At 60.8% G+C, this 55448-nt stretch carries 54 protein-coding genes (2 of these 54 only partly in view); 27 read left to right on the top strand and 27 right to left on the bottom strand.

Features of this window, described 5'->3' with window-relative positions:
* The 6 genes from FSY59_RS07505 to FSY59_RS07530 all read right to left on the bottom strand — a co-directional run.
* Positions 1-451, bottom strand: the beginning of a protein-coding gene (locus FSY59_RS07505; RefSeq protein WP_148728733.1) for a FimV/HubP family polar landmark protein. Its footprint begins 2504 nt before the window's first position; 451 of the gene's 2955 nt are visible here — the first part of the coding sequence; the start codon lies at positions 449-451; its stop codon lies beyond the left edge, outside the window.
* A gap of 372 nt (positions 452-823) precedes the next feature.
* Complete coding sequence (asd, locus tag FSY59_RS07510) at positions 824-1936, bottom strand: aspartate-semialdehyde dehydrogenase (protein ID WP_043371077.1); 1113 nt, start codon at positions 1934-1936, stop codon at positions 824-826.
* 373 nt (positions 1937-2309) lie between these two features.
* Positions 2310-3386, bottom strand: coding sequence for a 3-isopropylmalate dehydrogenase (leuB, locus tag FSY59_RS07515; protein WP_003057936.1), 1077 nt, complete (start codon positions 3384-3386; stop codon positions 2310-2312).
* 237 nt (positions 3387-3623) lie between these two features.
* A complete protein-coding gene (gene leuD / locus FSY59_RS07520; protein WP_003057935.1) occupies positions 3624-4280 on the bottom strand; it encodes a 3-isopropylmalate dehydratase small subunit in 657 nt (218 codons plus the stop codon).
* A 125-nt stretch (positions 4281-4405) separates the two neighbouring features.
* On the bottom strand, positions 4406-5827 hold the full coding sequence (gene leuC, locus FSY59_RS07525) for a 3-isopropylmalate dehydratase large subunit (RefSeq protein ID WP_148728734.1): 1422 nt from the start codon (positions 5825-5827) through the stop codon (positions 4406-4408).
* A gap of 57 nt (positions 5828-5884) precedes the next feature.
* Entirely contained in the window at positions 5885-6853 is a 969-nt protein-coding gene (locus FSY59_RS07530) for a LysR substrate-binding domain-containing protein (protein ID WP_050872222.1), read from the bottom strand.
* A gap of 371 nt (positions 6854-7224) precedes the next feature.
* Between FSY59_RS07530 and FSY59_RS07535 the strand changes: the two genes are divergently transcribed.
* Positions 7225-8502: a tetratricopeptide repeat protein gene (locus FSY59_RS07535; protein ID WP_187427902.1), complete on the top strand. Its 1278-nt coding sequence runs from the start codon at positions 7225-7227 to the stop codon at positions 8500-8502.
* A 68-nt stretch (positions 8503-8570) separates the two neighbouring features.
* Here FSY59_RS07535 and dnaJ read toward each other — a convergent pair whose 3' ends face one another.
* The 3 genes from dnaJ to grpE all read right to left on the bottom strand — a co-directional run bounded on the left by dnaJ (position 8571) and on the right by grpE (position 12414).
* Positions 8571-9701: a molecular chaperone DnaJ gene (gene dnaJ / locus FSY59_RS07540; RefSeq protein ID WP_003057927.1), complete on the bottom strand. Its 1131-nt coding sequence runs from the start codon at positions 9699-9701 to the stop codon at positions 8571-8573.
* 100 nt (positions 9702-9801) lie between these two features.
* Positions 9802-11745, bottom strand: coding sequence for a molecular chaperone DnaK (gene dnaK / locus FSY59_RS07545; RefSeq protein WP_003057925.1), 1944 nt, complete (start codon positions 11743-11745; stop codon positions 9802-9804).
* A gap of 123 nt (positions 11746-11868) precedes the next feature.
* Entirely contained in the window at positions 11869-12414 is a 546-nt protein-coding gene (gene grpE / locus FSY59_RS07550; RefSeq protein ID WP_003057924.1) for a nucleotide exchange factor GrpE, read from the bottom strand.
* Between the two features lie 313 nt (positions 12415-12727).
* Here grpE and rpsF point away from each other — a divergent pair, with 313 nt between their 5' ends.
* The 5 genes from rpsF to dnaB all read left to right on the top strand — a co-directional run bounded on the left by rpsF (position 12728) and on the right by dnaB (position 15749).
* Complete coding sequence (gene rpsF / locus FSY59_RS07555) at positions 12728-13090, top strand: 30S ribosomal protein S6 (protein WP_003057922.1); 363 nt, start codon at positions 12728-12730, stop codon at positions 13088-13090.
* Positions 13091-13110: 20 nt separating this feature from the next.
* A complete protein-coding gene (gene priB, locus FSY59_RS07560; RefSeq protein ID WP_003076580.1) occupies positions 13111-13401 on the top strand; it encodes a primosomal replication protein N in 291 nt (96 codons plus the stop codon).
* Between the two features lie 18 nt (positions 13402-13419).
* Positions 13420-13701 carry a 30S ribosomal protein S18 gene (rpsR, locus tag FSY59_RS07565; protein WP_003057920.1) on the top strand — a complete coding sequence of 94 codons (282 nt, stop codon included), beginning with the start codon at positions 13420-13422 and terminating at the stop codon, positions 13699-13701.
* An 11-nt stretch (positions 13702-13712) separates the two neighbouring features.
* The gene (gene rplI, locus FSY59_RS07570; RefSeq protein ID WP_003057918.1) at positions 13713-14165 is read left to right on the top strand and encodes a 50S ribosomal protein L9; all 453 of its coding nucleotides are present in this window, start codon (positions 13713-13715) and stop codon (positions 14163-14165) included.
* Between the two features lie 150 nt (positions 14166-14315).
* Positions 14316-15749, top strand: coding sequence for a replicative DNA helicase (gene dnaB / locus FSY59_RS07575; protein ID WP_003057916.1), 1434 nt, complete (start codon positions 14316-14318; stop codon positions 15747-15749).
* Between the two features lie 159 nt (positions 15750-15908).
* On the opposite strand, the gene FSY59_RS07580 is transcribed toward dnaB, so the two are convergent.
* The 4 genes from FSY59_RS07580 to FSY59_RS07595 all read right to left on the bottom strand — a co-directional run bounded on the left by FSY59_RS07580 (position 15909) and on the right by FSY59_RS07595 (position 19340).
* Positions 15909-16313, bottom strand: a complete 405-nt coding sequence (locus FSY59_RS07580) for a hypothetical protein (protein WP_043371084.1) — start codon at positions 16311-16313, stop codon at positions 15909-15911.
* Positions 16314-18122 (bottom strand): PhoH family protein, encoded by a 1809-nt coding sequence (locus tag FSY59_RS07585; RefSeq protein WP_148728736.1) that lies wholly within the window; start codon positions 18120-18122, stop codon positions 16314-16316. It lies immediately after the preceding gene.
* Between the two features lie 221 nt (positions 18123-18343).
* Positions 18344-18832 (bottom strand): peroxiredoxin, encoded by a 489-nt coding sequence (locus FSY59_RS07590; protein WP_003057908.1) that lies wholly within the window; start codon positions 18830-18832, stop codon positions 18344-18346.
* A 139-nt stretch (positions 18833-18971) separates the two neighbouring features.
* A complete protein-coding gene (locus FSY59_RS07595; protein WP_003057904.1) occupies positions 18972-19340 on the bottom strand; it encodes an Mth938-like domain-containing protein in 369 nt (122 codons plus the stop codon).
* 166 nt (positions 19341-19506) lie between these two features.
* Here FSY59_RS07595 and FSY59_RS07600 point away from each other — a divergent pair, with 166 nt between their 5' ends.
* The 8 genes from FSY59_RS07600 (at position 19507) to FSY59_RS07635 (ending at position 27724) form a co-directional block, all read left to right on the top strand.
* Entirely contained in the window at positions 19507-20796 is a 1290-nt protein-coding gene (locus FSY59_RS07600) for a pyridoxal phosphate-dependent aminotransferase (protein ID WP_003057902.1), read from the top strand.
* A 67-nt stretch (positions 20797-20863) separates the two neighbouring features.
* Complete coding sequence (locus FSY59_RS07605; protein WP_003057897.1) at positions 20864-22198, top strand: homoserine dehydrogenase; 1335 nt, start codon at positions 20864-20866, stop codon at positions 22196-22198.
* A gap of 10 nt (positions 22199-22208) precedes the next feature.
* On the top strand, positions 22209-23486 hold the full coding sequence (locus FSY59_RS07610) for a hypothetical protein (RefSeq protein ID WP_255439242.1): 1278 nt from the start codon (positions 22209-22211) through the stop codon (positions 23484-23486).
* 155 nt (positions 23487-23641) lie between these two features.
* Positions 23642-25066, top strand: a complete 1425-nt coding sequence (gene thrC / locus FSY59_RS07615) for a threonine synthase (protein WP_148728737.1) — start codon at positions 23642-23644, stop codon at positions 25064-25066.
* 128 nt (positions 25067-25194) lie between these two features.
* Positions 25195-25737: a molybdopterin-guanine dinucleotide biosynthesis protein B gene (mobB, locus tag FSY59_RS07620; protein WP_003057887.1), complete on the top strand. Its 543-nt coding sequence runs from the start codon at positions 25195-25197 to the stop codon at positions 25735-25737.
* Between the two features lie 14 nt (positions 25738-25751).
* On the top strand, positions 25752-27008 hold the full coding sequence (glp, locus tag FSY59_RS07625) for a gephyrin-like molybdotransferase Glp (RefSeq protein ID WP_148728738.1): 1257 nt from the start codon (positions 25752-25754) through the stop codon (positions 27006-27008).
* Between the two features lie 11 nt (positions 27009-27019).
* A complete protein-coding gene (gene moaD, locus FSY59_RS07630) occupies positions 27020-27274 on the top strand; it encodes a molybdopterin converting factor subunit 1 (RefSeq protein WP_043376124.1) in 255 nt (84 codons plus the stop codon).
* A 96-nt stretch (positions 27275-27370) separates the two neighbouring features.
* Positions 27371-27724 carry a recombinase family protein gene (locus FSY59_RS07635; RefSeq protein ID WP_003057881.1) on the top strand — a complete coding sequence of 118 codons (354 nt, stop codon included), beginning with the start codon at positions 27371-27373 and terminating at the stop codon, positions 27722-27724.
* Between the two features lie 106 nt (positions 27725-27830).
* Here the strand turns inward: FSY59_RS07635 and FSY59_RS07640 are convergent, their stop codons facing one another.
* Positions 27831-29024, bottom strand: a complete 1194-nt coding sequence (locus FSY59_RS07640) for an MFS transporter (RefSeq protein ID WP_003057879.1) — start codon at positions 29022-29024, stop codon at positions 27831-27833.
* Between the two features lie 89 nt (positions 29025-29113).
* Between FSY59_RS07640 and FSY59_RS07645 the strand changes: the two genes are divergently transcribed.
* The 3 genes from FSY59_RS07645 to FSY59_RS07655 all read left to right on the top strand — a co-directional run bounded on the left by FSY59_RS07645 (position 29114) and on the right by FSY59_RS07655 (position 30792).
* Positions 29114-29686 (top strand): TetR/AcrR family transcriptional regulator, encoded by a 573-nt coding sequence (locus tag FSY59_RS07645; RefSeq protein ID WP_172671642.1) that lies wholly within the window; start codon positions 29114-29116, stop codon positions 29684-29686.
* A 171-nt stretch (positions 29687-29857) separates the two neighbouring features.
* Positions 29858-30208: a GIY-YIG nuclease family protein gene (locus FSY59_RS07650; protein ID WP_003057875.1), complete on the top strand. Its 351-nt coding sequence runs from the start codon at positions 29858-29860 to the stop codon at positions 30206-30208.
* Entirely contained in the window at positions 30205-30792 is a 588-nt protein-coding gene (locus FSY59_RS07655; RefSeq protein WP_148728739.1) for a hypothetical protein, read from the top strand. The genes FSY59_RS07650 and FSY59_RS07655 overlap by 4 nt, the downstream gene beginning before the upstream one ends.
* Before the next feature lie 68 nt (positions 30793-30860).
* Here the strand turns inward: FSY59_RS07655 and FSY59_RS07660 are convergent, their stop codons facing one another.
* Together FSY59_RS07660 and FSY59_RS07665 are read right to left on the bottom strand one after the other, a co-directional pair.
* Positions 30861-31187 (bottom strand): hypothetical protein, encoded by a 327-nt coding sequence (locus FSY59_RS07660; RefSeq protein WP_003057871.1) that lies wholly within the window; start codon positions 31185-31187, stop codon positions 30861-30863.
* 3 nt (positions 31188-31190) lie between these two features.
* Positions 31191-31445, bottom strand: coding sequence for a hypothetical protein (locus tag FSY59_RS07665; RefSeq protein ID WP_003057869.1), 255 nt, complete (start codon positions 31443-31445; stop codon positions 31191-31193).
* 53 nt (positions 31446-31498) lie between these two features.
* Here FSY59_RS07665 and FSY59_RS07670 point away from each other — a divergent pair, with 53 nt between their 5' ends.
* The 6 genes from FSY59_RS07670 to FSY59_RS07695 all read left to right on the top strand — a co-directional run bounded on the left by FSY59_RS07670 (position 31499) and on the right by FSY59_RS07695 (position 39029).
* Entirely contained in the window at positions 31499-31957 is a 459-nt protein-coding gene (locus tag FSY59_RS07670) for a molybdenum cofactor biosynthesis protein MoaE (RefSeq protein ID WP_029158722.1), read from the top strand.
* Between the two features lie 412 nt (positions 31958-32369).
* Complete coding sequence (gene clpB / locus FSY59_RS07675) at positions 32370-34982, top strand: ATP-dependent chaperone ClpB (RefSeq protein WP_003057865.1); 2613 nt, start codon at positions 32370-32372, stop codon at positions 34980-34982.
* 29 nt (positions 34983-35011) lie between these two features.
* Entirely contained in the window at positions 35012-35368 is a 357-nt protein-coding gene (locus FSY59_RS07680; protein WP_043371096.1) for a hypothetical protein, read from the top strand.
* 180 nt (positions 35369-35548) lie between these two features.
* Positions 35549-36988, top strand: a complete 1440-nt coding sequence (locus FSY59_RS07685; protein ID WP_148728740.1) for a coniferyl aldehyde dehydrogenase — start codon at positions 35549-35551, stop codon at positions 36986-36988.
* A gap of 267 nt (positions 36989-37255) precedes the next feature.
* On the top strand, positions 37256-37780 hold the full coding sequence (locus FSY59_RS07690; RefSeq protein ID WP_003057859.1) for a GNAT family N-acetyltransferase: 525 nt from the start codon (positions 37256-37258) through the stop codon (positions 37778-37780).
* 34 nt (positions 37781-37814) lie between these two features.
* Complete coding sequence (locus FSY59_RS07695) at positions 37815-39029, top strand: class I SAM-dependent methyltransferase (protein WP_148728741.1); 1215 nt, start codon at positions 37815-37817, stop codon at positions 39027-39029.
* Between the two features lie 31 nt (positions 39030-39060).
* Here the strand turns inward: FSY59_RS07695 and FSY59_RS07700 are convergent, their stop codons facing one another.
* Positions 39061-39675, bottom strand: a complete 615-nt coding sequence (locus FSY59_RS07700; RefSeq protein WP_080731446.1) for a hypothetical protein — start codon at positions 39673-39675, stop codon at positions 39061-39063.
* A 172-nt stretch (positions 39676-39847) separates the two neighbouring features.
* Between FSY59_RS07700 and FSY59_RS07705 the strand changes: the two genes are divergently transcribed.
* Entirely contained in the window at positions 39848-40891 is a 1044-nt protein-coding gene (locus tag FSY59_RS07705; protein WP_148728742.1) for a tRNA-dihydrouridine synthase, read from the top strand.
* Here the strand turns inward: FSY59_RS07705 and FSY59_RS07710 are convergent.
* From FSY59_RS07710 to FSY59_RS27920, 10 genes are all read right to left on the bottom strand, one after another.
* Positions 40845-42578, bottom strand: coding sequence for a phosphatidylserine/phosphatidylglycerophosphate/cardiolipin synthase family protein (locus tag FSY59_RS07710; protein ID WP_255439243.1), 1734 nt, complete (start codon positions 42576-42578; stop codon positions 40845-40847). The genes FSY59_RS07705 and FSY59_RS07710 overlap by 47 nt on opposite strands.
* Positions 42579-42612: 34 nt before the next feature.
* On the bottom strand, positions 42613-43722 hold the full coding sequence (ribD, locus tag FSY59_RS07715; RefSeq protein ID WP_148728743.1) for a bifunctional diaminohydroxyphosphoribosylaminopyrimidine deaminase/5-amino-6-(5-phosphoribosylamino)uracil reductase RibD: 1110 nt from the start codon (positions 43720-43722) through the stop codon (positions 42613-42615).
* A 30-nt stretch (positions 43723-43752) separates the two neighbouring features.
* Positions 43753-44193, bottom strand: coding sequence for a type IV pilin protein (locus tag FSY59_RS07720; RefSeq protein ID WP_148728744.1), 441 nt, complete (start codon positions 44191-44193; stop codon positions 43753-43755).
* Positions 44194-44224: 31 nt separating this feature from the next.
* Positions 44225-47956, bottom strand: a complete 3732-nt coding sequence (locus FSY59_RS07725) for a pilus assembly protein (protein WP_148728745.1) — start codon at positions 47954-47956, stop codon at positions 44225-44227.
* Between the two features lie 46 nt (positions 47957-48002).
* The gene (locus tag FSY59_RS07730) at positions 48003-48830 is read right to left on the bottom strand and encodes a PilX N-terminal domain-containing pilus assembly protein (protein ID WP_148728746.1); all 828 of its coding nucleotides are present in this window, start codon (positions 48828-48830) and stop codon (positions 48003-48005) included.
* A gap of 5 nt (positions 48831-48835) precedes the next feature.
* Positions 48836-49708, bottom strand: a complete 873-nt coding sequence (locus tag FSY59_RS07735; protein ID WP_148728747.1) for a PilW family protein — start codon at positions 49706-49708, stop codon at positions 48836-48838.
* Positions 49709-49717: 9 nt separating this feature from the next.
* Positions 49718-50422: a type IV pilus modification protein PilV gene (pilV, locus tag FSY59_RS07740; protein WP_148728748.1), complete on the bottom strand. Its 705-nt coding sequence runs from the start codon at positions 50420-50422 to the stop codon at positions 49718-49720.
* The gene (locus tag FSY59_RS07745; RefSeq protein WP_187427899.1) at positions 50410-50994 is read right to left on the bottom strand and encodes a GspH/FimT family pseudopilin; all 585 of its coding nucleotides are present in this window, start codon (positions 50992-50994) and stop codon (positions 50410-50412) included. The genes pilV and FSY59_RS07745 overlap by 13 nt, the downstream gene beginning before the upstream one ends.
* A gap of 57 nt (positions 50995-51051) precedes the next feature.
* Complete coding sequence (locus FSY59_RS07750; RefSeq protein ID WP_148728749.1) at positions 51052-51639, bottom strand: GspH/FimT family pseudopilin; 588 nt, start codon at positions 51637-51639, stop codon at positions 51052-51054.
* 78 nt (positions 51640-51717) lie between these two features.
* Entirely contained in the window at positions 51718-52002 is a 285-nt protein-coding gene (locus tag FSY59_RS27920; protein WP_148728750.1) for a hypothetical protein, read from the bottom strand.
* A 234-nt stretch (positions 52003-52236) separates the two neighbouring features.
* Between FSY59_RS27920 and rpsO the strand changes: the two genes are divergently transcribed.
* The 3 genes from rpsO to FSY59_RS07770 form a co-directional block, all read left to right on the top strand.
* Complete coding sequence (gene rpsO / locus FSY59_RS07760; protein ID WP_003057844.1) at positions 52237-52503, top strand: 30S ribosomal protein S15; 267 nt, start codon at positions 52237-52239, stop codon at positions 52501-52503.
* A 217-nt stretch (positions 52504-52720) separates the two neighbouring features.
* Entirely contained in the window at positions 52721-54964 is a 2244-nt protein-coding gene (gene pnp / locus FSY59_RS07765; protein WP_003057842.1) for a polyribonucleotide nucleotidyltransferase, read from the top strand.
* 131 nt (positions 54965-55095) lie between these two features.
* Positions 55096-55448: the 5' end (the start) of an NAD(P)H-quinone oxidoreductase gene (locus FSY59_RS07770; RefSeq protein WP_034400029.1), read on the top strand. Its footprint extends 655 nt past the window's final position; only the first 353 of its 1008 coding nucleotides appear in the window; its start codon is at positions 55096-55098; its stop codon lies off the right edge, out of view.

The raw sequence follows: 55448 nt of genomic DNA on the forward strand, positions 1-55448 counted from the left end.
GCGTGGCCTGAGCCGCAGTGGTGGGCGCAGGAGCAGGGCGGCGCGTTGCCGGGGGGTCAAGCAGCAAGGTGTAGTTGCGCTGCAGCTTGCCCGATGCCCAGTTGGCATCGATCACCAGATCGACAAAGGGATCGTTGACCGGCTGAAAGCTGCTGAGCTTGAGCACGGCCGTGCCGTTGGCGCGCTTTTGCACCTGCACGCGCACCGAATTGGCAGTGCCTGTGAATTCCATGCCCTGGGCGCGGAAGGCGGCTGGCGATGCAATGGCCGCCTGCAGGCTGTCGGCTTCGGCAGCGCTGAGCTGAGGGATTTCAACCTCGGCACGCAGAGGCTCACCCAGAGCCGACTGCACCGTGATGCGCCCCAATGCCAATGCCCATGCATCGGTGGCCGAGAGGCTTGACAGTGCGAGGGTGGCTGCGGCTAGCGCAGAGAGTTTCCAGCGTTGCATAGGGCTCAGACTTGATTCGTGCAGCCTACAGCCCTCTTGTTCTTGATCGGGTTTGTGGCTGCGGTGCACATAAAAAATTGGAAATTCCAGCAGGCGGCAAAGGTCTCTCGGGCCGGCGGACACAGTTTGCATTGTCAACGACGCTATTGCAATGTGAGCAAAAGCATGGCTGGCAAGGCGCTGAATTGTTGTCGATTGGCAACGAGATGAAACCTAATGTAGGTTGGCTGACGGTTTGCATTCGCCCGAATAAGCGGGCAATTGTCGCCCAAGCCCGGAGCCCGGGGATGAAAAAAGCGCCAGTCATCACGGGGATGACCGGCGCTTTGCTGCGCTGGATCAAGCCGTCAGGCGGCTTGATGGCGGCCGGTATCAGGCTGCCAGCAGGATGCGCAGCATGCGGCGCAGAGGCTCTGCAGCACCCCACAGCAACTGGTCGCCGATCACGAAGGCCGAGACGTACTCGGGGCCCATGTTCAGCTTGCGCACGCGACCCACGGCCACTTCCAGGCCGCCGGTGGTGGCAGCAGGAGTCAGCTCCTTGACGGTCTCGGCGCGGTCGTTGGCCACGAACTTGACCCAGGGATTGCCGGCCTTGATCAGGGCTTCGATCTCTTCCAGGGGCAGATCCTTCTTCAGCTTCAGGGTCAGAGCCAGGCTGTGGCAGCGCATGGCGCCAATGCGCACGCACAGGCCGTCGACGGGGATGGTGGCTTCGGTGCCGAGAATCTTGTTGACTTCGGCCTGGCCCTTCCATTCTTCCTTGGACTGGCCGTTGGGCAGCTGCGCGTCGATCCAGGGGATCAGGCCGCCGGCCAGGGGCGCGCCGAAGAATTCGGTGGGTACATCTTCGCGGATGGTCTGGGCGACCTTGCGGTCGATTTCCAGAATCGCCGAAGCAGGAGTCGCCAGCTCGTCGGCGACGGCGGCGTGCACCACGCCCATGCCCTTGAGCAGCTCGCGCATATGGTTGGCACCACCGCCCGATGCGGCCTGGTAGGTCATGGAAGAGACCCATTCCACCAGACCGGCCTTGAACAGACCGCCCAGACCCATCAGCAGGATGGAGTTGGTGCAGTTGCCGCCGATCCAGTTCTTGCCGCCGGCGGCCAGCTTCTGCTGGATCAGGTCGTCGTTGACGGGGTCCAGCACGATGACGGCGTCGCCCTCCATGCGCAGCGAGGAGGCCGCGTCAATCCAGTGACCGTTCCAGCCGGCAGCGCGGATCTTGGGGAAGACTTCCTTGGTGTAGTCGCCACCCTGGCAGGTGATGATGATGTCGCACTTGGACAGCTCGGCGATGTCGTTGGCGTCCTTCAGCTCGGTGTGCACGGTGGCCATGGCCGGAGCCCTGCCGCCGGCATTGGAGGTGGAGAAGAACACGGGCTCGATCAGTGCGAAGTCGCCTTCGGCCTGCATACGGTCCATCAGCACGGAGCCGACCATGCCGCGCCAGCCCACCAAACCTACCAATTGCTTGCTCATTTGAAACGCCCTTTCAGTTTTGAAAACAGTAGCTTGAGACTGCTTCGGCCGGCTCGTCAGGGCCGGAAGGGGCGCGCGACGAACCGGGCTGGGTCAGCCTGTAATCGTCTTAATGGTGATTGCGCGCGCATTCACACCGGCAGTCTTTGCGGGTGTGACGATTTCGGGAGCGAAGGTGCGTGCGGCAAACATAAGAGTCGTCATTCTAGCGACTAGAGAAAAAGCTTGAAGAACTAAAAGCGCTTGAAACTCTAGTCAAAACGTCGAAATAAATTATTTATTTTTGACGTTTTGTTTTATTTGGTGCCGAAATTTGCGTCAAACCCAAAGCCGCCGCTTACGGCGGCGGCTGGGCTTCAGCGGTTTCGGTGCCTCAGACGCTGGCCAGGGCCTTGACCACGGCATCGCCCATTTCACGGGTGCTGACCTTGGTCGTGCCTTCGCTGTAGATGTCGGCAGTGCGCAGGCCGTCGGCCAGCACTTTTTGCACGGCGGCTTCGATCTTCTGGGCGGCTGCTTCCTGGCCCAGGCTGAAGCGCAGCATCATGGCGGCCGACAGAATGGTGGCCAGCGGGTTGGCGATGCCCTTGCCGGCGATGTCGGGAGCCGAGCCGTGGCTGGGTTCGTACAGGCCTTGCTTCTTGTCGTTCAGGCTGGCGCTGGGCAGCATGCCGATGGAGCCGGTCAGCATGGAGGCTTCGTCGGAGAGGATGTCGCCGAACATATTGCCGGTCACCACCACGTCGAAGCGCTTGGGTTCCTTGACCAGTTGCATGGCGGCGTTGTCCACATACATATGGTCCAGGGCCACGTCGGGGTACTGCTTGGCGACTTCGCTGACCACGTCCTTCCAGAGCTGGAAGGTTTCCAGCACATTGGCCTTGTCCACGCTGGTCACGCGCTTGCTGCGCTTCTGGGCGGCCTGGAAGGCGACATGGGCGATGCGCTCGATCTCGGGACGGGTGTAGCGCATGGTGTCGAAGGCTTCCTCGGCGCCGGGGAAATGGCCGTCGGGAGCCACACGGCGGCCGCGCGGCTGGCCGAAGTAGATGTCGCCGGTCAACTCGCGGATGATGAGGATGTCCAGGCCCGCCACCAGCTCGGGCTTGAGGCTGGAAGCGTGGGTCAGTTCCTTGTAGCAGATGGCGGGACGGAAGTTGGCGAACAGGCCCAGGGCCTTGCGCAGGCCCAGAATGGCCTGCTCGGGACGCAGGGGGCGGTCCAGCGTGTCGTACTTCCAGTCGCCCACGGCACCGAACAGGATCGCGTCGGCTTCCTGGGCCAGCTTCAGCGTGGCGGGAGGCAGGGGGTGGCCGGCAGCTTCGTAGCCGGCGCCGCCCACGGGAGCGGTTTCCATCTCCAGACCCAGATTCAGGGCCTCAAGCACCTTGACGGCTTCCGCGACGATTTCGGGACCGATGCCATCACCGGGCAAAACTGCAATCTTCATGATGTTCCTTTGATTAATTTGATAGCTACTTGCGTTTGTTATTCATAGATTTCAGATTGAATTAATGCTGATATGCATGAATAGAAGGCGCAAGCAGCTCATTTATGGGTAGCAACCTAAAAACAAGCACGCCCCAAACAAGGGGCATCAAGCAAGGGCCGCCCCGCAGCGAAGATGCCGTCCCCCTTCCGATGCAACGCATCGAGAAAGGGGGAAGCCGCGCAGCGGCTCAGGGGGTTACTTCTGAATCAACGTATGCGCCAGCCAGGGCTTTTGTGCCAGGCGCTCGGCTTCGAAGGCCTTGATCTTGTCGGCATGGCGCATGGTCAGGCCGATATCGTCGAAGCCGTTGAGCAGGCAGTACTTGCGAAAGGCGATGACGTCGAAGGCGATCTCTTCGCCCTGGGGCCTCAGGATCACCTGGCGCTCCAGGTCGATGGTCAGCTCGTAGCCGGGGAAGGCCGCGACGTCGTTGAACAGCTGGTCGATCGTGGCCTCGGGCAGCACGATGGGCAGCAGGCCGTTCTTGAAGCTGTTGTTGAAGAAGATGTCGGCAAAGCTGGGGGCCAGGATGGCGCGGAAACCGTACTGGTCCAGGGCCCAGGGGGCGTGCTCGCGGCTGGAGCCGCAGCCGAAGTTCTTGCGCGCGATCAGGATGCTGGCGCCCTTGAAGCGGGGCTGGTTGAGCACGAAGTCGGGGTTGGGCTTGCGGTCGGCTTCGGGTACGCCGGGCTGGCCGGGCTGGTCCAGATAGCGCCACTCGTCAAACAGGTTGGGGCCGAAGCCGGTCTTCTTGATGGACTTCAGGAACTGCTTGGGAATGATGGCGTCGGTGTCGACGTTCTCGCGGTCCATGGGGGCGACAAGGCCCTTGTGCACGGTGAATTTTTGCATGGTGTGATTCCAGAATCTTCAGTCTTGGCGACGTTCGCGTCTTGCATCAGAGACGGCCAGCAAGGGCCGTCCCGCAGCAAAGGCCGTCGTCCCCCTTGGGGGAAGGCGCGCAGCGACTCAGGGGGTTACGCAAATTGACGGATGTCGACAAAGTGGCCGTGGATGGCTGCCGCAGCGGCCATGGCGGGGCTGACGAGGTGGGTGCGGCCACCGGCGCCCTGACGGCCTTCGAAGTTGCGGTTCGAGGTCGACGCACAGCGCTCGCCGGGCTCCAGGCGGTCGGCGTTCATGGCCAGGCACATGGAGCAGCCGGGTTCGCGCCATTCAAAGCCGGCGGCCTTGAAGATCTGGTCCAGGCCTTCGCGCTCGGCCTGTTCCTTGACCAGGCCGGAGCCGGGCACCACCATGGCCAGCTTGATGTTCTTGGCGACCTTCTGGCCCAGATTCTTGACCACGGCCGCGGCTTCGCGCATGTCTTCGATGCGGCTGTTGGTGCAGGAGCCGATGAACACCTTGTCGACAAAGATGTCGTTGATGGGCTTGCCGGGTTCCAGTGCCATATAGGTCAGCGCACGTTCGATGGCGCCGCGCTTGTTGGAGTCCTTTTCCTTGTCGGGATCGGGAACGGCGGCATCGATGCCCAGCACCATTTCAGGGCTGGTGCCCCAGGTCACCTGCGGCACGATGTCGGCGGCGTTCAGCTCCACCACGCGGTCGAACTTCGCATCGGCGTCGGAATGCAGAGTCTTCCAGTAGCTGACGGCGGCATCCCACTCGCCGCCCGTGGGCGCCAGGGGGCGGCCCTTGATGTAGTTGATGGTCTTGTCGTCCACGGCGACGAGACCTGCGCGAGCGCCGCCTTCGATGGCCATGTTGCAGACCGTCATGCGGCCTTCCACGCTCAGGTCGCGGATGGCTTCCCCGGCAAACTCGATGGTGTAGCCCGTGCCGCCGGCGGTGCCGATCTTGCCGATGATGGCCAGCACGATGTCCTTGGCGGTGATGCCGGGTGCGACCTTGCCGTTGACCTGCACCAGCATGTTCTTGGCCTTCTTGGCCAGCAGGGTCTGGGTGGCCATCACATGCTCGACCTCGGAGGTACCGATGCCATGGGCCAGCGCGCCGAAAGCACCATGGGTGGAGGTGTGGCTGTCGCCGCAGACCACGGTCATGCCGGGCAGGGTCGCGCCTTGCTCGGGGCCCATGACGTGAACAATGCCCTGGCCCTTGTCCATGAAGGGAAAGAAGGCCGCCGAGCCGAACTCGGCAATATTGCTGTTCAGCGTGGTGATCTGTTCCTTGCTGATGGGGTCGGCAATGCCGTCATAGCCGCGCTCCCAGCCGTCGGTGGGGGTGTTGTGGTCGGCCGTGGCCACGACCGAGCTGACGCGCCACAGCTTTCGCCCGGCCATGCGCAGGCCTTCGAAGGCCTGGGGGCTGGTGACTTCATGCACCAGATGGCGGTCGATATAGAGGACAGAGGTGCCGTCTTCCTCGGTGTGAACGACGTGCTCGTCAAAAATCTTGTCGTAGAGGGTGCGTCCCATGGTGGTCTCGTGAGGTTGGTTTGTTGGGAGAATTCTGTTGTTGCTTGATGCGATGTTTCAAGCTTTGGCACTGGCAGGGCAGAGGTGATCGACCAGCAGGCGGGTGGTCACCGGCAACGCTTCAAAGTCGCGCGCCACCACGCAGAGTTCGCGGTGTGCCCAGTCGTCGGTGAGCTGCAGGGCGCGCAGATGGCCCACGCCATGCATCAGCTCGAATGCGCGGTCGGGCAGCAGGCCCAGCCCCAGGCCGTTGTCGATCATGCGGCACATGGCGTCCAGGCTGGTGACCTGGATGCGCTGGTGCAGCGGGTGGCCGGCCTGAGCCGCGGCAGAGCGCATGGCCAGGCTGATGGAGGAGCCCGCATGCAGGCCGACGATGTCCCATTCCAGCACTTCCGTGAAGGCCACGCTCTCGCGATCGGCCAAGGCATGGCGCTCGGGGACGACGACGACCAGCCTGTCTTCGCGATAGCTGCGGTATTGCAGCGGCACATTGCCCTGGCTCAGTTGCACGGTGGCCTGCTGGCCTTCGCTGCTTCTGATATTGCCCAGCGTGCAGATGCCGATATCGGCCGTGCCCTCGGCCACCGCACTCAGCACGTCGGGGCTCAGGTGTTCCTGCAGGTCGATCTTGATCTGGCTGTGCTCGCGTGCAAACGCCCCCAGGTCCTCGGGCAGAAACTGCACGATGGCCGACATATTGGCGTGCATGCGCACATGGCCGCGCACGCCGTCGGCGTATTCGGAGAGCTCGCCCTGCATGCGCTCCAGCCCGTACAGCACATTGCGGGCATGGTGGAGCAGACTTTCGCCGGCCGGCGTCAGCGTCACGCCGCGGCTGTGGCGATAGAGCAGGGCGGTATCCACCGTCGCTTCCAGGTCGGACAGGCGCTTGCTGACGGCCGAGGCCGCAATGAACTCGCGTTCAGCGGCGCGGCCAATGCTGCCCAGTTCGCACACGGCGACGAACAGCTGAAGCGAGGTGAGATCGATGCGGCGCGCAAAACTGCGCTCTGAATTCTTCATGGGGTAGGCTCAAGTCTTCTCGTTTCGAGAAGTTTTCAGCATTTTTACCGATTAATTCAGGTGAATCCATCTTTGAATGAGATGTCTTGGTTGGCGATGGGTAAATTTTGACGATGGGTGATTTCTTGTTTTGCGATGGCTTGGCATGAGCTGGAGCAGCAATGTGGCATTTGCCGGTTTCGCGTACTTGCATTTTCATAGCGCAGGCTCTAGATACTGGAATCGTGCAGGCCCGACCCGGCCTTGGGGCGCGGGAGGTCTTCCGGGCGCCAGGGTCCCGCATTTTTTACAAAGTAAATCGTCAGTAAAGCAGCCTGGAAGTGCCGCTATTCGCTGCAAAAATGTGAGTTATGAGAGTTCCGAACCATCCGATGTCCGACAGTGAGCCTTCCGAGTTGCCAGCCCTGGCTTCGGCCGGGGCACCCCTCTTGAACCGCAGCCGCTGCTGGGGCCATGCCTGCCTGCTGGCGGCGGCCCTGGCGCTGGGTGGTGGCATGGCCCTGCCGGCTGCGGCCAAGGGCAAGACCCCGGCCAAGTCCAGCGCGGCCGCGCCAGCCAAATCGTCCAAGCCCGCCAAGAGCACGACTTCAGGCGCTGCCAAATCTTCAGCAGCCAAGGCCGGCAAGAAAGGGCGTGCCGGTCGCCATGCGGCGGCGGCCGGGGCTGCGGCAGCCGGTGCTGCGGCAGCCGCTCCGCTGGGCCGCGAGCATTGGACGCCGGAGGCCAGAAGCAATCAGGCCGAGGATGCCAAGGAGCTGGCCGCCATGCGTGCCGAAGCCCAGACGGGCGATGCCAAGGCCCAGTATCTGCTGGGCTCGCGCTATCGTTTCGGCAAGGGCGTGAACCAGGATCTGGCCCAGGCCGTGCACTGGTACCGCCAGTCGGCCGAGCAGGGCTATGCGCCTGCGCAATCCGATCTGGGGGTGCTTTACGCGAATGGGCGGGGTGTGACGCTGGACGAGGCGCAGGCCGTGAGCTGGTACCGCAAGGCGGCAGATCAGGGCGATGGCATTGCGCAGAACAATCTGGGGCTGATGTATGCCGAGGGGCGTGGCGTGGCCGCAGACGATGCGCAGGCCGTGCAATGGTTCGAGCGCTCGGCCAAAAGTGGCGAGGCTGCGGGTCAGTACAGTCTGGGCGTGATGCTCTCCAGCGGCCGGGGCGTCAAGGAAGACGGGCGTGCCGCCCTGCAATGGTTTGAGCAGGCGGCCGAGAAAGGCCATGCCGATGCCCAGTACAACGCCGGCATGATTTATGCCGTGGGTGCTCTGGTGCCCCAGGATCTGACGCGCGCTGCACGCTGGCTGGAGAAGTCTGCCGGCCAGGGCAACGCGGCGGCGCAGTCGTCTCTGGGTTTTCTCTATGCCAACGGCCAGGGCGTGGCGCAGGATGCAGGCCAGGCGGCGCGCTGGTTCGATCGCGCAGCCAAGCAGGGCTACACGCTGGCGCAGTCGAATCTGGCGGCCATGTATGCCAGCGGCCAGGGCGTGCAGAAGGACATGGGCAGGGCCTATTTCTGGCTGACCATCGCCCAGGTCAAGGATCCCTCGCTGCAAAGCCGCATGCAGGTGGCCGAGCAGGCATTGAGCCCGTCGGAGCGGCTGAAGGTTCAGCGCGAGGTGCGCAGCTGGAAGCCGGGCAAGGAGTGATTCCCGTCCCCTGAAAAAAAGCCCATCAGGCGCATGGCCGATGGGCTTTTCTTGTGGAGCGTCAGTGCTTAGCTGAAGAAGCTCTTCAGGCGATCCGTCCAGCTCTCGCCACTGGGCGAATGCTTGGAGCCGCCTTTCTTGAGCGATTCATCCAGATCCTTGAGCAGCTTGCGCTGGTACTCGGTGAGCTTGACCGGGGTCTCCACCACGATGTGGCAGTAGAGATCGCCGGGGTAGCTGGAGCGAATGCCCTTGATGCCCTTGCCGCGCAGGCGGAACTGCTTGCCGGCTTGCGTGCCTTCGGGGATGTCGATCGCCGCCTTGCCCTGCAGCGTGGGCACTTCGATCTCGCCACCCAGGGCGGCGGTGATGAAGCTCACGGGGACATTGCAGTGCAGATCGTCGCCATCGCGCTCGAAGATGTCGTGATCCTTGACGCGAATCTCGATATAGAGGTCGCCTGCCGGGCCGCCATTGGTGCCGGGCTCGCCGTTGCCGGCCGAGCGGATGCGCATGCCGTCGTCGATGCCGGCGGGAATCTTCACTTCCAGCGTCTTCTGGCGCTTGACCTTGCCCTGGCCGCCGCAGGATGTGCAGGGCTCGGGAATGATCTTGCCCGTGCCACGGCAGTGCGGGCAGGTCTGCTGCACGCTGAAAAAGCCCTGGCGCATCTGCACCGTGCCCATGCCGTTGCAGGTGGAGCAGGTCTTGGTGCTGGTGCCGGGCTTGGCGCCGCTGCCACTGCAGGTGTCGCAGCTGTCCCAGCTCGGAATGCGGATCTGTGCATCCTTGCCCTTGGCGGCTTCTTCCAGGGTGATTTCCATGGAATAGCTGAGGTCGTTGCCACGGTAGACCTGACGGCCGCCGCGACCGCCGCGGCCGCCGCCGTTGAACATATCGCCAAAGATGTCGCCAAAGGCCTCGGCAAAGCCGCCGAAGCCCTCGCCGCCGCCCATGCCGCGGTTGGGGTCCACGCCGGCATGGCCGTACTGGTCGTAGGCCGCGCGTTTCTGGCTGTCGGAAAGCATCTCGTAGGCCTCTTTGACCTCCTTGAAGGTTTCCTCGGCTTCCTTGGCCTTGTCGCCCTGATTGCGGTCAGGGTGGTACTTCATCGCCAGCTTGCGATAGGCCTTCTTGATGTCATCGTCCGAGGCGCTTTTGGCAACGCCCAGAACTTCATAGTAGTCACGTTTGGACATGTGAGTTTTCGGTCGGATGGAACAGGAACGCCGCGCCAGCTCCTGGGAGCCCGGCGCGGCGGCAAGCGGTCAATGGTTTGAGGCCAGGACCTGCCCGCGCTTAGTCCTTCTTGACTTCCTTGACTTCGGCGTCAACCACGTTGTCGTCAGCGGCAGCCGAGGCGCCGGCACCGGCGGAGGCACCGGCTGCGGCAGCAGCGGCTTGGGCACCGCCAGCGGCCTGTGCGTCGGCGTACATCTTCTCGCCCAGCTTCTGGCTGGCCGTCATCAGGGCCGTGGTCTTGGCGTCGATGGCGTCCTTGTCCTCGCCCTTGAGCGCTTCTTCCAGTTCCTTGACGGCGGCTTCGATGGCGCCCTTTTCGGCGGCATCCAGCTTGTCGCCATGTTCGGCCAGGCTCTTGTTGACGCTGTGAACAGCAGCTTCGCCCTGGTTCTTGGCAGTCACCAGTTCCAGCTTCTTCTTGTCGTCGGCGGCGTTCAGTTCCGCATCCTTGACCATGTTCTGGATTTCTTCTTCCGACAGGCCGGAGTTCGCCTTGATGGTGATCTTGTTTTCCTTGCCGGAAGCCTTGTCCTTGGCCGACACGTTCAGGATGCCGTTGGCGTCGATGTCGAAGGTCACTTCGATCTGGGGCGTGCCACGCGAAGCGGGCGGGATGCCTTCCAGGTTGAACTCGCCCAGCATCTTGTTGGCGCTGGCGATCTCGCGCTCGCCCTGGAACACCTTGATGGTCACGGCAGGCTGGTTGTCTTCAGCCGTGGAGAAGGTCTGCGCGAACTTGGTGGGGATGGTCGTGTTCTTGCTGATCATCTTGGTCATGACGCCGCCCAGGGTCTCGATACCCAGGGACAGGGGAGTCACGTCCAGCAGCAGCACGTCGGAGCGCTCGCCACCCAGCACCTGGCCCTGCACGGCAGCGCCCACGGCCACGGCTTCGTCGGGGTTCACGTCCTTGCGGGGTTCCTTGCCGAAGAATTCCTTGACCTTTTCCTGCACCTTGGGCATGCGGCTCATGCCGCCGACCAGGATCACGTCGTTGATGTCGGAGACCGAGATGCCTGCATCCTTGATGGCGGTGCGGCAAGGCGCGATCGTGCGTTCGATCAGGTCGTCCACCAGCGACTCCAGCTTGGCGCGGGTCAGCTTGATGTTCAGGTGCTTGGGACCTGTGGCATCGGCGGTGATGTAGGGCAGGTTGATGTCGGTCTGTGCGGAGTTCGACAGCTCGATCTTGGCCTTTTCAGCGGCTTCCTTCAGGCGCTGCAGAGCCAGCACGTCCTTGGACAGATCAACGCCTTGTTCCTTCTTGAACTCGTCGATGATGTAGTTGATGATGCGCTGGTCGAAGTCTTCGCCGCCCAGGAAGGTGTCGCCGTTGGTCGACAGCACTTCGAACTGCTTTTCGCCGTCCACGTCGGCGATTTCGATGATGGAGACGTCAAAAGTGCCGCCGCCCAGGTCATACACGGCCACCTTGCGGTCGCCCTTGCCCACCTTGTCCAGGCCGAAGGCCAGGGCAGCAGCGGTAGGTTCGTTGATGATGCGCTTGACTTCCAGGCCGGCGATGCGGCCGGCATCCTTGGTGGCCTGACGCTGGGCGTCGTTGAAGTAGGCGGGCACGGTGATGACGGCCTCGGTCACGGCTTCGCCCAGGAAGTCCTCGGCGGTCTTCTTCATCTTGCGCAGCACTTCGGCGCTGATCTGGGGGGGAGCCAGCTTCTGGTCACGCACTTGTACCCAGGCGTCGCCGTTGTCGGCCTTGACGATCTGGAAGGGCATCAGGTCGATGTCCTTTTGCACCTCGGCTTCGGCGAACTTGCGGCCGATCAGGCGCTTGGCAGCGTAAATGGTGTTCTTGGGGTTGGTGACGGCCTGGCGCTTGGCGGATGCGCCCACCAGGATTTCGCCGTCTTCTTGATAGGCGACGATGGAGGGGGTGGTACGGGCGCCTTCGCTGTTTTCGATCACGCGGGTGTTGTTACCCTCCATGATGGCGACGCAGCTGTTGGTGGTGCCCAGGTCAATACCGATGATTTTTCCCATAATTCTCTCCGTAATCTGTTGAATGTTTGCTTGATTCGTCACTTGTGGGCACTGCGGCCGGCTTCAAGAGCCGCCACTCACAAATTTTTGCCCTGACGGTGGGGTTATTGGTGTCTTTGCAGCTCAGCCCTGGGCCACGGTCACCAGCGCGGGACGCAGGATGCGGTCGGCGATCACATAGCCCTTTTGCAGCACGGCCACCACGGTGTTGGCGGGCTGGTCGGCGGGAACCATGGAGATGGCCTGGTGATGGTGAGGGTCGAACTTCTCGCCCGCAGCCGGGTTGATGGCCTGCACCTTGTTGCGTTCCAGGGCCGAAGTCAGCTGGCGCAGCGTGGCGTCCGAGCCTTCGCGCAGCTGCTCGGGCGTGGCGTTTTGGATGGCCAGGGCAGCATCCAGGCTGTCGATCACGGGCAGCAGGCTTTCGGCAAAGCTCTCGATGCCGAACTTGCGGGCCTTGGTCACTTCTTCTTCGGCGCGGCGGCGCATGTTCTCGGCGTCGGCCTTGGCACGCAGGTATTGATCGGCCAGTTCGGCGCTCTTGGCCTTGAGTTCTTCCAGCTCGGCCTGCAGACGACCCAGTTCGTCCGACGCATTGGCTGCCAGGGCCGCTTCCAGCTCCTCGGGGCTGGCGTCGTTGATGGTGTTGGGGTTGTGGTTCTCGGTCATAGTCGGTGAAGGTTTCTCAAAACTTAAGACAATCTGTCTTCCAGATGCGCTCCGGCTGGTCTATTTCAAGACCTGTGCCGCCCGATAAGGGCGAAGGGCGCAGCGGCTGAAGTGAGCCTGCAGGATTTGCGGAGCATTCTAGGAGAGTAAGTGCTTGTGATTTCAGGACCTCTCGCCTTGATTGACCGATGGTAATCGCAGGTTTATAGGCCCCCGAGTGTACAGATAGTCCGCCACTCGGCTAGAATCTCACGTTTTGCCTTGCCGCACCGCTACAGACGCAGTGGGCGGCGTTTACCCAAAAGGAGTCGTTATGCGTCATTACGAAATCATTTTGTTGATCCATCCGGATCAAAGCGAACAAGTTCCCGCGATGCTGGAGCGCTACAAGGGCATGATTGCTGCTGGTGGCGGCAAGGTGCACCGCGAAGAAGATTGGGGCCGTCGTCAGCTGGCCTACATGATCAACAAGCTCGCCAAGGCCCACTACCTGTGCCTGAACATCGAAGCCGACCAGGCTGTGATGGCTGAACTGGAACACGCCTTCAAGTTCAATGATGCCGTGCTGCGTCACCTGACTGTGCAGAAGAAGAAGGCTGATACAGCTGCTTCCGCCATGATGAAGAGCGTTGAGCGCGAAGAAGCCCGCAAGGCCAACCAGGCTGAGCACGCTTAATAGCATCAGACACTGAAGGAGTGGAAAACCGCGTTGTATTGACGGGCCTTCTCGCAGAGCAAGCTGCTTTGCGCTACACGCCCGCCGGATTGCCTGCCCTGGATTTGCGAATTGAACACAGTTCGCAGCAACAAGAGCTGGGCAGTGCGCGCAACGTGAATGCATCTGTCAAGGCTGTTGCCTTTGGCGCCCTGGCTGAAAAGCTGGCCCGCCAAGCACCCGGTAGCCAATGGACCTTTCAAGGTTTTCTGGCCACGCCGCGCAATAGCAAGATGCTGGTTTTACACATTCAGGATATTCAACAAAATTAATTTTCAAGAGGTCCAGCAATGGCCACGTTCAAGAAATTCAACAAGGACAAGCGTCCTAAGCGCAACACCCAGTCGCTGCTGTTCAAGCGCAAGCGTTTCTGCCGCTTCACAGTCGCCGGCGTCGAAGAAATCGACTACAAGGATGTCGACACCCTGCGTGACTTCATCGCCGAAAACGGCAAGATTGTGCCCGCACGCCTGACCGGCACGCGCGCCATCTATCAGCGTCAGCTGAACACAGCCATCAAGCGCGCTCGCTTCCTGGCTATGCTGCCCTACTCTGACCAGCACAAGATCTAAGGAGCACGACAATGCAAATCATTCTGCTCGAAAAGGTTGTGAACCTGGGTAACCTGGGCGATATCGTCAAGGTCAAGGACGGTTACGCTCGTAACTTCCTGATCCCCTCCGGCGCTGCACGTCGTGCAACAGCTGCTGCCAAGGCTGAATTCGAAGCCAAGCGCGCTGAGCTGGAAAAGGCTGCTGCCGAGAAGCTGGCTGCCGCTCAAGAACTGAGCGAAAAGCTGAACGGCGCCAACGTGAAGATCACTCAGAAGGCCGGCGTTGACGGTCGTCTGTTCGGCTCCATCACCAACGCCGACATCGCTGAAGAACTGGTCAAGGCCGGTTTTGCAGTGAACAAGTCGCAAGTGCGCATGCCCAACGGCCCCATCAAGACCGTTGGCGACGCCACTGTGGTGGTGGCTCTGCACACCGACGTGGCTGCAGAAGTGGCTGTCTCCGTGTACGGCGACCACTCCTAATTCAGGCTCTGTTCTGAATTGGCAAAAAGCCGCCTTCGGGCGGTTTTTTGTTTTCCGGTAATTGTTTGTCTCGCCGGCGTTTTTCTCGTCGCCCGCCGTGACGTTGCCACCGCCTCCCGCTACGATGGAGGACTTGTCTCTAGGAGTCTCATGTCGTCAGTAATGCCCCCGCTTGATCTGCAAGATGATGCATTCGCCCCGGTTCCGCCTGCAGACCAGCAGGTGGCGCAACTGCGTGTGCCGCCGCACTCCATGGAGTCGGAATCTTCGGTGCTCGGTGGTCTGCTGCTGGACAACAATGCCTGGGAGCGCGTGGGCGACCTGCTGAGCGACGGCGACTTCTATCGGCACGAGCACAAGCTGATCTTCGAAGCCATAGGCAAGCTGATCAATGCCAGCAAGCCGGCCGACGTGATCACGGTCTACGAGCATCTGCAGGGCATGGGCAAGGCCGAGGAAGTCGGCGGCCTGATGTACCTGAACCAGTTGGCGCAATATGTGCCCAGTGCCAGCAATATCCGCCGCTATGCGGAAATCGTGCGTGAGCGCGCCATCTTGCGCAAGCTGGTCACGGCCAGCGACGACATCGCGACCAATGCCTTCAATCCTCAGGGCAAGACCGTGGAGCGCATCCTCGACGAGGCCGAGCAGAAGATCATGGCGATCGGCGAGGAGGGCGCTCGCAACAAGCAGGGCTTCCAGTCGCTGGATACGTTGGTGGTGGATCTGCTGGACCGGGTCCAGGAGATGGCCGACAACCCCATGGATGTGACCGGCGTCCCCACGGGCTTTGTCGATCTGGATCGCATGACCTCGGGTCTGCAGGCCGGCGACATGGTGGTGCTGGCGGCGCGTCCCTCCATGGGCAAGACCTCGTTTGCCGTGAATATTGCCGAGCATGTGGCACTCAACGAGGGTTTGCCGGTCGCCATCTTCTCCATGGAAATGGGCGCGGCCCAGCTGGCGGTTCGTATCGTCGGCTCCATCGGCCGCGTCAACCAGGGCAATCTGCGTACCGGCAAGCTCAGCGACGACGAGTGGCCGCGTCTGACCGAGGCCATCGAGCGCCTGCGCACGGTGTCGCTGCATATCGACGAAACTCCAGGCCTGTCCCCGACCGAGCTGCGTGCCAATGCACGTCGTCTGGCGCGCCAGTGCGGAAAGCTGGGCCTGATCGTGGTCGACTACCTGCAGCTGATGAGCGGCTCTGGATCGGCCGCCAGTTCCGACAATCGCGCGACCGAGCTGGGCGAGATCTCGCGGGGCTTGAAGATGCTGGCCAAGGAGCTGCAATGCCCGGTGATTGCGCTGTCCCAGCTCAACCGCTCGGTGGAGCAGCGTACCGACAAGCGCCCCATGATGTCCGACCTGCGTGAATCAGGCGCCATCGAGCAGGACGCGGACATCATCATGTTCATCTACCGCGACGACTACTACAACAAAGAGAGCAAGGAGCCCAATATTGCCGAGGTCATCATCGGTAAGCAGCGTAACGGGCCGACGGGGACGGTGAAGCTCTTCTTCCAGAAGAACCAGACGCGTTTCGAGAATCTGGCACAAGGCTACGGCACGGATGAATACTAAAAAGCATAGCTTCCAGCGCCTGTGGTTTATGGATTTCAGAACTCTATGAGTATGAAATCTATGAATAACGGGTGCTAGCAGCTATCAAATTGAATGTGGACATAAGAAAAGCCCGCAAGGCACAGGCCTTGCGGGCTTTGTTTTTGAGTGGCTGCGGCGCTAGCGGCTGAACAGGTAGATGCCAAGACCGATCATGCACAGTCCCAGCACGCCACAGGCCCAGGCCAGGCGCTGTGCGCCTATGCGCAGCGCCCCCACGGTCGCGACGATCTGGGCATTTTGCTGGGCCAGCTTCTCGATGATCTCCAGCGACTGGCGCTGCGACTGCTCCAGCTGGGCGATGCGCTCTTCCTGCCGCTGGATCAGCAGCAGCGCCTGCTCGCCGGCGGAAGCCGGTGGCGAAATGCGCTGCCTGGCGCCGTCCGCGCTGGCATCCTGCTCGCGCGCTTCGGCCTGGGCCTCTTTCTTCTTGAGCATGCCCTGGGCAGCCTTCACCACCTGGGGCGTGGCCTTGATGACCTCGCCCCAGGGCACGAGCTTGAGCGCCGCGATCCAGCTGGTCACTTACAGCACCTCGCTGGCGAAGTCCGCCAGGCGCGAGCGTTCGCCGCGCGCCAGGGTGATGTGGCCGCTGTGGGGCCAGCCCTTGAAGCGGTCCACCACATAGGTCAGGCCCGAGCTGCCTTCGGTCAGGTAGGGGGTGTCGATCTGGGCCAGATTGCCCATGCAGATGATCTTGGTGCCGGGGCCGGCACGGGTGATCAGGGTCTTCATCTGCTTGGGCGTCAGATTCTGGGCCTCGTCGATGATGACGTATTTGTTCAGGAAGGTGCGACCGCGCATGAAGTTCATGCTCTTGATCTTGATGCGGCTGCGGATCAGTTCATTGGTGGCGGCGCGCCCCCATTCGCCGGCATTGCCGCCGTCGCCCTTGGCCAGGAACTCCAGGTTGTCGTCCAGGGCACCCATCCAGGGACCCATTTTTTCCTCTTCGGTGCCGGGCAGGAAGCCGATATCCTCGCCCACGCTCACCGTGGCGCGCGTCATGATGATCTCGGTATAGCGGCGCTCGTCCAGCACCTGGGCCAGGCCGGCGGCCAGGGCCAGCAGGGTCTTGCCGGTGCCTGCCGTACCGGTCAGCGTGACAAAGTCGACTTCGGGGTTGACCAGCAGGTTCATCGCGAAGTTCTGCTCGCGATTGCGTGTGGAGACGCCCCAGACGGCATTCTTCGGATTGCCGAAGTCGCGCAGCGTCTTGAGCACGGCCGTCTTGTCGCGGATCTCGGTCACGCGCATGTAGAGGCTGGGCTCGCCCGGTGCCTCGTAGTAGACGAACTGGTTGATCATCAGCTGGTCGACGATGACGCCGCTGACGCGGTAGTAGGTGATGGCGCCTTCCTGCCAGCTCTCCACATTCTTGCCGGCCTTGGTCCAGAAGTCGTGCGGCAGGGCCAGGGCGCCCGAATACAGCAGATCGCCGTCTTCCAGCACCTTGTCGTTCTGGTAGTCCTCGGCAGCCAGGCCCAGTGCGCGCGCCTTGACGCGCATATTGATGTCCTTGGACACCAGCACCACTTCGCGGTCCTTGTGCTGCTCGCGCAAGGCCGCGACCACGCCCAGAATCTGGTTGTCGGCCTTGCCCTGGGGCAAGCTCTCGGGCAGGGATGCATCCAGGGGATTGGTCTGGAAGTACAGCGTGCCGGTGGCGCTGCGCTGGCCCGTGGCATTGAGCGGCAGGCCTTTTTCGAGGCCATCTGCGGGCTGGGAGGCAACCAGGGAGTCCAGCGTGCGGCTGACCTGGCGGCCGTTGCGCGCCACTTCGGTCATGCCCTTCTTGTGGTTGTCCAGCTCTTCCAGCACGACCATGGGCAGGAAGATGTCGTGTTCCTCGAAGCGGAACAGGCTGCTGGGGTCGTGCAGCAGCACATTGGTGTCCAGCACGAACAGTGTGGTCGGGCCGGTGCGCGTATTGCGGGCGCGGCGGGCGGGCTTGGCAGCCGCGTCGGCGGGTTTGGCGGGTGCTGCGGCAGCTGGCCCTGTCTTTGCGGTGGCAGCCGAAGCTGCGGCAGCCGAAGCTGCGCCAGCCGAAGCTGCGCCAGTCGAAGCTGCGGCAGTGGGTGTTGCAGCAGCAGTCGTTGTGGCGGTCTTGCGCGGCTTGGTGGTTGCAGTGGTCGAGGCGGCGGGCTTGCTGTTGCTGCGGCGCGGCCTGGTGGCTGCGGGAGCGGTCTCTGGAGCTGCGCTCAGGGCTGCTCCGGTGGAGGGGTTCAGATCCTCGTCAAGCTCTGCAGTCTGCCTGGCAGACTTGCGGATGGACGAAAAGGCTTCTGCGGGGAGCTTTGCGGCGCGGTGGCCGGGTGCGGGGGGCAGGGGCATAGTGGACGAACCGTTCTCAACAAGATTCAAAAAGCACAAAGCCGCCTGGAAACCGAGGCGGCTTTGGTGGGGTGAACAGAGAATACTGCGTAGCACTGAGGCATGCCCCATTATGCATAGGCTGCGAGGGCCTGAACGCAGTATTTCCTGTTTTGCCTTGTTTAAAGACTTTGAAATACTTTGCGTGTAGATAATTGCAAGGTTTTCAGTCCCGGCGGGGATCAGGCCACCTTCTTGTCCTGAGTCTTCAGGCTTTTGACGGCCTTGAGCACTTCGTCCACGTGGCCGGGAACCTTCAGGCCGCGCCATTCCTGCATCAGGATGCCGTCGGCGCCGATCAGGAAGGTGGAGCGCTCGATGCCCTTGACCTTCTTGCCGTACATGATCTTGTTCTTGACCACGCCAAACATGTGGCACATCTTCTCTTCAGTGTCGGCAATCAGCTCGAACGGCAGTTCCAGCTTTTCCTTGAAGTCGTTGTGCGAGTTCATGTTGTCGCGCGACACGCCGAACACGGTGGCGCCAGCCTTCACGAAATCCTTGTACTTATCGCGGAATTGCATTGCTTCCGTGGTACAACCCGGCGTGTTGTCCTTGGGGTAGAAATACAGGATCAGAATCTGGCCGTTGTGCGAGGTGTTGGACACCTTGACGCCTCCGGTGGCGTTGGCTTCAAATTCTGGGAGTGGTTTGTTGACAACGATCGCCATGCGCTTGTATCTCTCGGGTGTGTTCGTTGAAATGCCGAGGGCGTCGGTGGTATTTTTGTTTTTATCAATCGATCGCCCCCAACCGCAACCTGCGATTTTACCCTGAAATACGTATTTCTCTCAATGTAAGCTCAGAAGTCTATGCTAGCAGCAGGGCTGCGACCACGTTGCGGCCTTCGCTGGCCAGAACGTTATAGGTGCGGCAGGCCGATGCGGTGTCCATGCTCTCCAGGCCAATGCGTTTGGCGATCAGCGGCTTGAGCCAGGCCACAGGCGGAAAACGGTTCTTGCTGCCGCTGCCGAAGAGCACGACTTCCGCATCCAGCTTGGCAAGTTCCTCGAAATGCTCGGCCGTCAGGTCTTCGAAGCGGGTGCAGTTCCACTCGGTCAGCAGGCCGCGGGCTCCGACCAGCAGACTGGTTTCATGGTTTTGCTTGTCAACGGCGATCCAGCCCGGGCCATAGCCGGTGATGGTTTGCGCATCGGATTTGTCTGCATGAAATTTCATGATGGAGAGTGTGCGTAATCGGCGCGCTGGATGGGTGCGATGGCTGCTGTCTCCATACAGAGAGGGTGGGGACATTGCTGCAGCGCGGAACTGTGCTTAAATTATAGGTTTCACCATGGCATTTAATACGCCCTGGCGTGCCTGAAATCCTTTTGTATTGATTCGCATGAAAACCGTTCAAAAATCCGCCAAATTAGCAAACGTCTGTTACGACATCCGCGGGCCGATCATGGACGCGGCGAAGAAGATGGAGGACGACGGCCAGAAGATCATCAAGCTCAACATCGGCAATCTGGCCGTGTTCGGCTTCGATGCTCCCGAGGAAGTGCAGCAGGACATGATCCGCAACCTGCCCAACTCGGCAGGCTACTCCGACAGCAAGGGCATCTTCGCGGCGCGCAAGGCCGTGATGCACGAAACCCAGCGTCAGGGCATCAAGGGCGTGACACTGGACGATATCTATCTGGGCAACGGTGCTTCGGAGCTGATCAGCCTGGCCACCAACGCGCTGCTGGACAACGGCGACGAGATGCTGCTGCCTGCGCCCGACTATCCGCTGTGGACGGCTGCCACCAGCCTGTCCGGCGGCACGCCCGTGCATTACATGTGCGATGAGTCCAATGGCTGGATGCCCAATATGGACGACATCCGCGCCAAGATCACGCCGCGCACCAAGGGCATCGTCGTCATCAACCCCAACAACCCCACGGGTGCGCTTTACTCCAGGGAGCTGCTGCTGCAGATCGTGGAGCTGGCGCGCGAGCATGGCCTGGTCATCTTTGCGGACGAGGTCTACGACAAGGTGCTGTACGAGGATGCCAAGCACACGCCGCTGGGCAGCCTGTCCATCGATGTGCTGACCATCACCTTCAATTCCCTCTCCAAGGCCTATCGCTCGTGCGGCTACCGTGCCGGATGGATGGTGATCTCGGGCGACAAAAAGCCCGCCAAGGATTACATCGAGGGCCTGAACATGCTCTCCAATATGCGCCTGTGCGCCAATGTGCCCGGCCAATGGGCGGTGCAGACGGCACTGGGCGGTCATCAGAGCATCGATGCTCTGGTGCAGGAGGGCGGTCGCCTGCGCGTGCAGCGCGATCTGGCCTGGGAGCTGATCAACGCCATTCCCGGCGTGAGCTGCGTCAAGCCTCAGGGCGCGCTGTACATGTTCCCGCGCCTGGATCCCGCCGTCTATCCGATCCAGGACGACCAGGAGTTCTTCCTCGAAGTGCTGCAGGAAACCAAGGTCATGCTGGTGCAGGGCACGGGTTTCAACTGGCCCGAGCCTGACCACTTCCGCATCGTGTTCCTGCCGCATGAGGCAGATCTGCGCGAGGCCATCAACCGGCTGGCAGCCTTCCTCGAGAAGTACCGCAAGCGCCATGGCACGGACAAGCCCAAGGCAGTGCCGGCAGAAAAGGCACTCAAGCCTGCCAAGGCTGAGAAAGCCGCGTAACTTATCTTTTTGATAGCTGGTGGCGCTTGATTTTCAAGCGCTCAGCGCTTTTTTGACCTTAGAACTTATGAAACCCATCCAAGTAGGCCTGTTGGGCATTGGCACCGTAGGCAGCGGTACTTTCAATGTGCTGGAACGCAATCAAGACGAGATTCGCCGTCGTGCGGGTCGCGGCATTGAAATTACCATGGTCGCCGACTTGGATACCGAACGCGCCAGGAGCGTGGTGGGTGACAAGGTCAAGGTGGTCGGCGACGCGCGTGAAGTCATCGCCAACCCCGATATCGATGTGGTGGTCGAGCTGATCGGCGGCTACGGCATTGCCAAGGCCCTGGTGCTGGAAGCCATCGCGGCCGGCAAGCATGTGGTGACCGCCAACAAGGCCCTGCTGGCCGTGCACGGCACGGAAATCTTCAAGGCTGCGGCCGAGAAGGGTGTGATGGTGGCCTATGAAGCCGCCGTGGCCGGTGGCATTCCCATCATCAAGGCCCTGCGTGAAGGCCTGACCGCCAACTCCATCCAGTGGGTGGCCGGCATCATCAACGGCACGACCAACTTCATCCTGTCCGAAATGCGCGACAAGGGCCTGGACTTCGACGTGGTGCTCAAGGAAGCACAGCGTCTGGGCTACGCCGAAGCCGACCCCACCTTCGACATCGAGGGTGTGGACGCTGCCCACAAGGCCACGCTGATGAGCGCGATTGCCTTCGGCATTCCCGTGCAGTTCGACAAGGCCTATGTGGAAGGCATCACCAAGCTGGCCGGCGTCGATATCCGTTACGCCGAGCAACTGGGCTACCGCATCAAGCTGCTGGGCATCACCAAGCGCACGGACAAGGGCATTGAGCTGCGCGTGCACCCCTCGCTGGTGCCTTCCAAGCGTTTGATCGCCAATGTGGAAGGCGCGATGAACGCCGTGGTGGTGAACGGCGATGCCGTGGGCACCACGCTGTACTACGGCAAGGGCGCCGGCTCCGAGCCCACCGCCTCCGCCGTGGTGGCTGACCTGGTGGATATCGCCCGCATGGACGGATCCGATCCTGCCCACCGCGTGCCTGCGCTGGCCTTCCAGAGCAGCAGCCTGGCTGCCGCCGGCAGCGAGCTGCCCGTGCTGCCCATGGCCGAGGTCGTGACCAGCTACTACCTGCGCATCCGCGTGGCTGACGAAGCCGGAGTGCTGGCCAAGATCACCGGCCTGCTGGCGGGCGCCGGCATCAGCATCGATGCGGTGCTGCAGCGCGAGGCCGACGAAGTGGGCGGCGAAGGCTCGACCCAGACCGACCTGATCATTCTCACGCACGACACGCGCGAAGGGGATATGGACAAGGCGCTGGCCGAAATCCAGGGTCTGCCCACGGTGCTGGCTCCCATCACCCGCATCCGCAAGGAAGAGCTGAACTAAGGACTTGAGCATGTACCGTCGCACTCAAAGCGGTTTATTCCCTGTTCAGTGCGGTGTCGGTATTGCAAACTCCTTCAAAGGCTGGCGCCCTGTGGCGCCAGCCTTTTTGCTTTTGGTGGCAGCGGGTGCGCAAGCGGCGCCCGTCGATGTCTATCGTGGCACGCTGGGCGGCTCGGCGGTGGTGATGGAGCTGGGCAAGCCGGGTGACGATGGTGAACGCCAGGGGCGCTATTTCTATCTGCGGCATGGAGTGGATATTCCGCTGCGGGGCGCGCTGAATGCGCTGTCTGAGGCGCGTCCTTTGAATAACGACTGGGCGCGTGAAAGCGGCGGCGAGCCTCCCGTGTTGACCGACTCCCAACAGCGCCGCATCGTTTGGCAGCTGCGCCAGCAAGGCAATGCTTTGGCAGGTGAATGGGTGGATGATATTCATGGCAAAAAACTGCCGCTAGCCCTTACCCATATTGCGCAGTACGACCCTGAAAAGATAGCGCCATTCGGTGTGGAGGCCGTGACGTTGGCGATTGTGCAAGGTGCGGACAGCGGTATTGCATCGGGCGTTGCCATCTCGGCGCAGGCCACGCCCTACGACTATCTGAAAGTGGCCGAGCAAAAGCTGGAGCAGGGCAAGGAAGTGGTGCTCAGCCCCATGCTGGCCTGGAGGCCGGTGCGCGACGCGCGTACCCAGTTCTGGTATCCGCGCCTCACGCGCCATCCGGATGCCAAAATTCTGGCGCAGACCAATACCGTTCTGGAGCAGCGCCACTGGGGCATGAGTCTGGAGGCGCTGGCCTGTGTGGGCTCGATCTACCAGAACGCTGGCCCGGCGGCAGGCTCACTGGGGGACTTCAATAACGAGTCGATCAAGGTGACGTACCTCTCAAGCGCCTTGATGAGTGTGGTGGAGTCCGGTTCAACCGGTTGCGGCGGCGCGCACCCCAACAATCATTACGACCCCTTTGTGCTGGATTTGCTGCGGGGCGGCTATATGGACTTCACCCGCCTGCTCAAGGACGTGAAATATGGCGAGTACAAGCTGGAATACGGTGATCGGCTGTCACGTTTTCTGAGCAAGGCAGTGAGCCGGTATTCCGAGGATGACAAGGAGTGCACCGAGCTCCTGCCTCAGTACATGGCGCTGATGTTCGACAAGCCCGACAAGATGAGTTTTGTGATTTCAGGCATAGGCCATGCCATGGGAGTGTGCCTGGGCAGCGGCGTCAGTGTCCCGTTCAAGGAACTGAAGCCCTATGTCAAGCCGGGGGCGCAGCGCTATTTCCAACCCTGAGTCCCCGTCAGCGCGATATGAGGCAATGGCGTTGGCCGGTCTCTGCATTCGCGCGCAGTCACATCGGGCTTGCTGACCGATAATGACTAGCTTGGCGGCACGACTTCTGTCCGTTTGGCTGCTGGTTCCGAATTTTAGTTTTTGGCGAGTTTGAGATGCTGTATCTGTCCACCCGCGGCCATGCTGACCGCAAGCGTTTTTGCGACATTTTGCTCGAAGGTCTGGCTCCCGATGGCGGCCTGTACCTGCCCGTCGAGTATCCCCGGATCGACGATGCCAAGCTGAGCCAGCTGCGCGAGACGCTGGCCACCAAGGGCTATGCGGCCCTGGCCTTCGAGATTCTGTCGCTCTACATTGACGACATTCCGGCCGAAGATCTTCGCGCCCTGTGTGCCAAGACCTATACCAAGGAAGTCTTTGGCAGCGACGCCATCGTGCCCGTGCGCCAGCTTGACGGCGTGCTGCACATCGAAGCCCTGTCCAACGGCCCCACGCTGGCCTTCAAGGACATGGCCATGCAGCTGCTGGGCAATCTGTTCGAGTACGAACTGGCCCGCCGCAACGAGGAGCTGAATATCCTGGGTGCCACCAGCGGGGACACCGGCAGCGCGGCCGAGTACGCCATGCGCGGCAAGAAGGGCGTGCGCGTCTTCATGACCAGCCCCCACGGCCGCATGAGCCCCTTCCAGCAGGCGCAGATGTTCAGCCTGCAGGACGAGAACATTCACAACATCGCCATCGAAGGTGTGTTCGACGACTGCCAGGACATCGTCAAGGCCGTCTCCAACGACCACGCCTTCAAGGCCCAGTACAAGATCGGTACGGTCAACTCCATCAACTGGGCACGTCTGCTGGCCCAGGTGGTCTACTACTTTGCCGGCTATCTGCAGGCCACCCGCTCCAATGACCAGATGGTCAGCTTCACCGTGCCTTCCGGCAACTTCGGCAATATCTGCGCAGGCCATGTGGCGCGCCAGATGGGCCTGCCGATCGCCAAGCTGGTGGTGGCCACCAACGAAAACGATGTGCTGGACGAGTTCTTCCGCACCGGCGTCTACCAAGTGCGAGGCTCGGCCAATACCTACGAGACATCGAGCCCCTCGATGGACATCTCCAAGGCCAGCAATTTCGAGCGCTTTGTGTTCGACCTGGTGGGCCGCGACGGCGTGCGCACCCGGCAGCTGTTCGCCGAAGGCGTGGCCAAGGCGGGCAAGTTCGATCTGAGCACAGATCCCGCCTTCAAGGATGCGGCTGGCAAGTATGGTTTTGTGAGCGGCAAGAGCACCCATGCCGACCGTCTGGCCACCATCAAGGACACTTTCGAGCGCTTTGGTCAGATGATCGACACCCATACCGCCGACGGCGTGAAGGTGGCGCGCGAGCATCTGGGTGCCGAGCCCATGCTGGTGCTGGAAACCGCTCTGCCCATCAAGTTTGCGGCAACGATCGAAGAAGCATTGGGCCGCCAGCCCGACCGTCCCGCCAAGTTCAACGGCATCGAAGACCTGCCCAAGCGTGTGGTCGTCATGGCCTCCGACATGGACCAGGTCAAGGCCTTTATTGCCGAAAACTGCAAATAAAGCCTTGCGGCGTTAAGCTTGAAAAGCACCTGTGGCTTGGCGACAGGTGCTTTTTTCTTTGAATAAAATAGTCGCTATTCGCTTATTCATCAAGCGTTAGTAGCTATCAAAATTATATTGAAATCAAGATGAAGGTCATAGGCTTTGCCGGATATTCGGGCGCGGGCAAGACGGCCCTGGTCGAGGCGCTGGTGATGCTGATGAGGCAGCGCGGGCTGCGGGTCTCGGTCATCAAGCATGCCCACCATGACTTTGATGTGGATCGCGAAGGCAAGGACAGCTGGCGCCACCGCAAGGCAGGAGCCTACGAGGTGCTCCTCGCGTCCGACAGGCGCATGGCGCTGATGCGCGAATACGAGCAGCCTGCGCAGCCCAGCGTGCACGACATGCTGGCGCAGCTGGACCCCAGCGTGGATTGGGTGCTGGTCGAAGGCTTCAAGCACGGCGAGCTGCCCAAGATCGAGGTCTGGCGGTTGCAGCAGGACAGGCTGGACAAGGGCAAGAGCCTGGAGCCGCTGTTTGCGCACGACCCTCGGGTGCTGGCCGTGGCCACCGATGCAGCCCGGGATCTGCCGCAAACGCCGGTCCAGCCCGTGCTGGACCTGAACCAGCCCCAGCTTGTGCTGCAATGGCTGCTTGCACATTCGGATTCTCTGCAATACAAGAACTAAGGAAAGACACAGCAATGCAAGCACCACAGACGCCCCGCAAGCCGCTCAAGCCTCTGGATGAAGCCCTGCAGGAGCTGCTGGCCCATGCCCGGCCCCAGGCCGGCGCACAGCTGGTGGACACCTTTGATGCCGATGGCCGCGTGCTGCTGCAGGCAGCCGTCTCGCCGCTGCAGGTGCCGCCTCAGGATAACTCGGCCATGGACGGCTATGCAGTGCGCGCCGCTGAATGCGCGGGCGGCATGGCGGTGCTGCCGGTGTCGCAGCGCATTCCCGCCGGCACCTCGCCTGAGGCCCTGGCTGCAGGCTCCGTCGCCCGCATCTTCACGGGCGCGCCCGTGCCGGCCGGGGCCGATGCCATCGTCATGCAGGAAGACTGCGAGCTGCTCGAAGACGGCCGCGTGCGCATCAAGGCCGAGCCCCTTGCCGGGCAGTGGATTCGCCGCGCGGGCGAGGACATCACGCAGGGAGCGACCGTGATCGAGGCCGGCACCCGCCTCACGCCTGCCCACCTGGGTCTGGCCGCCAGCATGGGCTTTGCCCGCCTGCAGGTGGCACGCAAGCCGCGTGTGGCCTTGTTCTCCACCGGCGATGAACTGGTCATGCCCGGCACCGTCGCTCCGCAGGACATGCCGGCGGGCAGCATCTACAACAGCAACCGCTTCTTCTTGCGTGCATTGCTGTTGCGCATGGGCTGCGAGGTGACGGATCTGGGCATTGTTCCCGACGACCGCGAGGCCACTATTGCCGCACTGGCCGATGCCGCCATGGACCACGATGTGATCGTCACCAGCGGCGGCGTCTCCGTGGGCGAGGAAGACCATATCAAGCCTGCCGTGCAGGAGCTGGGGCAGCTGGATCTCTGGCAGATCAGCATCAAGCCTGGCAAGCCTTTTGCCTATGGCCGCGTCAATCGCGAGTCCGGCACGGGCTTTGCGCATTTCATCGGGCTGCCTGGCAACCCGGTCTCCAGTTTTGTCACCTTCCAGGTGCTGGTGCGCCCCTTCCTGCTGCGTCTGCAGGGCGTGGAGAACGTGCTGCCGCGAGCCATAGAGGCGCGCGCCGATTTCGAGTGGCCAAAGGGCGACAAGCGCAGAGAGTTTCTGCGGGTGCGCTACAACGAGCGTGGGGGGCTGGAGTTGTTCAGAAACCAGAGCTCGGGGGTGCTGACTTCCACGGCCTGGGGCGATGGCGTGGTGGACAATCCCGCAGGCACCACGATTGCCATGGGAGACAGCGTGCGCTTTATCCCGTTTGCCGAACTCATGGGCTGATGGAGTTGGAGATGAAGACCGTTACGATTCGATATTTCGCCTCGATTCGGGAGGCCCTGGGCACAGGCAGCGAAAGCCTGCAGACTCCGGCAGCCACCGTGGGAGCGTTGCGCGAGCAACTGATGAGCCGCGGCGATGCGGCTGCTCAGGCGCTGGCTGCTGGCAAGGCTGTGCGCATGGCGCTGAACCAGGATATCTGTGATGCCGATGCCGTGCTCAGCAATGGCGACGAAGTGGCGTTCTTCCCGCCTGTGACGGGCGGCTGATGAGCCTTGCCGCCTGTTGCCTCAGACACCGCTGCTGTGCTGCTCCCGCCATGGTTGCGGGGTCAGCCCCTGAGTCATATATCCATCTCTAATCACATGACCGAAACCGCCGACCCGTCCACGCCGGAAGTCAATCCCGAGATCAGCGCCCGCACCCGCAAGGCGTTGGCCCAAGCGCGTGAGCGCGGTGTCAAGCTTGGCACGGCCGGTGCGGCCAATATCCGCGCCACGGTGGAAAAGCGCAAATCGGCGGCCGATGCCTTTGCCAGACAGCATGAAGCGCTGTTTGCCGCTTTGCAGGAACAAGGACTGACCCACCGCGCCATGGCGGCCGAACTCAATGCACGGGGCATTGCGGCGGCCAAGGGCGGCGAGTGGACCCATGGTCAGGTGCAGCGCATTCTGAACCGCTATGCGGACTGGAAGGCCGCCGAGTCGGCCCCGGCCTGAGGCCGTCAGGCCGATCCCGAGCCGTGCTGCGTCTGCTGCAGGGCTTTTTTGATGGGACAGCAGAGAGGCTGTCAGGCCACGCGGCGCGCAGGCGGCAGCTCGGGGTTCAGGTGGCCTGCCGCACGACTGCTTGCTGCCTTGTGGCTGCCAGTGCCAGCAAGCCCAGCACAATCAGCATCAGGCCATAGCCATAGGTGGTGGGCACCAGCCCCAGGCTCTGGGTCAGCAGTCCTGCGGCGATGGCGGGCAGGCTGAAGGCCAGATAGCTCAGCACATAGATGGTGGACAGCAGGCCGCCGCGTTCGTGCGGCTCGGCCAGCGGCAGCACGCTGCGCAGCGCGCCCTGAAAGCCCACGCCAAAGCCCGCGCCGGCAATGATGGAGGCGGCCACCATCAGCGTCAGGCTGTGGCTGGCCACGCCCAGCAGCAGTATCACGATGCCCAGGGGCAGCACCGAGCCGCCAAAGCGCAGCATGCGCTGGGCTGTCCAGTGGCGCAGCAGCCAGATGGCCGCAGCGGCGCTCAGGGTGTTGATGCACACGGCCAGGCCTGCCATCAGGGTGGAGCCGGTGATCACGCGCAGCAGGGTGGGGCCTAGCGACAGGTAGAAGCCCGCCAGCGCCCAGGCGGCGATATCCAGCGGCGCCATGCGCAGGAAGGCCGGGCGGATATGTGCGGGAAGGCGGATGCGAGGACGCATGGAGGCCAGGGCTCCGCTGCGGCGGCTGACGGTTTCAGGCATCACGGCGATGGCCCAGGCCGATGCCGCAAAGACCAGCAGCAGCCACCAGTAGATCTGGTGCAGCCCGTCATGGCCGTGGCTGGCCAGCTGGTTGGCGCCGAACACTCCTGCTGCCATGCCGATCATGGGAGCCAGCGTGTTGATCAGCGCACCGCGTTCGCGGTCCATATCGAGCAGGGCCGCGCCCAGGGCCGCACTGGCCATGCCGGTGGCAAAGCCCTGCACCACGCGAGACCAGAGCAGGGCTTGCGCATCCTGTGCATGGGCAAACATCAGCATGGAAACTGCCTCCAGCCCCAGGGCGGCAAGAATGACGGGGCGTCGGCCCAGGTAATCGGACAGTGCGCCCATGGTGAGCAGGGCGACGAGCAGGCTGAAGGCGTAGACCGCGAAGATCAGGGTCAGCATGCCCGACGAAAAGCCCCAGGCCTGCTGGTAGAGGCGATACAAGGGCGTGGGAGCGCTGGAGGCCGCCAGAAAGCTGGCCAGGGTCAGGGCGACAGCAGCCATATTGCGGGTGCTGGACACCGCAGTCTGGGATACAGAGGATGTGGACATGGAAAAGCAGGCTCCGCTACCATAAAAGCAAATTTTTTGCGTTTGCGTATTCTGCGTTAACTTCTCATTAACGCAAATATTTAGCTTTAATGACCATGATTGCAAAAGACCCGGTCCAATCCCGGCCTGGCGGGCGCAGCTCCCGTGTACAGGCCAGCGTGCATCAGGCGGTGAGGAAACTGCTGGAGCGCATGCCGCGCGAGGAGCTGACCTTCCCCCTGATAGCCACCGAAGCCGGCGTCACGCCTTCCACGCTGTACCGCCGCTGGGGCGATCTGCCGCAACTGCTGGCCGATGTGGCGCTGGAGCGCATCCGTCCCATTGCCGAGCCGGCGGACACGGGCAGCCTGCATGGCGATCTGCAGGCCTGGACCGAGCAATACATCGAGGAAATGGGCTCGCCTCTGGGGCGTACCTTGCTGCGCGATACCTTGGTGGCGACCCAGGAAGATCAGGTGACCTGCGCCTGCGTGGACATCATCCGGGAGCAGCTCGGCATTGTGCTGAGCAGGGCCCGGGCGCGCGGCGATTCGGGTCCCGATGTGGACACCTTGCTGGATCAACTGGTGGCACCCATCGTCTATCGCATTCTCTATGGTCTGCAGCCCGATGTGGCTTTCGGGCGCAAGCTGGTCGAGCAGCTGACACCTGCGCAGATCTGAGGCGCTTGCACTAGAATCGCAGCTCACAGGCGCAAAAGGGGCGCCTGCCCGCACAAGAGGCTCTCACCCTTGCTTTAGGCAGCGTGTTCACGCTCGATTCGATGTTCTGTCAGACCATGGTTGTTCCAAGGGCCCAGCGCGGGGGGCTCCGATGCAACCTGGAGCACTGTCATGACTTCATCTCTCCATCCCCAGGCGCGGCGCGCGCTGACGCGGGACTACAAACAGGCGTTTCCCGCCATGGGTGTCTACGCGGTGCGCTGCGATGCCGCCGATTTGTTGCGCCTGGGTGCCAGCCGCAATGTGGACGCAATACTCAACCGCCTGCGGTTCGAGCTGAGCAATGGCTCCCGGCGCGATGCGGCACTGGCCCAGGCCTGGGCCCGCCATGGCGCACAGGCATTCCGTTTCGAGGTACTGGACCGCATCAAGGAACGCGACGACCCCTTGTTCGACTATGACGCCGAACTTCAGGCCCTGCTGTCTCTGTGGCAGCAAGAGCTGCAAGGGGTGCAGTCATGAGCAGCGAAACCGTGAATGCCATGAGCTCAGGCCAGGCGCTGCCCGCTGGTGCTGCAGCGATTGATCCACCGGGTCCGGCCATGGGGGCAAGTTCTGCTGCGGAACGCCTGTCGCCGCAGGTCCTGATCGGCGAGATCAAGGTGCGTGCCCGCGTCCGCTTGAGCCGTGCGCGTCGCGAGGGGGCTGCAGGCTCGACCAGCTTGCGCGACCACTTGCATCAGGCTGCGCGCGAGGCCGGCTTTGCCGGCTGGGAGCAGGCGCGTCGGGTGCTGGGAGCGCTGGCGGCACCGGGAGATGACATGGGCAGCTTCTGGCATGTGCCGCGTAGCGGCATTCTTCTGCACATCTGGTTCAGCGAGTACGCACAGGCGCGCAGCGTGCTCGCACAGCAGGTGGATGGTTTTTTGCTGCCTTATCGGCGCCAGTGCTTCATCGTGCAAGCACCGTTCATCGAGGCCTTGGGTCTGAACCCAGCCGACCCGGCCTGGGCCGTCATCGGGCGCGATCTGGTCGCCGCCTATGGAACGCCTGCCTGGCGGTCCTTGGCCTGGCAGCGTCTGCATGCGCCTGCCGGAGCCTTCTGATCTAGCTCCGGCGTTTGAAGCGAAAAATGCTGGTCTTAAAGCGCTGAAAACCGCTTCTGTCCGGGCTTTCAGGTCGGTTCTGCAGGAGTGGGGAACTGCGGTGCACGCCATTCCAGCAGCTCGGCCAGGCGCTGCACGATCCAGCCCGCTTCAGGCTCCGTGACGACCGAGCCCTCCGCGGCCAGGCCCGCATGCATGCCCAGCAGTACCTGCTCTTCCGAGGAATTGCCCGAGTGATAAAGCGTCTGTGCCTGCTCGGTCAGATGGCTTGCCAGGTCTTCGCACAGCTCATAGCGTGCGACGACCTCGGCAATTGGGGCGGACAGCTTGCCGCTGCGAGTGCGAAACAGCTCGGCAAAGCTGGGCGGCGGCTGAATCTGGCTGGTGTCGTCCATGGCTTAGCTTGGCTCGAACAGGCGCTCGAAACGCTCGATGTCCACGGCCAGCTCGCAGGTGATGAGCTGGCCCGATTTGTTGTCGCGCTTGCGGTGGGCGGCAAACAGCGTGGCCTTGCCCTTGAAGTTGTAGTCGGGCAGATGGATCAGCTCGTAGGGATAGGGCACAAAGAGCTGGAACTCGAAAATCATCCGGTGCTCGTTGCGCGGAGAGGGGTACAGCGTGTACTCCGGCAGATTGATGGTTTGTGTGGCCATGGCGCAATGCTAATGCGCCGGACATGCCCATGCTGGCCTGCGACAATGCGGCTATGACTGCATCACGCGTATCCATTCAGATCCAGGACTTTGACCTCTCGGCCGAGATCGCCGCCTTGCGCGGCGGCGATGCACGCGTGGGCGCGGTCTGCAGCTTTGTCGGCACGGTACGCGACCGCAACGAGGGCGATGCCGTCTCCAGCATGGAACTCGAGCATTACCCCGGCATGACCGAGAAGTCGATCGAAGCCATCATCGATAAGGCCGTGGCGCGCTTTGGCATCTATGGCGCGCGCGTGATTCACCGTATCGGCCTGCTGCAGCCCATGGACCAGATCGTGCTGGTGGCCGTGACCAGCGCCCACCGCGGCAAATCCTTCGAGGCCTGCGAATACATCATGGACTATCTGAAGTCCGAAGCGCCGTTCTGGAAGAAAGAGCAGACCGGGCAGGGAGCTCGCTGGGTGGATGCGCGTGTCAGCGACGAACAGGCGCTGGCACGGTGGCAATAAGAACGGCCGCCTGAGCGTTGGCCGATATCGGAGCCCCGTCGGCGGGGGGGGGGCTGGTGGCACCCGGTCGTGTGCAGCGGCGCATGTTCTTGGAACTCTATGAATAAAAGTGCTGCCAACACTTATGTATCAAGCGCAAGTAGCTATGGTTTTTGGTGGTTTCCGTGCTGGCAAGCCCGGAGTGGTGTGCAGCCGCAATGGGGCGCATTGTGGGTTTGGGCCTACATGCGATGAGACTGTGAGGCGCCATGCTCGGGTCTGGCCTCGGGCGTAGAGCGCGTTTGATTTTTCTCAAGAAGCAAGCTCTCTGCTGCCTTCTGCGCCGCTTTATTGCCCTTTCCGGTCTTGAAATTCACCACCTGGCTATCAGATAAATCAGCAATGAATCTGATTGGAGCGAAAGCGACAAACCATGCGAATTGACAAACTGACGACCAAATTCCAAGAAGCCTTGGCCGACGCGCAGTCCCTGGCGCTCGGTGCTGATCAATCCACCATCGACCCTCTGCACCTGCTGGTGGCGATGCTGCGCCAGGACGACGGCCCGCGTGCGCTGCTGCAGCGTGCCGGCGGCAATGTGCAGCAACTCAAGAACCTGGCAGAACAGGCCATGGCTGATCTGCCGCGCGTGCAGCAGCAAGGCGATGTGCAGGTCGGCTCCGAGCTGGCCCGTCTGCTTCAGGCCTCGGAGAAGGAAGCCCTCAAGCGCGGTGACCAGTTCATCGCCAGCGAGTTGTTCCTGCTGGCGCTGGCCGATGCCGCAGGCTCGGCCACGCGTGCCGGTGCCTTGCTCAAGCAAAGCGGCGTGAGCAAGTCCAGCCTGGAAGCGGCCATCAATGCCGTGCGAGGAGGTCAGAACGTGGACAGTGCGGAAGCCGAAGGCCAGCGCGAAGCGCTCAAGAAATACACGCTGGACCTGACCGAGCGTGCCCGCAGCGGCAAGCTGGACCCGGTGATTGGCCGCGACGATGAAATCCGCCGCGCCATCCAGGTACTGCAGCGCCGAAGCAAGAACAACCCCGTGCTCATCGGCGAGCCCGGCGTGGGCAAGACTGCCATTGTCGAAGGCCTGGCCCAGCGCATCGTGGCCGGCGAGGTGCCCGAGAGCCTGCAGAACAAGCGCGTGCTGTCGCTGGACATGGCCGGTCTGCTGGCCGGTGCCAAGTACCGCGGCGACTTCGAGGAGCGCCTCAAATCCGTGCTCAAGGAAATCGCACAGGACGAAGGCCGCATCATTCTTTTCATCGACGAAATCCACACCATGGTGGGCGCCGGCAAGGCCGATGGCGCCATGGACGCCGGCAATATGCTCAAGCCCGCACTGGCGCGCGGCGAGCTGCATTGCGTGGGTGCGACCACGCTCGATGAATACCGCAAATACATCGAAAAGGATGCAGCGCTGGAGCGACGCTTCCAGAAGGTCATCGTGGACGAGCCTTCGGTGGAGGACACGATTGCCATTCTGCGCGGCCTGCAGGTGAAGTACGAGGCGCATCACAACGTCGATATCACCGACCCCGCCATCGTTGCCGCTGCGGAGCTGAGCCATCGCTACATCACCGACCGATTTCTGCCTGACAAGGCCATCGACCTGATCGACGAGGCTGCGGCCAAGATCAAGATCGAGATGGACTCCAAGCCCGAGGTGATGGACAAGCTCGAGCGCCGCATGATTCAGCTCAAGATCGAGCGTGAAGCCATGAAGCGCGAAAAGGATGAGGCTTCGCAAAAGCGTCTGCAGCTGATCGAGGAAGAGCTGGAGAGCCTGGAGCGCGAGTACGCCGACCTCGAGGAAATCTGGAAGGCCGAGAAAGCCAGCGCTCTGGGCTCGGAGCAGATCCGCAAGGAAGTGGACCAGTTGCGCATCCAGATCGAGGAGTTCAAGCGCAAGGGCGATTTCAACAAGGTGGCCGAGCTACAGTACGGCAAGCTGCCCGCACTCGAAAAGCAGTTGCATGAAGCCCAGGCCAAGGAAGAAGGCCAGGATGGCGCGACGGCCAACAAGCTGCTGCGTACCCAGGTCGGAGCCGAAGAGATCGCCGAGGTGGTGAGCCGTGCCACGGGCATCCCCGTGGCCAAGATGATGCAGGGCGAAAAGGACAAGCTGCTGCACATGGAAGACAAGCTGCACGAGCGTGTGGTGGGCCAGGAGGAGGCGATCTCTGCCGTGGCCAATGCCATCCGCCGCTCGCGCTCCGGCCTGTCCGATCCCAACCGTCCCACCGGCTCCTTCCTGTTCCTGGGCCCCACGGGCGTGGGCAAGACCGAACTGTGCAAGGCGCTGGCAGGATTCCTGTTCGACAGCGAGGACCATCTGGTGCGCATTGACATGAGTGAGTTCATGGAAAAGCACTCTGTGGCACGCTTGATCGGTGCGCCTCCCGGCTATGTGGGTTACGAAGAGGGCGGCTACCTGACGGAAGCCGTGCGTCGCAAGCCCTACAGCGTGCTGCTGCTGGACGAGGTGGAGAAAGCCCACCCCGATGTCTTCAATGTGTTGCTGCAGGTTCTGGACGATGGTCGCCTGACCGACGGTCAGGGGCGCACGGTGGATTTCAAGAACACTGTGATCGTGATGACCAGCAATATCGGCTCGCATCTGATACAGGCCATGGTTGGCGAGGATGCGGATGATGTGAAGGAAGCGGTCTGGGGGGAACTTAAAAACCATTTCCGACCCGAATTCTTGAACCGTATCGATGAAACCGTGGTCTTCCATGCACTGGATGCCAAGAACATCGAGGCGATTGCCAGAATTCAGCTGAAGTTGCTGGAAAGCCGTCTGCAGAAGATGGAACTGAGCATGCAGGTGTCCGAGCAGGCCCTGGCCGAGCTGGCCAAGGTGGGCTTCGATCCCGTGTTCGGTGCCCGTCCTCTCAAGCGAGCCATCCAGCAGCGTATTGAAAACCCGCTGTCCAAGTTGTTACTCGAGGGAAAGTTCCCGCCCAAGAGTACGATAGCTGTGACAGTCGACCCGGTGAATGATCCCGGGGTGTTCCGGTTCGAGTCCGCAGGCACTGCCTGAGGTCTCGAACCCTAGAAAGAGGTATTGCTTTGAACGATTTCGCCGCCACTGCAACCCGTTGGGCCGTCCGCATCATGCTGATGCTGGTGGGCCTGGTGTTCTTCCTGTGCCTGATGGCCGTGGCCTGCCTCATCGCCCTGGCATGGGGCGTGCGCGCCCTGTGGGCCAGACTCACGGGCCAGCCCGTGGTGCCCATGAGCATGGGTGCCATGAGTCCTTTTGCCGGTTGGCAGACGGTGTACCGCTCGGGAGCCGAGTGGATGGCGCAATCGTCGGGCAATGCCGATGCCAAGAAGGATGCGCGTGAAACCCGCGGGCGTCGCGGCGTTCTGCCCGGTACTGGCGATGTGACCGATGTGCAGCCGCGTGAGGTGCACGAGTCGTAATGACAAGCCCTTGCGCAGGCTTCATACTTTGGAGCCAGTGAGGCAGCAAAGGGCCGCAGGCTGGTTTCGCGGTCAACACACAAGAGCCTGTGCAGTGTTGCATCAGGCTCTTTTTTTACGCTGTGTTTACGCAGTCTCGCGGTATGGTCGGGATTGTGATCTTGGGATTTTCAGACAGGCATGAACTACATGGACTTGCACCGCATTTTTGACTTGCAGTACCAAGCCAGCCGCACGCAGGTCGATGTACCTTTGCTGGTGCGCCGGGAGAGGCTGCTGCGTCTGCAGAAGCTGCTGGACGAGAACGGTCCGGCCTTGTGCGCGGCGGTGGAGCAGGACTTTGGCGTGCGCTCCGAACGCTGGACCGAGATGCTGGATCTGATGCTGGTGCGCAATATGCTCAGGCACACGCTCAAGCACCTGCCCAGATGGAGCAAGCGCCAGCGCGTGCGCACGCCACTGATGCTGCAGCCCGGCAAGGCCTGGGTGGAGCGCCAGCCTCTGGGCGTGGTGGGCATCATCTCCCCCTGGAACTATCCGCTGCAGCTGTCGCTGGCGCCGGCCATCACGGCGTTGGCGGCGGGCAATCGAGTGATGCTCAAGCCCAGCGAGCTGACGCCGCATACCTCGGCCAAAATGGCCGAGTTGGTCGCCCAGTTCTTTGCACCCGAAGAGTTCTGCGTGATCGAGGGCGATGTGGCCGTGGCCACGCAGTTCTCGGGCCTGCAGTTCGACCATCTGCTGTTCACCGGCTCCACGGCCGTGGGGCGGCGCGTGGCGCAGGCAGCGGCCGTGCACCTGACGCCCACCACGCTGGAGCTCGGGGGCAAATCGCCCTGCATCATTGCGCAGGACTGCGATATGCAGGCCGCAGCACTCAAGGTGGCCTATGGCAAGCTGGTCAATGCCGGGCAGACCTGCATCGCTCCCGACTATGTGCTGCTGCCGCGCGGCAAGGAGCAGGAGTTTGCCGAGGCCTACCAGGCGGCGGTCCAGCAACTGTACCCGCGCATCTCGGGCAACCCGGACTACACGGCCATCATCAGCAAGCGCCATCTGGCCCGGCTCAAGCAGATGCTGCGTCAGGCGCAAAGCCTGGGAGCGCAGGTGCACTGGATGCATGAGGCTGCAGCCCCTGCGGTCGATGGCGACACCACGGCCTGGGGCGAGGCGGTGGAGCGCCAGTTCGCTCCGGCGCTGGTGTTTGGCGCCACGGGCGAGATGCAGCTGATGCAGGAGGAAATCTTCGGCCCCATCCTGCCCGTGATCTCCTACGAGCATATCGAGGACGTGATCAATGCCATCAACGCCAGCCCGCGCCCGCTGGCGCTGTACTGGTTCGGCAATGGCGAGGCCGAGCGCGATGCGGTGCTGATGCGCACCGTCAGCGGAGGCGTCTGTGTGAACGACACCTTGCTGCATGTGGCGCATGAGAACTTGCCGTTCGGCGGTGTCGGCGACAGCGGCTGGGGTGCCTATCACGCAGAGCAGGGCTTTTTGCGCTTTGTGCACCAGAAGGCGGTTTTCGTACAGTCGCGCTGGGCGGCGACGTCCCTGCTGTACCCGCCATTCGGGGAGAAATTCGACCGGGTGATGGAATTCATGCGGCGCTGGCTCTGAATTTCCTTGACTGCGATCCAGGGATTGAGCGCTTGCATGCTGTGGTGAGCGCTTGCCATATTGTCATCAAATGTGACTCAAACCATTGATGGTTGCGGGCTTGCTGCTCTGCTTAGTGAAGCGCATAGCACATAGATTGCGCCATAGCAAGAAATAGCGAACAGCCGCAGTTGAGCAAATGGCTAACCACTGCACCGCGTGCCAAAACTCTGAATCTGTAGACAATTACGCCCTTCTATTCTTACATGTTTCCGCCCCGGTTTTTCCATGTCTAGTATCCAGGTCCGTCCCGCTACTCTTCGCGATGCAAAAGCGATTGCCCAGATCCATACTGCTTCCGCACTGGAGGCTTATCGAGGTCTGGTTCCCGATGATCAACTGAAGGCCATGTCCTCGGTTGAAAAGCGCCAGGCTTACTGGCGCGAAGCTATTGAATACTGCGAGCCGCAGGTCCAGGTCGCCATCGACGGCGACAAGATCGTCGGCTTTATCGGCTTTGACCGCTCCCGTGATGAAAAGTCCCGCCAGACCACCGGCGAGATTTGGGCCATCTATGCTGCCCCTTCCCACTGGAACCAAGGCGTTGGCGTTGCCCTGTGGGACGCTGCCCGTGACGGTTTGCTGGAAGAAGGCTGCACCAATGTGACTGCCTGGATTCCGCTGCGCAACGAGCGTGCCCTGCGTTTCCATGAAATGGCTGGCTTCAAGCGTGAAATGTCCACGGCCAAGACGGCTGTGATCGGCAGCATCAAGATCGAAGAAGTGCGCGTCAAGCGCCCTCTGAACGGCTGATCACAGCGGTTCAACCCTCACTGAAAGACAGGTCGTGACGTCTCTCCACAGCAAGCTCGCGGCCTCAGTCTGCGCTCCCGCATCTGCTTTCGATCTACTGCAATGGCAGGAGCAAGCCCGCGCCCATACGGCCTTGTGGCGCAGCGAAAGCAGCCTGCCCAAGCCCCGCCGTATCGAAGTTGCCGATGACACCATGCCCGCTGATACGGCGTTTCGCCATATCAGCGAAGGTGCGTCACTTCTGTGGCGCGGTGATTTTCAGAATGCGCGCCAGCTGTTGCTGGCACTGGGCCGCCGGCTGGACAAGAAGTCGCGCCGCAAGAGCCCGCCAAAGAGCCCTGCTGCGGCAGGCTTTCCCCACGCGTTTCATCTGTACCGCCAGTCCCAGGCCCAGCGTGCACGCATGCTGGGCAGCATTCTGATCGAGCTGGATAGGCAATGGCATTGCGCCTTGCGCCGGGCTCCGGACTGGAGCCTGGCCTGCTCCGAGGCCTGGGGCGCTGCTCCGGCCGAGGCACATGCGCAGTCCGTGCTGGTGCCGCTGCGCGATCTGCTGGGGGTGGTCGGCGCCCATGAATGGCGCAAGAAGGGGGTGGAGATTACCGCCCTGGATGACGCCCGCATTCATGCGCACTACGGTGTTTTCTCGCCCGTGCGCGGCGAGTATCTCGATCTGGTGGCGCGTGCGAGCATTCCTGCTGCCGGTCTGCAACAGGCCTGGGATATCGGTGTCGGTACGGGCGTGCTCTCGGCATTGCTGCTCAAGCGCGGCGTGAAGTCGGTGGTCGCCACCGATACCAGCGAGCGTGCGCTGGCCTGTGCCACCGAGAATCTGCAGCGTCTGGGTCATGCTTCCCGGGTGGAGCTGCAGCGTGCCGATCTGTTTGCGCAAGGACAGGCAGGCCTGATTGTGTGCAACCCGCCCTGGCTGCCGGGCAAGGCAGCATCGGTGCTCGATCAGGCCATTTATGACGAAGACAGCCGCATGCTGCGCGGCTTTCTGCAAGGGCTGTCAGCACACCTGCTGCCGGGTGGCGAAGGCTGGCTCATCCTATCGGACCTGGCCGAGCATCTGAAGTTGCGTACGCGTGACGAGTTGCTGGGCTGGATTGAAGCGGCCGGCCTCAAGGTACTGGGCCGCGATGACGTTCGCCCGCATCATGGCAAGGCGCAGGACCGCGAGGACCCCTTGCACACTGCGCGCGCGGCCGAAGTGACCTCGCTCTGGCGTCTGGCTGCTGCCGCTTGACCGCGGGCGTCGTCCGTCGGCCGTCGGAAAGCTAGGCCGTCGCGCCTTGCAGTTCCTGGCTGGACGGATCGGCTGCCTCGCCATGCGCCAGCAGGGCGGCCAGCCTTTCGCGCAGCGACCGGGCGCGCTCTTCGCCCGCATATTCCTCTACCGCTGTCAACAGGCTGATGCCTGCGCTGCGCAGACTGTTCAGGTCTCTGGCCTCGCGCAGCTGGGTGCGCAATGTCTGGGCCAGTGCCTCATGGCGGTTGGCAAACAGGCGCTCGCACATATCGAATAAATACATGCGCGTGCCTGCCATATTGATGGCTGGCACCGTGCTGGCGGCTTGCTCTGCTGGCGCCAGGGCCGGTACGGCAGGGCTTTCGCCGAGGGTGGCAAGAGCCACTGCAGGGTGGAGGGCCACGCCGCGCTCCCTGGGGGCGCTGGAGGACGCCACCAGTTGGAGATACCCCTGCTCCACCAATTGCTGGGCCAGTGCGGCATGATCGCTGCCCAGCATGGCGGCAAGTTCTTCCATGCTCTTGCCGCCGGCCAGCAACAGCAGGGAGCGCGCGCGCTGCGGCAGCTGGCGCGATCCGGGCTGAAGTTCCTCCTGGGCCTTGGCGGTTTTCTGCAAAATCATGGCTGGTTCTGTCTGGCGCATTACAAGTGCGGATGCGCTATTGCATGAGCTGACGATGACACTGGTGTGAATCTGCGCCAATTCGCAGTGGATCGGCCAGTCATTACTGCCCCAGCTTGCCAATTGCTTCTGAATTAATAGCTGCTGGCGTTTTCTGAATAAGTGCTACAGGTCAATCTGATTTGAATCTGAAATGAGACTGCTGCTTGCGCCCATGGAAGGGCTGCTGGATTTTGTGTTGCGCGATGTGCTGACCCGGGTGGGCGGCGCGGATCGCTGCGTGTCCGAGTTCATTCGCATCAGCGGCTCCCTGCTGCCGGACAAGGTCTATCTGCGCACCATGCCCGAGCTGCGCTACGGCAGCCGGACGCTGGCCGGAGTGCCGGTGCGGGCGCAGCTGCTGGGTTCTGACCCCGTCAGCATGGCCGAAAACGCGGCCAATCTGGCGCGTCTGGGGCCCGAGGGCATTGATCTGAATTTCGGCTGCCCGGCCAAGGTGGTCAACCGCCATGGCGGTGGTGCATCGCTGCTGCAGGACCCCATGCAGATTGCCCGCGTGGTCGAAGCCGTGCGCAAGGCGGTTCCGGCTCAGCTGCCGGTATCGGCCAAGATGCGGCTGGGTTTCAACGACCGGGCGCTGATGACCGAGTGCGCCCAGGCCATGGAAGGCGGCGGAGCCTGCGAAATCGTCGTCCATGCACGCACCAAGCTGGATGGCTATCGCCCCCCGGCCTACTGGGAGGAGATTCCGCGCATCCGCGAGGCGGTGGGCGTGAATGTGGTGGCCAATGGCGAGATCTGGAGCGTGGAGGAGGCCTTGCGCTGCCGCGAAGTCTCGGGTTGTGACGATCTGATGCTGGGACGCGGCATCGTGGCCGACCCGGGTCTGGCACTGGCGGTGCGCCGCGCCGTGGAGCAGGGCAGTGGCACGGCGGCGGCGGGCATTGATTGGCTTGAACTGGTGCCCCAGGTGCAGCGTTTCTGGCATATGGTCTGCGAGGATCTGGAGCCGCGTCAGCGTGCAGGTCGTCTCAAGCAATGGCTCAATCTCATGCGCAGACGCTTTCCCGAAGCCGAGCAGGCCTATCAGGAAGTGCGCACCCAGACCGATCAACGCGCCATCAGCGATTGGGTGCAGGCGCTGCCACTGCGCGATCTGCAGCAGGAATGGGCCTGGCCGCAGTCCGTGTCTAAAGCAGACTGTCCGGAGCCAGAGGCCCGAGCAGCTGCAGCATGAGGCGCAGTCCAAGGCTGGCATCGGGCTCCGAGTAGGAGTCCTCGAGCCCGCTTTCCTGGGGGGCGCGCCAGACCAGCTTGCCCTTGGGGTCCAGGTCCACCCGCCAGCTGTTTTCGGGCAGGCTTTCGTCGATGCTGTCGCTGGCCAGCTGGCTGAAGCGGCGGCTGCCGATCAGCACGGCGATCTCGGTGTTCTGCAGCTGTGAGCGCATGTCCAGATTCATGGAGCCCACGGCGACCAGGCGCCCGTCCATGACCAGCAGCTTGGTGTGCAGCATGGCCCGCGAAGCCCCGGCGCTGCCCCCGCTGGAGCCCGTGGTGCCTGCGCGCAATGCGGAGCGTACATTGGCCGCTTCGCTGCGCATTTCATGCAGTTCTATGCCTATCTCCAGCAGCGCCTTGCGATGACGCGCATAGCCGGCATGGGCCAGCGGCGCATCGTTGGAAGCCAGGGAATTGGTCAGCACCCGGATGCGCACCCCCTTGCTGCGCGCGGCGCGAAAGGCATCCATGATCTCCGGCCCCGGCACGAAGTAGGGCGAAACCACCAGCAGGTCCTGCCTGGCGGAGCGGATCAGGGCCAACAGACCATCGACCACCGATTCGGCATTCAGCGCCGGCGTGGCCGAGGAGGGCAGGCTGTGGGCGTCGTCCGCCTTGAGCACGGCTGTTCCGACGGGCTCGCTGGCCGCCGATCGTTCCGCACCTTCGACGGGAATCTTGGTCGGGCTGTCCGCCAGCACCATGGCCTGGGCCCAGATCCATGGGATCCGGTTCAGGTTCATGGACTTGTCCTCGGACTCCGGTCCTGCGATTCCGGTGCCCGGGGCTGGCGCGGCTTCGGTTTTGGCGTCTTCCTGGTCGAACTGCGTCTTGAGCTTGAGCAAATCCGGCTCGCTGATCAGCGACTGCACGGGGTAGGCGCGCACATTGTTCCAGTAGCGGTCGAAGCTGCGCGACAAATCCTTGACGACGGGGCCGCCGGCCAGGACATCGAGATCGACAAAATTGCCCACATTGGAGGCGTCAAAATAGGCATCGCCCAGGTTGCGTCCGCCGATCACGGCCAGGGTGTTGTCGGCCACGAACAGCTTGTTGTGCATGCGCTGCTGGGCGCGCTGAAAGTCGGTCAGCAGCGTCCAGGCCCGGCCGATGGTGGAGGCGCGCGAGCCGGCCAGCGGGTTGAACATGCGCATCTCCACATTGGGCACAAAAGCCAGGCGCATGACCTGCGCGTCGGGCCCGGTGCTGTGAAAATCGTCCAGCAGCACGCGTACGCGCACGCCGCGCCGGGCCGCCTGCACGACGGCGCGCAGCAGTCGCCCGGTGCTTTGGTCTGCATGGATGGCGTAGTACTGCAGATCCAGCGTTTTCTGTGCGTTTTCCACCAGCGCCATGCGGCTGCTGAGCGCATGCCTGGGGCCGGAGATCAAGGCAAAAGCCGAGGCATCGGGCTTGGCCTTGGCAGGCCGGGTCTGGGAGATGAACAGGCCCAGGTCCGTGCTTTGGGGTTGACTCAGGGCCGTGCTGACGGGGCGCTCCACATGCTTGGGCAGCGGTGCCGCGCAACCCGTGAGCAGCATCACGACAAAAGCGCCGGCAAGCAGTGCCGGGCACTTGGGCCGCCGCAACGGCTGCAGGCGTGACGATGTAGAGATAGGAGCCGTCATTGCTGCTTTGTAACCCATGATGACCGAGTTCACATGTCGGACACAGACTGCGCTAGAACTGCTCTCGACCCTGGATTCTGGCAACAATGCGCAGATCCGGTCCCATGCGGGCGACATCATGGAACTCCAGTGGCAGGCCTTGCTCCAGACTGTCGAGCGGGCCGAAGTTGGCAATGCCCATGGCTCCCGTGCCCAGCAGCTTGGGGGCTTGATAGAAGAGGAGCTCATCGACCAGACCTTCGCGAATCAGTGAGCCGTTGAGTTTGAAGCCTGCTTCCACATGCAGCTCATTCGTGCCGCGCTGGGCCAGATCGCGCAGCAGGGCTGCCAGATCGACCTTGCCCGCTGCATTCGGCATAGCAATAACCGTAGCACCTAGCGCTCGCAGTTTCTCGATCTTGGACTGATTTATGCTGCAGGTGTATATGAAGCAACCGCTAGGTGCTTTCAAAACATGAGCGTCCGGCGGGATGTCGAGCTTGCTGTCCACCACCGCAATACGCGGCTGGCGTGGCGTGGGCTGGTCGCGCACGTTCAGGCGCGGGTTGTCTTCCAGCACCGTGCCTATGCCGGTCAAGATCGTGCAGGCGCGGGCACGCCAGGCATGTCCATCGGCGCGGGCGGCCGCCGAGGTGATCCACTGGCTTTGACCATTGTGCAAGGCCGTGACGCCATCCAGCGAGCTGGCCGCCTTCATGCGCACCCAGGGCGTGCCGCGAATCATGCGGCTGAAAAAACCGATATTGAGCTCGCGTGATTCGGCTGCGCCGGGGCCAATCTCCACATCAACACCCGCGGCGCGCAGCCGCTCGAAGCCCTGGCCGGCCACTTGCGGATTGGGATCCGTCAGCGCCCCCACCACCTTGGCTATGCCGGCTGCGATCAAGGCGTCGCAGCAGGGGCCGGTACGGCCATGGTGCGAGCAGGGCTCCAGCGTCACATAGGCCGTGGCTCCACGCACATCGTTGCCCTTGGCCGCCGCATCGCGCAATGCCATCACCTCGGCGTGGGGGCCACCGGCCTGCTGGGTAAAGCCCTGGCCGATGATACGGTCCGAGGCATCGACGATCACGCAGCCAACGCGCGGGTTGGGTGAGGAAAGAAAAAGCGCCTGAGCAGCCTGCTCAAGCGCCTTGTTCATGAAATGGGCAGAGGGTGTCATGCCCAGGATGGTAATGCAGAGGGCTCCGTGTTACTTGGTCCAGCAATCCGAGGCCGTAGTGCCGCTTGCCAGATTGTCCGCGCTCTTCACCCCTGTGTTACTGAGGGTGAAATCTCCGCACTTGTCCGTTGACTGAGCTCCTGGATTTTTGCGTTTGGCAATCAAAGTATAGGCAGCAGTGGAGCTGGCTTTCATTTCGATCTGATAGCGCTTGCTGGAGTCGGCGGACCAGGACAGGTTGGCGGGTAGCACCTTGGTGAGGTCTGAGTTGGTTGGATAGACTCCGGTTGCCGTGGCTGCACGCTCCATCCATAGCTGGGCTTGCAGCAGGCCTGCTCGTGCGTCGGCTCTGTGACCGCGGCTAACATACTCGGTATAGCTGGGATATGCAATGGCACTGAGAATGCCGACGACCGCAACCACAATCATCAGCTCGATCAGCGTGAAGCCTTTTTGCTGTTTTTCTCGCATTTTCAATTTCTCCTGGTGAAGCGCGCAGCCATCAACGCAGCTGACGCCAGCTGGGGCGCAGCGATTGCTCAGGCATACGGGCCAGCATCTCCTTGGCGTTCTTGGTATCGATGTCCGCAATCTTGTTTTTCTGGGTGACTAGCGTGTGGGAGCCTTTGCTTACCTTGACGCGCGACACGTTCAAATCCAGTGCGTTGTAGAGTCCGTCATTGTTTTTATCAACAATCTGAACCGATGGACGCAGTCCATCCATGATGTTGATGAAGGTGCGGTACTGGCGCTCTTCATCCACGGTACTGGACTCGCAGCTTTCGACATTGGGATCGACATCCGTACCCTTGGCCGGAACCTGGGAGTAAATGGTCAGGATATTGCTGCCGTCATAGAATTCCATGGGCTTGAGCTGGCGCTCGCCGACCGCAGGCAAGTCGAGGTACCAGCCGTTGTAGTTCGCCCAGGTACTTGCGCTGAGCTTATTGTCATCATTGCTGGCTCCTACAGTTCCAAACTGACCATTGTCCAGTTCGGTAATCGTCTGCTGGGCTAGTGCGGCTGTCGTCACGCCAGTGCCCAAGGCCTTGGGCACTGGAATGCATGTGCCATTGGGGCTTGTGCAGGATGCATTGCCGCTATTGACTTGCAGGCGTGGGCCCAAACTCGTGGTTATCAGGTTGTAGCGAGTGTTGTCCAGCACGGAGTATATGGTTTGTACGTTCCGGTTATTCTCGTCGGCCTTGGTGGCATTACGGCCGGTACCAAATGCGACCATCATGCCGCCAATCGCAATGGTTTTCCTGTCTGCGCCCGTTCCGATAGTCATTTTGCGATCATTCGCTCGCACAGTTGGGGGGGCTGTAATGGGCTGTGCAAGAGTTCTAGCGCTGTTCAGTGAGGCTGGTCCTTGCGCTGTAAACAGAGGTCTTCCATTGAGAGCGACTCCCCAGTTGCTTGCATCTGCACTGGTCAGATCAAACTTCCACATATTCCCCTGATTATCACCAGCATAGGCGATATCAGGTAGTCCATCACCGTTAAGATCGATTAATCGAGGTGCTGCCAAACCATTGTCATTGGCAATGCCGGAGCCAGTGCCAATGTCAGTGAGGCTCGCATCGATGGTGCCCACCACAGGGATACGCTTGAGTGCCATATCTCCGTCCAGATACTGAATAAGTAATACAGGGCGCTGGGTGGTGCTGTTGTAGCCATTGCCCATGACAACTGCCCAGCGGTTGTTATTCATGCGTGCGATTTGTGTGGTACGCATTGGATTGTTTTCATCGGCAACAGGTGTCGCAATGATGTTTCCGATGTCCCGATCTTCCAATACTGCTTTGGCACAAGCTGCTTGTTCTGTGCTGGTCATCCCTGTCAGGGCGCAGTTAGGAGCAGTAGCTGCATTCATCGCGGAATCTGTGCTGCGAGTTCGGTCCAGTTTGACTAGGGTAGACGCATCGGTAGTTGCAAAGCCACCTGGAGTGGTAACATCTAATACAAAATACCCTTTTCCACCGGCTCCAAGCGATCCTACCAGCATTGTTTTCCAGTTCGATCCGGGATTGGTATCTGTCTCTATATTGGAGCCGGTATAGATATCTCCAGTCATGGGGGAGCCATCTACAAAATTTCGGTGCTTTTGATTGTAGGTGGGGTCTGTCAAGCGACCTAAGCTGGGAATAATTCCTTGAGGGATATAGGCAATTTTTTCAGATCCATCGGTGGCGGAAAAACCATGCAACATGCCGTCATTGCCACCCGCATAAATCATTGGGGTGCGAGCGCGCTGTGAGCGAGTGAAGTCGGCATAGCCTCTTAATGGGTAGTTGCTGGATGGAGGGCCCGTGAACCAGATAATGGAATTGATGATGTCCCCCTGAATGCTCTTGCGCTCACGAAATGGTTTAGAGGCCGTATAGCCGGTGCTTTCTGAGCCTTCCAGTGTGCGCTCTCCGCGGATGAAATTCAGGCGATTCTGTCCTGCGGTGGCACCTTCATCGGTGCCAGATCCATCAGGTTTTTTCTGTAGCCACGATTTTTGTGTGGAGCTTAGTTTTGAGTCATCTGTGGCCCATTGGAAAAGAACTCCGCCTTTATATTTGTCGGTTACCCATTTGTCGCTCCAGCTAAGAATAAGTCTATTACTGGTATTGATAGTGGCGCCAGTAGCATTCAGTGCATCAAGCTTATCTGCCGTATTCTGACCATTCCAACCTGGTGTGGAAATAGTGGATCCATCGGTTCTCACTGTTTCCGCTTTGATGAATCCCTTCCAGCCATTTTTGGGTTCATAATTTCCTGTGAACTTTCCAACGTCATAGCGTGTATTGTTAGATCCACTGGTGGCGGTGGATGTCATGTCAGGGTCTGTTTGGGTATTGATTTGCCCAAAAATTTCACGAAATGCTTTTTCGAGGTCTTCGCCTTTTTCTACAGCATAAAATCGACCGCGACCATTTAAAGCGGCATGCCAAAGATCAAGAGATCGTTTGTTTTCGCTATCAAGGTTTGGCCATGATTTGTTACCTGTTATAAAATCAGGAAAACTTCCATCGTAGCCAAAGGGAACTTTGTTGGTTGGTGCAATAATGTCCGGAGCGCCTGGCCATGTAACTGCAACATTGCTAAATCCTATGGTATAGGTAACCATGTGTGCCCATGTTGCAGGGTTGTAGCGAGGATTCCAGAAGCGATTTAAAATGGCATCTTTATTTTTCGAGTCTTTGCCAAAATTTTCCGTGGTAGGTGCTTTATCGTATTCGGTTGTAGGTTGCGGACTTCCTGTGAGGCCTGTGCTTTGAAGAGGTTCAGACCAACTGTAAAAGGCCCAATCTGCTAAGGTATTGCTATAGCTGTCTGAGTAGAGATTATTGTAAGGTCGGGTGCTTGCACTGCTGCTTCCATAGACAGTCTGATCAGGCAGAGTTTTGTTTTTTGTGTTGTCATCTTGTGATTCACCTGTTTCTGTTCCATTCCAGCGCCCATCAGTCATCATAATGTGATAGTTGCGCCGGCAGCCTAAATAGGTCGTACTTGCAGTATCGCTTCCTCCTGGATTGCCGGACCAAGGACTATTTTTGCTGAGCGGTTGTCGCATATAGGCATCAGCTTGGCTGAACATCAGATGCGATGGCGTACCGTTTGTGGCTTTTAGATTGTCCACAAAATCGAGAAAATTTTTGCGTTGCGTTCCGGCAGTTGTGGTGTTTCCTTGCAGCGGACGCATTGAATTAACGTCTAAGGAAGTGCTGTTAACATTGTTTGCGCCGCCATAGCTTGTATAAGTAACTCCATTTGACCACCTGATTTTATTGTCTGGACCCGCCCCTGGGGATTTGCCATTATTCCACATGGCTTGCCAAGCCAATCGAATTTTTTTGTCGGGCAGCAGTGTGGTATCGCTAAATACTTGCTTAAGGGAGTATTTTAAAACATTGATCCTCTTTGAGTTTCCTGGCCAACTTCCATCGGCGTTAGGTGTTGTATTGCTGCTGACATTTGCCCACTTGCTTGGAACTCCATTTTTATCCCATTCTATGATGCAGTTAGATGTGCCTTCGCTGCCATTTTTCTGTAGGGTGAGGCAAAAATCCATACTCCCTGAGTCATCAATAGAGATGATTACGTTGGGTGTTACATAAGGTTGGATGGTTCCAGGTGGTGATTGAACCAATTCAATGGCTGAAGCAATCTGAGGCGTTAAAATCGATGAAATGGCAATAGTGAGTATTTTTTTTGAGAAATGAGTGGGAGTTTTATATGACATGACATCCACCTTTTATTTTTAAATATTAAATATATTCAATGAAATATTAATCTTTTAATTTCTGGCGTGCATATGTTTGCTGCAATACAACCATGGTGGTAGGTTTGCGGCCATAGGCAAGTGCTGTAATTCTGTAGACGATATTGGGAGTTAAATTAAGCGCAAGAATATTGTTGGGGTTTATGGCTCCAGTACCCGTGCTATTCACAAGAACGCCGGAGTTTTTGCTGCTGTCGTCATAGGGGAGAATTTCGATCCAGTACCAGGCACCTTGGTTGGCAGCACTTCTGTCACGCAAGATGGCACTTGCAGGACTATCGTCATCCCCGATTGCTGCCCCAGTGAATTGACCATAGCGCGCACCGACGGGTGTGGTGGTGCCTGTATGTACGCCAGTCATTTGTGTCAGGGTAATGCCCTTGGTCGAATCTGTGTTGTTCCAGAAGTCCTGCTTGTCTTTGATGTCAGGGCGATCGGCGCGCTTGATGCAAATCCCGTTCTTGCATTTCGGCGCTGTGTTGGGGATTTTGTTGGGGTCTGCGAGGTCCGCCAGAAGCGTTCCCACCTCTTGTGCTTCTAGCGGGATCTTCTCTACAGTCGTGCGCCGGCATATATTGCCGTCGTTGTCATTGGGTGTGCAAAAGCTGCCATCAGAGTTTTCTCCACGAATGTCGAGTTCGGCATCTTGCAAAATGGCTTGGGCTGCCTCGAAGGCTCGCTGGTAATCGGCGTCATTGCCGACAATCAACTCATTGAAAAGCGATGTGCGGGATGCCCAAAGTGCAAGCAGCATGGAGAGCATGACAAAGATGATCACGACGAACAGTGATATACCTCTTTGTTTTCTTTGCCGGGAAAATTTGAATGCATTCATGATTTTCAGCTGACGGTAGTCAGTCCCTGGCTGCGCAGCTGGTAGATGTTTCGGAAAACCATGTGTGCTCTTCGCGTGCGTGGGGAAGCCAATGTATTCATGGTGACTGATGTACTGTTGTCGCAGTCCAGATAGGTGGTGTTATCTGGCATATCTATGGCTTCATTGCCATAAAGCACGAGACATACTTCCACGCCGACAACCTGCGGCCAGGCGTTTGCCACAGTAGCTGCATCGACATAGCTGATCTGCGGGGATCCACTGGACGCCGATGTCTGCAGCAAATATCGCACTTGAAAATTAGCGACATTCTGGATGATGGGCTGCGAACTTCCAGATGCGCCCACGCAGCGCAGTTCATTGTTTGTGGAATTGAGCGAGAACCGGCTTTGAATCAGGTTGTCATTGGGGGATTGGCCGAGGCAATCGCGCAGCATGGATGCTGCATTTGTCGATGTATATACCGGCTCTGTATAGTTGCGATAACCCAAGGTGAGCTTGTATTCATTGGTTCCGGGGCTGTCCATACCGCTGATGGTATTGAGCGCTGGGTCAAAATCAGTTGCTTTGGTTTCAAAGGCTACCGGATCAGACATGTCGATATCGGCCCCTTCTGACTTCTGTGATGCCAGATTGAGCTTCAAGGAGCCAGCTTGACGGAGTTGCTGGCCAATGATGCGAAAGGCATATGCAGCTTGCTGTTGCAGCATGCTGCTATCGCTGACGGTGCCGGTAACGCCTCTTGATACCATGAGCGCGCCCATGGCAACGGCTACCGTCAGAAGGCCGATGACGATGCCGACGAGCAGTTCAATTAGGGTTACGCCCCGCTGGGGATGGCTTCTCGCGGTGCGAGCAGGGATGACGGAGACTTTCATAGGTATGCGTCAGGTTCCTGGGCAAAAAAACAAAGGTGCGCTATTGCCCGCGCGAAAGTCCGGTGCGCAGCGTGCACTGACCGGTATGTATTGAAGATGGCAAGTGAAGTTGGCGGGGCAGGAGGTGGGATCTTTGGTGCTGATGCTGCCGTCGCTCTTGATGCTGGCTCCGGTGTTGATGGCGTCCTTGTAGGCTTTTTTGGCAGCAGTGCCGGCGGCGTCGCTTGCAAAGTCCTCTCGCTCGTTTTCACGCCAACGTATGAGCACGCCCAATTGCCGGCGGTTGGTGATGCTGCTGGAATCACCATCGGCTAGGGCCAGAAAGGTGGTTGCATTGCCAAGTGGCAGAGCGCGCTCCACCAGACGCTTCCATTCCTTGAGGTCGTACTCCGCCAATTCGGCCTGGGTGCAGGTAGTGCTGCCGACGCATTTTTTGGTCGCGGCAGTGGTGGGAGGGGTGGCGGTCCAGCCCGTGACGTAGGTGTTGATGCCGCTCAGTGCATTGGGGTTCACCTTCATGCGCTCGCTGAGGTCTTCAATCAAGCGGATTGCCTGAGCGCGGCGCATGCTGGTCTGGGTGTCTGTCAGCGTGCGCATTTGTACGCCGAGGATGCCGAGGATGCCTAGCGCGGCGACCACGATGGCAATCAGCGATTCCAGCAAAGTAATGCCCCGCTGCTTGCTGATTTGGCGAGTGTGATTCAGTTGGTGCATGGCACGTCTTTTTGTTCAATGACTCGAATTCGTCCGCCCGAAGACATGCAAATGCCCTTGGTTGCGGCAGAGGCTATTCCGGCTGGCTGAGGCGCTATCGTGAAGCCGACCAAATTGGCACCGTCCATCATTCCCCAGCGGTCGACACTGATGGTGGCTCCTGATTTGGTTCTGGTGACGGTTACTTTGGCCGGTGGCTCATAGCGCTGAATTTCCTCTCCGCTGTTCCAGCGTCTGTTGCCATTGCTGTCCACGAAGACGACCCATCCGCAATCCCAGTCCTGGTTGGTTCCGTCGGTTACGCAGCCAACAGTGGTTCGGGGAAGCTTTTCCAGATATACGTTGCCGCCGCGCTTGATAGCTTCCGAGCGGGCGAACATCAGACTGGATTTCATGATCTCCACGGCCTCCATGACGCGCCAGCGCTCAAAAATAAAGTTGAAGCTGGGCACTGCAATGGCGCTGAGGATTGCGACGATGGCAACGGTCACTATCAGCTCAATGGAGGTGAATCCGTAACTGCTCAAGCCGGGGGCGGTGAGATGCGGAGCGTTGTTGAAGCTGGTGTACATACAGACTCCTTGTTGAGGGCGGGCCTGTGCCGCTGCCCAATGATCCCGTTCGCTTGGTTAACTGCTGCATGAGCTGGTTGCAGATTCGAGTCGCTTGATGCGTCCGCTGCTGCTGACGCAGATTGAGGATGCGTTGGCGGTGCTGCCACTTTTTGGGGTCAGTCGAAATGCAAAATCGATGGCAGCATTCGTGCTTGAGAATCTTCCCCAGCGGTCGACCTTGATCGGGTCGGTCAGCTTCGCATCGCTGGTATTGGTGAACTGCACGCTTACCTTGTTGGGAGCAGGAGCCGTCTGCAATGTGTCTTCGCCGCTGTCCTGCGCGCCGTTGCTGTTCAGGTCGGCAAACACAATCCAGCCGCAGCTCCAGAGACTGGTGTCGGAGCCCACCGCTGTGCAGCCTTCGCCATCAGCGCTGCGCAAAATAGTCACATTGCCGCCGCGTTTGATGGCTTCGGAGCGCGCAAAGTAAAACGTGGACTGCAGTTCCTCGGATGCCTGGCGTACGCGCCAGCGTTCAATGATGGGGTTGAAGCTGGGGGCCGCGATACCGGCCAATATCGCCAGAATGGCGATCGTGACTATGAGTTCTATGGCGGTGAAGCCTTTGACGAAATGGCGGCTGGTAAAGGGCGATCTGGGCATGCCAGCATATTACGTTTCGTTGCATGCCGGGTGCCAGGGGGCTGGATGAGTGGTTCCAACGAGAAGATGGGTGGTCGTTCAGCGCCTGCGCCCGGAGGACGGATAGGCATAACCCGCGCATGCCCCGGAGTTGGGTCTTCCCTGGCATTCCCGGTACAGCCGTCTGTCGCGTTCGGCGGTGGTCTCTTCCGAGCTGCTCCGGGTGTTCAGGATCTTGACCTTGTGTCTTCGCTTTCTGGCAGCCGTGTGGCTGCGTTCAACGGCTGCATTGGCTGGGAATGCCGGCAGATGGGCGAGCGCGACAGCCGCCAGGGCCGCAGTGCAGAGACGGGCAAGCGAGTCTCGTCGAGACAGTCGGAGCATGGCGCATCCTTGGTCGAAGGTGATGAGGCATTGTCAGTGTCTGGTCCTGGCATCGGCAAGCGGGGTTTGCCTGACTGGATCCGAGGCTGGTCGTGCTGCTGTATGGGGAATAAATCAGCTCTTGATATAATCGCCAGGTTTTGCATGGTGCAAGACGCACGCTGAGGCCTTTCCAGTCTTGGCGCAAGTAACCAAGGTGCTCCCCGCTGAGTGCCAAATCCTAAGGAAAACAAAATGATCGCTGCCGATAAGAAGGCTGAAGTTGTCAAGGCCAATGCCCGTTCCGAAAACGACACTGGTAGCCCCGAAGTGCAAGTGGCTCTGCTGACAGCTCGCATCAACGAACTGACTCCCCACTTCAAGGCTAACGCCAAGGACCACCACGGTCGCCGCGGTCTGCTGCGCATGGTGAGCCGTCGCCGCAAGCTGCTGGACTACCTGAAGTCCAAGGACGCTGACCGCTACACAGCACTGATCGCCAAGCTGGGCCTGCGCAAGTAAGCACGGTGAAAGATCGAAACGCCTGAGTTAGATTGCCTAGCTCAGGCGTTTTTTACTTCGGAGTTCGCAAAACAGAGCGAAGCTGTGTCATTCCAGTGCTGCACTGCGTGCTGCAATTTGTATAGCGCGTAGCGCAGCACTGGAATGGCATCGTGTTCTGTTTGCACTCCAAATCAAGACTGGATAAGCGCATCCAGCTATTCATGAAGGAGTCAATATGACCATGTTCAACAAAGTTACCAAGACCTTCCAGTGGGGCCAGCATACGGTCACCATGGAAACCGGCGAAATCGCCCGTCAGGCCTCCGGCGCCGTGCTGGTCAACATCGACGACACTGTGGTGCTGGCCACTGTCGTGGGTTCCAAGATCGCCAAGGCCGGCCAGGACTTCTTCCCCCTGACCGTTGACTACATCGAGAAGACTTATGCCGCCGGCAAGATCCCCGGCAGCTTCTTCAAGCGCGAAGCCAAGCCTTCCGAGCTGGAGACTCTGACCTCGCGTCTGATCGACCGCCCCATCCGTCCCCTGTTCCCCGAAGGCTTCTACAACGACGTGCATGTGGTCATCCACACCATTTCGTTGAACCCCGAAGTCGACGCCGACATCGCTGCCATGATTGCTGTCTCCGCTGCTCTGGCAGTGTCGGGTCTGCCTTTCAACGGTCCTATTGGCGCAGCCCGCGTGGGTTACATCAACGGCGAATACGTGCTGAACCCCGGTCAGACCCAGCGCAAGGATTCGCAGATGGATCTGGTCGTTGCCGGCACCGAATCCGCCGTGCTGATGGTGGAGTCCGAAGCCCAGCAACTGCCTGAGGAAGTGATGCTGGGCGCCGTGGTGTTCGGCCACGAGCAAGGCAAGATCGCGATCGACGCCATCCATGATTTGGTGCGCGAAGGCGGCAAGCCCGCATGGGACTGGACTGCTCCCGCCAAGGACGAAGCGCTGATCGCCAAGGTGGTCGAGCTGGGTGAAGCCAAGCTGCGCGCCGCTTACCAGGAGCGCAACAAGCAGGTGCGTACCCTGGCTTGCCGCACGGCCTACGCCGACGTCAAGGCTGCCTTGACCGAGCAAGGCGTGGCGTTCGACGGCGTCAAGGTTGAAGGCATGCTGTTCGACATCGAAGCCGGCATCGTGCGTTCGCAGATCCTGGCGGGCGAGCCCCGTATCGACGGCCGTGACACCCGTACCGTGCGCCCCATCGAGATCCGCTCCTCGGTGCTGCCCCGCACCCACGGCTCCGCGCTGTTCACGCGTGGTGAAACCCAGGCCCTGGTGATCTCCACGCTGGGTACCGAGCGCGATGCCCAGAAGATCGACGCACTGGCTGGCGAGTTCGAAGACCGCTTCCTGTTCCACTACAACATGCCTCCCTTTGCCACCGGCGAAGTGGGCCGCATGGGCTCGACCAAGCGCCGTGAAATCGGCCACGGCCGTCTGGCCAAGCGCGCTCTGGCCGCTTGCCTGCCGACCAAGGAAGAGTTCCCCTACACCATCCGCGTGGTGTCGGAAATCACCGAGTCCAACGGTTCCTCGTCCATGGCTTCGGTCTGCGGCGGCTGCCTGTCCATGATGGATGCCGGCGTGCCCATGAAGGCGCATGTGGCCGGTATCGCCATGGGTCTGATCAAGGAAGACAACAAGTTCGCCGTGCTGACCGACATCCTGGGTGACGAAGATCACCTGGGTGACATGGACTTCAAGGTGGCCGGTACCACCAACGGCATCACCGCCCTGCAGATGGACATCAAGATCCAGGGCATCACCAAGGAAATCATGCAGGTCGCCCTGGCTCAGGCCAAGGAAGCGCGCATGCACATCCTGGGCAAGATGCAGGAAGCCATGGGCGAAGCCAAGGCCGAAGTCTCCAGCTTCGCGCCCAAGCTCTACACCATGAAGATCAACCCCGAGAAGATCCGCGACGTGATCGGCAAGGGCGGCGCCACCATCCGTGCGCTGACCGAAGAGACCGGCACCCAGATCAACATCGAGGAAGACGGCACCATCACCATTGCCGCCACCGATGGCGCCAAGGCCGAAGCCGCCAAGCTGCGCATCGAGCAGATCACTGCCGAAGTCGAGATCGGCAAGATCTACGAAGGCCCCATCGTCAAGATCCTGGAATTCGGTGCCCTGGTCAATCTGCTGCCCGGCAAGGACGGTCTGCTGCACATCAGCCAGATCGCCCACGAGCGCGTGGAAAAGGTCACCGACTACCTGCAAGAAGGTCAAGTGGTCAAGGTCAAGGTTCTGGAAACCGACGACAAGGGGCGTGTCAAGCTGTCGATGAAGGCGCTGACCGAGCGTCCTGCCGGCATGCCCGAGCGCGAGCCGCGTGAGCCCCGTGGCGATCGCGAGTACCGCGAACGTGCTCCTCGTCAGAATCGCGAACCCCGCGAAAATCGTGAGCCGCGCGAGAACCGCGCAGCCGCTGACGAGCAGCAGCAACAGCAGCAGTAATGGCTGAGCAGGAGGCCGTCGTGAGGCGGTCTCCTGTTTTGTCGTTTGCTGGCTGATCCTGATTTTGTAGCTGCTAGCGTTTTCTGCATAAGCGTTTGAGCCTGATTTCTTTGATGAAGCAAAGCCTGACTATGGAAGCCAACACAATGCGAGCGGTGGAAATCACCAGCTATGGTGCGCCAGACGTGCTGCGCATGGGTGTACGTCCCATGCCGGTGGCGGCTGAGGGGGAGGTGCTGATTCGCGTAGCCGCGAGTGGCATCAATCGCCCCGATGTGCTGCAGCGCAAAGGTCATTACGCGCCACCTCCCGGTGCCTCCGATCTTCCGGGGCTCGAGGTGGCGGGTGTGATCGTGGCGGGCGACGAGGCAGCCATGCGCAAGGCGGGCTTCAAGCTCGGTGACCGCGTCTGTGCACTGGTGGCTGGTGGCGGCTATGCGAGTTTCTGTGCTGCGCCAGTGGACCAGTGTCTGCCGGTGCCGGA

This window comes from Comamonas sp. Z3 (assembly GCF_008121565.1).
Taxonomy (GTDB): Bacteria; Pseudomonadota; Gammaproteobacteria; order Burkholderiales; family Burkholderiaceae_C; genus Comamonas; species Comamonas brasiliensis.

What these genes read in the sequence shown, in the direction of transcription:
- asd (WP_043371077.1), bottom strand. Translation starts at nt 1,936, where the DNA reads ATGAGCAAGCAATTGGTAGGTTTGGTGGGCTGGCGCGGCATGGTCGGC.
- leuB (WP_003057936.1), bottom strand. Translation starts at nt 3,386, where the DNA reads ATGAAGATTGCAGTTTTGCCCGGTGATGGCATCGGTCCCGAAATCGTC.
- leuD (WP_003057935.1), bottom strand. Translation starts at nt 4,280, where the DNA reads ATGCAAAAATTCACCGTGCACAAGGGCCTTGTCGCCCCCATGGACCGC.
- leuC (WP_148728734.1), bottom strand. Translation starts at nt 5,827, where the DNA reads ATGGGACGCACCCTCTACGACAAGATTTTTGACGAGCACGTCGTTCAC.
- FSY59_RS07530 (WP_050872222.1), bottom strand. Translation starts at nt 6,853, where the DNA reads ATGAAGAATTCAGAGCGCAGTTTTGCGCGCCGCATCGATCTCACCTCG.
- FSY59_RS07535 (WP_187427902.1), top strand. Translation starts at nt 7,225, where the DNA reads ATGTCCGACAGTGAGCCTTCCGAGTTGCCAGCCCTGGCTTCGGCCGGG.
- dnaJ (WP_003057927.1), bottom strand. Translation starts at nt 9,701, where the DNA reads ATGTCCAAACGTGACTACTATGAAGTTCTGGGCGTTGCCAAAAGCGCC.
- dnaK (WP_003057925.1), bottom strand. Translation starts at nt 11,745, where the DNA reads ATGGGAAAAATCATCGGTATTGACCTGGGCACCACCAACAGCTGCGTC.
- grpE (WP_003057924.1), bottom strand. Translation starts at nt 12,414, where the DNA reads ATGACCGAGAACCACAACCCCAACACCATCAACGACGCCAGCCCCGAG.
- rpsF (WP_003057922.1), top strand. Translation starts at nt 12,728, where the DNA reads ATGCGTCATTACGAAATCATTTTGTTGATCCATCCGGATCAAAGCGAA.
- rpsR (WP_003057920.1), top strand. Translation starts at nt 13,420, where the DNA reads ATGGCCACGTTCAAGAAATTCAACAAGGACAAGCGTCCTAAGCGCAAC.
- rplI (WP_003057918.1), top strand. Translation starts at nt 13,713, where the DNA reads ATGCAAATCATTCTGCTCGAAAAGGTTGTGAACCTGGGTAACCTGGGC.
- dnaB (WP_003057916.1), top strand. Translation starts at nt 14,316, where the DNA reads ATGTCGTCAGTAATGCCCCCGCTTGATCTGCAAGATGATGCATTCGCC.
- FSY59_RS07585 (WP_148728736.1), bottom strand. Translation starts at nt 18,122, where the DNA reads ATGCCCCTGCCCCCCGCACCCGGCCACCGCGCCGCAAAGCTCCCCGCA.
- FSY59_RS07590 (WP_003057908.1), bottom strand. Translation starts at nt 18,832, where the DNA reads ATGGCGATCGTTGTCAACAAACCACTCCCAGAATTTGAAGCCAACGCC.
- FSY59_RS07595 (WP_003057904.1), bottom strand. Translation starts at nt 19,340, where the DNA reads ATGAAATTTCATGCAGACAAATCCGATGCGCAAACCATCACCGGCTAT.
- FSY59_RS07600 (WP_003057902.1), top strand. Translation starts at nt 19,507, where the DNA reads ATGAAAACCGTTCAAAAATCCGCCAAATTAGCAAACGTCTGTTACGAC.
- FSY59_RS07605 (WP_003057897.1), top strand. Translation starts at nt 20,864, where the DNA reads ATGAAACCCATCCAAGTAGGCCTGTTGGGCATTGGCACCGTAGGCAGC.
- FSY59_RS07610 (WP_255439242.1), top strand. Translation starts at nt 22,209, where the DNA reads ATGTACCGTCGCACTCAAAGCGGTTTATTCCCTGTTCAGTGCGGTGTC.
- thrC (WP_148728737.1), top strand. Translation starts at nt 23,642, where the DNA reads ATGCTGTATCTGTCCACCCGCGGCCATGCTGACCGCAAGCGTTTTTGC.
- mobB (WP_003057887.1), top strand. Translation starts at nt 25,195, where the DNA reads ATGAAGGTCATAGGCTTTGCCGGATATTCGGGCGCGGGCAAGACGGCC.
- glp (WP_148728738.1), top strand. Translation starts at nt 25,752, where the DNA reads ATGCAAGCACCACAGACGCCCCGCAAGCCGCTCAAGCCTCTGGATGAA.
- moaD (WP_043376124.1), top strand. Translation starts at nt 27,020, where the DNA reads ATGAAGACCGTTACGATTCGATATTTCGCCTCGATTCGGGAGGCCCTG.
- FSY59_RS07635 (WP_003057881.1), top strand. Translation starts at nt 27,371, where the DNA reads ATGACCGAAACCGCCGACCCGTCCACGCCGGAAGTCAATCCCGAGATC.
- FSY59_RS07640 (WP_003057879.1), bottom strand. Translation starts at nt 29,024, where the DNA reads ATGTCCACATCCTCTGTATCCCAGACTGCGGTGTCCAGCACCCGCAAT.
- FSY59_RS07645 (WP_172671642.1), top strand. Translation starts at nt 29,114, where the DNA reads ATGACCATGATTGCAAAAGACCCGGTCCAATCCCGGCCTGGCGGGCGC.
- FSY59_RS07650 (WP_003057875.1), top strand. Translation starts at nt 29,858, where the DNA reads ATGACTTCATCTCTCCATCCCCAGGCGCGGCGCGCGCTGACGCGGGAC.
- FSY59_RS07655 (WP_148728739.1), top strand. Translation starts at nt 30,205, where the DNA reads ATGAGCAGCGAAACCGTGAATGCCATGAGCTCAGGCCAGGCGCTGCCC.
- FSY59_RS07660 (WP_003057871.1), bottom strand. Translation starts at nt 31,187, where the DNA reads ATGGACGACACCAGCCAGATTCAGCCGCCGCCCAGCTTTGCCGAGCTG.
- FSY59_RS07665 (WP_003057869.1), bottom strand. Translation starts at nt 31,445, where the DNA reads ATGGCCACACAAACCATCAATCTGCCGGAGTACACGCTGTACCCCTCT.
- FSY59_RS07670 (WP_029158722.1), top strand. Translation starts at nt 31,499, where the DNA reads ATGACTGCATCACGCGTATCCATTCAGATCCAGGACTTTGACCTCTCG.
- clpB (WP_003057865.1), top strand. Translation starts at nt 32,370, where the DNA reads ATGCGAATTGACAAACTGACGACCAAATTCCAAGAAGCCTTGGCCGAC.
- FSY59_RS07685 (WP_148728740.1), top strand. Translation starts at nt 35,549, where the DNA reads ATGAACTACATGGACTTGCACCGCATTTTTGACTTGCAGTACCAAGCC.
- FSY59_RS07690 (WP_003057859.1), top strand. Translation starts at nt 37,256, where the DNA reads ATGTCTAGTATCCAGGTCCGTCCCGCTACTCTTCGCGATGCAAAAGCG.
- FSY59_RS07700 (WP_080731446.1), bottom strand. Translation starts at nt 39,675, where the DNA reads ATGCGCCAGACAGAACCAGCCATGATTTTGCAGAAAACCGCCAAGGCC.
- FSY59_RS07705 (WP_148728742.1), top strand. Translation starts at nt 39,848, where the DNA reads ATGAGACTGCTGCTTGCGCCCATGGAAGGGCTGCTGGATTTTGTGTTG.
- FSY59_RS07710 (WP_255439243.1), bottom strand. Translation starts at nt 42,578, where the DNA reads ATGGGTTACAAAGCAGCAATGACGGCTCCTATCTCTACATCGTCACGC.
- ribD (WP_148728743.1), bottom strand. Translation starts at nt 43,722, where the DNA reads ATGACACCCTCTGCCCATTTCATGAACAAGGCGCTTGAGCAGGCTGCT.
- FSY59_RS07720 (WP_148728744.1), bottom strand. Translation starts at nt 44,193, where the DNA reads ATGCGAGAAAAACAGCAAAAAGGCTTCACGCTGATCGAGCTGATGATT.
- FSY59_RS07725 (WP_148728745.1), bottom strand. Translation starts at nt 47,956, where the DNA reads ATGTCATATAAAACTCCCACTCATTTCTCAAAAAAAATACTCACTATT.
- FSY59_RS07730 (WP_148728746.1), bottom strand. Translation starts at nt 48,830, where the DNA reads ATGAATGCATTCAAATTTTCCCGGCAAAGAAAACAAAGAGGTATATCA.
- FSY59_RS07735 (WP_148728747.1), bottom strand. Translation starts at nt 49,708, where the DNA reads ATGAAAGTCTCCGTCATCCCTGCTCGCACCGCGAGAAGCCATCCCCAG.
- pilV (WP_148728748.1), bottom strand. Translation starts at nt 50,422, where the DNA reads ATGCACCAACTGAATCACACTCGCCAAATCAGCAAGCAGCGGGGCATT.
- FSY59_RS07745 (WP_187427899.1), bottom strand. Translation starts at nt 50,994, where the DNA reads ATGTACACCAGCTTCAACAACGCTCCGCATCTCACCGCCCCCGGCTTG.
- FSY59_RS07750 (WP_148728749.1), bottom strand. Translation starts at nt 51,639, where the DNA reads ATGCCCAGATCGCCCTTTACCAGCCGCCATTTCGTCAAAGGCTTCACC.
- FSY59_RS27920 (WP_148728750.1), bottom strand. Translation starts at nt 52,002, where the DNA reads ATGCTCCGACTGTCTCGACGAGACTCGCTTGCCCGTCTCTGCACTGCG.
- rpsO (WP_003057844.1), top strand. Translation starts at nt 52,237, where the DNA reads ATGATCGCTGCCGATAAGAAGGCTGAAGTTGTCAAGGCCAATGCCCGT.
- pnp (WP_003057842.1), top strand. Translation starts at nt 52,721, where the DNA reads ATGACCATGTTCAACAAAGTTACCAAGACCTTCCAGTGGGGCCAGCAT.